General features: G+C 34.3%; 45 protein-coding genes and 1 pseudogene (1 of these 46 running past the window's edge). 19 read left to right on the top strand and 27 right to left on the bottom strand.

The window, feature by feature from the left end; translation table 11 throughout:
• The 5 genes in view from EKM00_RS11125 to EKM00_RS11105 are tightly spaced (at most 1 nt apart) and all read left to right on the top strand, a layout consistent with a single transcriptional unit that may run on beyond the window.
• Nucleotides 1–763, top strand: the end of a protein-coding gene (locus EKM00_RS11125) for a purple acid phosphatase family protein (protein ID WP_126516215.1). The gene continues 830 nt to the left of window position 1, outside the view; 763 of the gene's 1,593 nt are visible here — the last part of the coding sequence; its start codon lies off the left edge, out of view; the stop codon is at nt 761–763.
• Nucleotide 764: 1 nt separating this feature from the next.
• Nucleotides 765–953 (top strand): hypothetical protein, encoded by a 189-nt coding sequence (locus EKM00_RS11120; protein ID WP_126516214.1) that lies wholly within the window; start codon nt 765–767, stop codon nt 951–953.
• Complete coding sequence (locus tag EKM00_RS11115) at nt 953–2,257, top strand: DUF5690 family protein (protein WP_126516213.1); 1,305 nt, start codon at nt 953–955, stop codon at nt 2,255–2,257. Before EKM00_RS11120 ends, EKM00_RS11115 begins: the two co-directional genes overlap by 1 nt.
• On the top strand, nt 2,241–3,404 hold the full coding sequence (locus tag EKM00_RS11110) for a TIGR03364 family FAD-dependent oxidoreductase (protein WP_126516212.1): 1,164 nt from the start codon (nt 2,241–2,243) through the stop codon (nt 3,402–3,404). The genes EKM00_RS11115 and EKM00_RS11110 overlap by 17 nt, the downstream gene beginning before the upstream one ends.
• Nucleotides 3,401–4,084, top strand: coding sequence for a phosphonatase-like hydrolase (locus EKM00_RS11105; protein WP_126454759.1), 684 nt, complete (start codon nt 3,401–3,403; stop codon nt 4,082–4,084). Before EKM00_RS11110 ends, EKM00_RS11105 begins: the two co-directional genes overlap by 4 nt.
• Nucleotides 4,085–4,151: 67 nt before the next feature.
• Here the strand turns inward: EKM00_RS11105 and EKM00_RS11100 are convergent, their stop codons facing one another.
• Nucleotides 4,152–4,733 carry a helix-turn-helix domain-containing protein gene (locus EKM00_RS11100; protein WP_126516211.1) on the bottom strand — a complete coding sequence of 194 codons (582 nt, stop codon included), beginning with the start codon at nt 4,731–4,733 and terminating at the stop codon, nt 4,152–4,154.
• Nucleotides 4,734–5,394: 661 nt separating this feature from the next.
• On the opposite strand from EKM00_RS11100, the gene EKM00_RS11095 reads away from it, so the two are divergent.
• From EKM00_RS11095 to EKM00_RS11085, 3 genes are all read left to right on the top strand, one after another.
• Nucleotides 5,395–8,346, top strand: coding sequence for a SusC/RagA family TonB-linked outer membrane protein (locus EKM00_RS11095; RefSeq protein ID WP_126516210.1), 2,952 nt, complete (start codon nt 5,395–5,397; stop codon nt 8,344–8,346).
• Nucleotides 8,347–8,361: 15 nt separating this feature from the next.
• Complete coding sequence (locus EKM00_RS11090; protein WP_126455409.1) at nt 8,362–10,056, top strand: RagB/SusD family nutrient uptake outer membrane protein; 1,695 nt, start codon at nt 8,362–8,364, stop codon at nt 10,054–10,056.
• Nucleotides 10,057–10,307: 251 nt separating this feature from the next.
• Entirely contained in the window at nt 10,308–12,107 is a 1,800-nt protein-coding gene (locus EKM00_RS11085; RefSeq protein WP_126455407.1) for an alkaline phosphatase, read from the top strand.
• A gap of 68 nt (nt 12,108–12,175) precedes the next feature.
• Here EKM00_RS11085 and EKM00_RS11080 read toward each other — a convergent pair whose 3' ends face one another.
• The 4 genes and pseudogenes from EKM00_RS11080 to EKM00_RS15190 form a co-directional block, all read right to left on the bottom strand.
• Nucleotides 12,176–14,095 carry a metallophosphoesterase family protein gene (locus EKM00_RS11080; protein WP_126516209.1) on the bottom strand — a complete coding sequence of 640 codons (1,920 nt, stop codon included), beginning with the start codon at nt 14,093–14,095 and terminating at the stop codon, nt 12,176–12,178.
• A 664-nt stretch (nt 14,096–14,759) separates the two neighbouring features.
• Nucleotides 14,760–15,650: pseudogene (locus tag EKM00_RS11075) on the bottom strand (GH92 family glycosyl hydrolase); the annotation flags it as partial.
• A gap of 80 nt (nt 15,651–15,730) precedes the next feature.
• On the bottom strand, nt 15,731–15,961 hold the full coding sequence (locus tag EKM00_RS15195) for an IS3 family transposase (protein ID WP_370453935.1): 231 nt from the start codon (nt 15,959–15,961) through the stop codon (nt 15,731–15,733).
• A gap of 154 nt (nt 15,962–16,115) precedes the next feature.
• Entirely contained in the window at nt 16,116–16,340 is a 225-nt protein-coding gene (locus EKM00_RS15190) for a transposase (RefSeq protein ID WP_126516254.1), read from the bottom strand.
• A gap of 155 nt (nt 16,341–16,495) precedes the next feature.
• On the opposite strand from EKM00_RS15190, the gene EKM00_RS11060 reads away from it, so the two are divergent.
• Nucleotides 16,496–16,852: a hypothetical protein gene (locus EKM00_RS11060; protein WP_233592285.1), complete on the top strand. Its 357-nt coding sequence runs from the start codon at nt 16,496–16,498 to the stop codon at nt 16,850–16,852.
• Nucleotide 16,853: 1 nt separating this feature from the next.
• Nucleotides 16,854–17,099: a DUF5675 family protein gene (locus EKM00_RS11055; RefSeq protein WP_233592284.1), complete on the top strand. Its 246-nt coding sequence runs from the start codon at nt 16,854–16,856 to the stop codon at nt 17,097–17,099.
• An 857-nt stretch (nt 17,100–17,956) separates the two neighbouring features.
• Here the strand turns inward: EKM00_RS11055 and EKM00_RS11050 are convergent.
• The 4 genes from EKM00_RS11050 to EKM00_RS11035 all read right to left on the bottom strand — a co-directional run bounded on the left by EKM00_RS11050 (nt 17,957) and on the right by EKM00_RS11035 (nt 20,462).
• Entirely contained in the window at nt 17,957–18,625 is a 669-nt protein-coding gene (locus tag EKM00_RS11050) for an FAD-binding oxidoreductase (RefSeq protein WP_126516206.1), read from the bottom strand.
• Between the two features lie 37 nt (nt 18,626–18,662).
• Nucleotides 18,663–18,884, bottom strand: coding sequence for a hypothetical protein (locus EKM00_RS11045; RefSeq protein WP_126455375.1), 222 nt, complete (start codon nt 18,882–18,884; stop codon nt 18,663–18,665).
• A gap of 10 nt (nt 18,885–18,894) precedes the next feature.
• Entirely contained in the window at nt 18,895–19,647 is a 753-nt protein-coding gene (locus EKM00_RS11040; RefSeq protein WP_158614897.1) for a PRC-barrel domain-containing protein, read from the bottom strand.
• 317 nt (nt 19,648–19,964) lie between these two features.
• A complete protein-coding gene (locus tag EKM00_RS11035) occupies nt 19,965–20,462 on the bottom strand; it encodes a hypothetical protein (protein ID WP_233592283.1) in 498 nt (165 codons plus the stop codon).
• A 1,596-nt stretch (nt 20,463–22,058) separates the two neighbouring features.
• Here EKM00_RS11035 and EKM00_RS11030 point away from each other — a divergent pair.
• From EKM00_RS11030 to EKM00_RS14810, 8 genes are all read left to right on the top strand, one after another.
• The gene (locus tag EKM00_RS11030; RefSeq protein ID WP_126516204.1) at nt 22,059–23,021 is read left to right on the top strand and encodes a FecR family protein; all 963 of its coding nucleotides are present in this window, start codon (nt 22,059–22,061) and stop codon (nt 23,019–23,021) included.
• A gap of 4 nt (nt 23,022–23,025) precedes the next feature.
• Entirely contained in the window at nt 23,026–23,634 is a 609-nt protein-coding gene (locus EKM00_RS11025; protein ID WP_126516203.1) for an RNA polymerase sigma factor, read from the top strand.
• Between the two features lie 65 nt (nt 23,635–23,699).
• Nucleotides 23,700–27,173 (top strand): SusC/RagA family TonB-linked outer membrane protein, encoded by a 3,474-nt coding sequence (locus EKM00_RS11020; protein ID WP_199734669.1) that lies wholly within the window; start codon nt 23,700–23,702, stop codon nt 27,171–27,173.
• An 11-nt stretch (nt 27,174–27,184) separates the two neighbouring features.
• Nucleotides 27,185–28,669 (top strand): SusD/RagB family nutrient-binding outer membrane lipoprotein, encoded by a 1,485-nt coding sequence (locus EKM00_RS11015; RefSeq protein ID WP_126516202.1) that lies wholly within the window; start codon nt 27,185–27,187, stop codon nt 28,667–28,669.
• A gap of 36 nt (nt 28,670–28,705) precedes the next feature.
• Nucleotides 28,706–30,328 carry an alkaline phosphatase family protein gene (locus EKM00_RS11010; protein WP_199734661.1) on the top strand — a complete coding sequence of 541 codons (1,623 nt, stop codon included), beginning with the start codon at nt 28,706–28,708 and terminating at the stop codon, nt 30,326–30,328.
• Nucleotides 30,329–30,967: 639 nt separating this feature from the next.
• Nucleotides 30,968–31,723 carry a hypothetical protein gene (locus EKM00_RS11000; protein ID WP_126516201.1) on the top strand — a complete coding sequence of 252 codons (756 nt, stop codon included), beginning with the start codon at nt 30,968–30,970 and terminating at the stop codon, nt 31,721–31,723.
• Between the two features lie 13 nt (nt 31,724–31,736).
• The gene (locus EKM00_RS15185) at nt 31,737–32,447 is read left to right on the top strand and encodes a DUF5675 family protein (protein WP_370453932.1); all 711 of its coding nucleotides are present in this window, start codon (nt 31,737–31,739) and stop codon (nt 32,445–32,447) included.
• Complete coding sequence (locus EKM00_RS14810; protein WP_199734649.1) at nt 32,434–32,610, top strand: hypothetical protein; 177 nt, start codon at nt 32,434–32,436, stop codon at nt 32,608–32,610. Before EKM00_RS15185 ends, EKM00_RS14810 begins: the two co-directional genes overlap by 14 nt.
• A gap of 107 nt (nt 32,611–32,717) precedes the next feature.
• Here EKM00_RS14810 and EKM00_RS10985 read toward each other — a convergent pair whose 3' ends face one another.
• The 14 genes from EKM00_RS10985 to EKM00_RS10925 form a co-directional block, all read right to left on the bottom strand.
• On the bottom strand, nt 32,718–33,671 hold the full coding sequence (locus EKM00_RS10985; RefSeq protein WP_126516200.1) for a Fic family protein: 954 nt from the start codon (nt 33,669–33,671) through the stop codon (nt 32,718–32,720).
• An 83-nt stretch (nt 33,672–33,754) separates the two neighbouring features.
• Nucleotides 33,755–34,048 (bottom strand): DUF6943 family protein, encoded by a 294-nt coding sequence (locus EKM00_RS14985; protein WP_441316549.1) that lies wholly within the window; start codon nt 34,046–34,048, stop codon nt 33,755–33,757.
• Between the two features lie 34 nt (nt 34,049–34,082).
• On the bottom strand, nt 34,083–34,229 hold the full coding sequence (locus EKM00_RS14980) for a DUF6943 family protein (protein ID WP_233592281.1): 147 nt from the start codon (nt 34,227–34,229) through the stop codon (nt 34,083–34,085).
• 674 nt (nt 34,230–34,903) lie between these two features.
• Nucleotides 34,904–36,382 (bottom strand): Fic family protein, encoded by a 1,479-nt coding sequence (locus EKM00_RS10975; protein ID WP_126516199.1) that lies wholly within the window; start codon nt 36,380–36,382, stop codon nt 34,904–34,906.
• 575 nt (nt 36,383–36,957) lie between these two features.
• Nucleotides 36,958–37,653 (bottom strand): dienelactone hydrolase family protein, encoded by a 696-nt coding sequence (locus EKM00_RS10970; RefSeq protein ID WP_126516198.1) that lies wholly within the window; start codon nt 37,651–37,653, stop codon nt 36,958–36,960.
• A gap of 39 nt (nt 37,654–37,692) precedes the next feature.
• A complete protein-coding gene (locus EKM00_RS10965; protein WP_126516197.1) occupies nt 37,693–38,979 on the bottom strand; it encodes a glycoside hydrolase 5 family protein in 1,287 nt (428 codons plus the stop codon).
• 30 nt (nt 38,980–39,009) lie between these two features.
• Nucleotides 39,010–40,647, bottom strand: a complete 1,638-nt coding sequence (locus EKM00_RS10960; protein WP_126516196.1) for a sodium:solute symporter — start codon at nt 40,645–40,647, stop codon at nt 39,010–39,012.
• Nucleotides 40,648–40,653: 6 nt separating this feature from the next.
• A complete protein-coding gene (locus EKM00_RS10955) occupies nt 40,654–42,186 on the bottom strand; it encodes a cellulase family glycosylhydrolase (RefSeq protein ID WP_126516195.1) in 1,533 nt (510 codons plus the stop codon).
• Between the two features lie 5 nt (nt 42,187–42,191).
• Entirely contained in the window at nt 42,192–43,202 is a 1,011-nt protein-coding gene (locus tag EKM00_RS10950; protein ID WP_126516194.1) for a glycosidase, read from the bottom strand.
• 23 nt (nt 43,203–43,225) lie between these two features.
• The gene (locus EKM00_RS10945) at nt 43,226–44,410 is read right to left on the bottom strand and encodes a glycoside hydrolase family 26 protein (protein ID WP_126516193.1); all 1,185 of its coding nucleotides are present in this window, start codon (nt 44,408–44,410) and stop codon (nt 43,226–43,228) included.
• Between the two features lie 17 nt (nt 44,411–44,427).
• Nucleotides 44,428–45,903 carry a hypothetical protein gene (locus tag EKM00_RS10940; RefSeq protein ID WP_126516192.1) on the bottom strand — a complete coding sequence of 492 codons (1,476 nt, stop codon included), beginning with the start codon at nt 45,901–45,903 and terminating at the stop codon, nt 44,428–44,430.
• 18 nt (nt 45,904–45,921) lie between these two features.
• Complete coding sequence (locus tag EKM00_RS10935; RefSeq protein WP_199734647.1) at nt 45,922–46,863, bottom strand: hypothetical protein; 942 nt, start codon at nt 46,861–46,863, stop codon at nt 45,922–45,924.
• 18 nt (nt 46,864–46,881) lie between these two features.
• Entirely contained in the window at nt 46,882–48,375 is a 1,494-nt protein-coding gene (locus EKM00_RS10930) for a RagB/SusD family nutrient uptake outer membrane protein (protein WP_126516190.1), read from the bottom strand.
• 10 nt (nt 48,376–48,385) lie between these two features.
• Nucleotides 48,386–51,448: a SusC/RagA family TonB-linked outer membrane protein gene (locus EKM00_RS10925; protein ID WP_126516189.1), complete on the bottom strand. Its 3,063-nt coding sequence runs from the start codon at nt 51,446–51,448 to the stop codon at nt 48,386–48,388.
• Nucleotides 51,449–51,705: 257 nt separating this feature from the next.
• Between EKM00_RS10925 and EKM00_RS10920 the strand changes: the two genes are divergently transcribed.
• Nucleotides 51,706–52,578 carry an AraC family transcriptional regulator gene (locus tag EKM00_RS10920; RefSeq protein WP_126516188.1) on the top strand — a complete coding sequence of 291 codons (873 nt, stop codon included), beginning with the start codon at nt 51,706–51,708 and terminating at the stop codon, nt 52,576–52,578.
• Nucleotides 52,579–52,884: 306 nt separating this feature from the next.
• Here EKM00_RS10920 and EKM00_RS10915 read toward each other — a convergent pair whose 3' ends face one another.
• The 4 genes from EKM00_RS10915 to xseA all read right to left on the bottom strand — a co-directional run bounded on the left by EKM00_RS10915 (nt 52,885) and on the right by xseA (nt 57,180).
• Entirely contained in the window at nt 52,885–53,976 is a 1,092-nt protein-coding gene (locus EKM00_RS10915) for an alpha/beta fold hydrolase (RefSeq protein WP_126516187.1), read from the bottom strand.
• Between the two features lie 140 nt (nt 53,977–54,116).
• The gene (gene ggt, locus EKM00_RS10910; RefSeq protein WP_126516186.1) at nt 54,117–55,799 is read right to left on the bottom strand and encodes a gamma-glutamyltransferase; all 1,683 of its coding nucleotides are present in this window, start codon (nt 55,797–55,799) and stop codon (nt 54,117–54,119) included.
• Nucleotides 55,800–55,815: 16 nt separating this feature from the next.
• Nucleotides 55,816–55,944, bottom strand: a complete 129-nt coding sequence (locus EKM00_RS15095; RefSeq protein ID WP_255416645.1) for a hypothetical protein — start codon at nt 55,942–55,944, stop codon at nt 55,816–55,818.
• Nucleotides 55,945–56,136: 192 nt separating this feature from the next.
• A complete protein-coding gene (xseA, locus tag EKM00_RS10905; RefSeq protein WP_158614896.1) occupies nt 56,137–57,180 on the bottom strand; it encodes an exodeoxyribonuclease VII large subunit in 1,044 nt (347 codons plus the stop codon).
• Between the last annotated feature and the right edge of the window lie 491 nt (nt 57,181–57,671).

Genomic DNA, 57,671 nt, shown 5'->3' with positions numbered 1-57,671 from the left:
TGTTTTTGCCCAATTGCATCATCCACATAAATCGGAATTATGGATCCCAGGAGAATCTAATTTTACTGGTAAAGTGGTCCAATTATTAGAAGATTTTACCACGAAAACAGGAAAGCCGAGTATTCACTTCTTTGGGCATACTCATGGCTATTCTAGGGGGCAATCAAAAGACCATAAACATTTGTGGATAAATGTTGCCTCAGCTGGAGGAGCAATAGATAATTGGGGAGAGTTTGAGGGAAAAGATTACGATGAGTTTACCGTTACACAAGATGAGTATGGGTTTGTAATGGTTGAGGTCGATGCCAATAAAAAAGATCCAAAGTTTACGATTAAAAGGATAAGCAGAGGAAATGAAGAACAATTTAAAGCTAATGAAGTAAGTGACCAAGTCGTTATTTATAAAAACGAACGCAAACCTAATATTCCTAAACCGGTTTCTCCTGCTGATTTTATAGCGGTTGATCTTAGCGAAGTACTGTTAAAAGCGGGTGTCTTTAGCAGCGAATTTGAAGGCGCTTTTCACGCTGCTTCCCATTGGCAAATTTCTAAAACTAAAGAATTTGAAAAGCCAATTTTTGATAGTTGGAAACAACACGAGAACTGGTATTATAAAGTAAACAGACAAGAGAATGATGATCTTACCGATGAGCACAGCAATCGATTGGAAACAAATCTTACTTATTATTGGCGCGTTCGTTACCGAGATCAGAATTTAAACTGGAGCGATTGGTCTGATGTTGCAACATTTAAAACAAAATAACATGAAAAAGTCAGTTGTACTAACGAGTTTACCCGCTTTTTTTGGAAATAGTAATACTGTATTTAGTGACGTTAAAACAACAGAACAGTTGTTTAGCACTCAAATCGCCCCCACCGTTTTACAGGTTTTAGATCGCAAATTGAAAGATGCTGAAATGAAAGGCAACCCGATAAAAGTATTCAAACACTAATGAAAAAGTTAGTAAAAAAATCGAATATTCCTTTTATATTGAATGCTTCACTGGCTTCGTTTGGTGCTTACTTCTGTATGTATGCCTTCAGGAAGCCCTTTAGTGTAGCCACATTTGAAGGGATGGAAGTATTTCATATTGATTACAAAATTATTCTAATCATCGCACAAGTATTGGGTTATGCATTTTCTAAATTTATTGGAATTAAAGTGGTCTCCGAATTAAAAGCCAACCAACGAGCGTATTATTTGGTGGGATTAATTCTCATTGCGGAACTGGCTTTGGTTTTATTTGCTTTGGTGCCCCAACCCTATAATGTAGTTTTTATGTTCCTGAACGGAGTTCCTCTGGGAATGATTTGGGGAATTGTTTTTTCCTATCTTGAAGGCCGTAAATTCACTGAAATATTAGGGGTAGCTCTTAGCACCAGTTTTATCGTTTCCAGTGGGGTCGTGAAATCAGTTGGACTTTTTGTAATGACATCTTGGGGATTTTCGGAGTTTTGGATGCCTGCCATCACAGGAGCATTATTTGTATTACCTTTATTGTTTTTTAGTTGGCTATTGGAACGAATTCCAAAGCCCACACAAGAAGATATTGAACTGCGCTCCGAACGTATTCCGATGGTTGGAAAAGACAGGAAAAAGTTGTTGTTGCAATTTTTATTTCCAATAACGATATGGGTTTTATTTTACACCTTCCTGACCGCTTTTAGAGATTTTAGAGACAATTTTTCCCGAGAATTATGGGATACTATTGGGTATAAAGGGGATGTATCAGTCTATTCGAGTTCTGAAACATGGGTTGCTTTCATTGTATTGTTGGTTTTAGGATTTGCTTTTTATTTTAGAGACAATAAAAAAGCCTTATTTTTTTACCAACTTTTGCTTTTGGTAGGATCAATTTCCTTAGGATTTTCAACCTATTTATTTCACTCCGGAAATTTAGATCCATTCACTTGGATGGTCGTTTCGGGCTTTGGATTATATATTTGTTACGTCCCTTTTAATTGTCTATTTTTTGATCGTTTTATAGGAGCTTTCCGGATCAAAGGGAATGCCGGTTTCTTGATTTACCTTGCCGATGCCTTTGGTTATTTAGGAAGTGTTCTTGTTTTGTTGTATAAGAATTTTGGACAATCTGGTTTGTCCTGGATTGATTTTTTTATGTACAGCGCGTATTCGGTTGCAGGAATTGGAGTCCTTGTCACCATCAGTTCAACTCTTTATTTAAAAGGAAAATATAAAAAACATAAAAATCAAAATGAAAATTTTAAATTAGTAGTAGATGAAACCAATGTATGATCTTATAGTTGTCGGTAGCGGAGTTTTAGGCACTTTTCACGCCTATCATGCCTTGAAAAAAGGACTTCGGGTAGCTATTATAGAAAAAGATAAAATGCCAAAAGGAGCTACAATTCAAAATTTCGGACAAGTTGTTCCTTCAGGAATGGACTCAAAATGGCAGGCATACGGAAGAGAAAGTTTAGCGATCTATAAAGAAATTCAAAGCCAATTTGATATTTCAATCCGTCAAAATGGCTCGGTTTATTTGGCTTCGAATGAGGAAGAAATGCAATTAATTGAAGAGTTGGCTCAAATTAATCAATCGAATCAGTATCAATCCCATTTGTTGACTAAACAAGAATGTTTGGATAAGTATCCGGGTTTGCGTTCCGATTATGTAAAAGCAGGATTGTTTTTCCCTGAAGAAGTTACGGTGGAACCTAGAACGATGATTTACAGGTTGCAAGAGTTTATGATTCAGAATATGGGGCTAAAACTAATCACCAATACCAGTATTATTAATTGTGAATCTACGCCAAGCGGAGTCTCTCTTTCAAGTGCTGCAAATGAAGAATTCATAGCCAGTAAAGTGATTATTTGTAATGGGAATGAGTTTAAAAACTTGTTTCCAAAGCTTTTTAACGAAAGTGATTTAGAGGTTTCGAAGTTGCAAATGATGCAAACCAAACCGCAGCAAAATTATACACTTGACGGCTCGATACTTACAGGCTTGTCCATCAGGAGATACGAAGCGTTTTATGAATGTCCTTCCTTTAAATCAATTAAATCAAATGAAGATCCAAATTCTTTAGAAAAAAAATGGGGCGTACATATCTTATTCAAACAAGCGGCTGATGGTTCCGTCATTTTGGGCGATTCCCATCAGTATGCTGACGCCAAAAATAGTGATGATTTGGGTTTTGATTTAGACATGGATATTGATAATTTCATGATCGAAGAAGCCAAAAAAATAATTGATTTGCCCAATTATGAAATTCAAAACAGATGGTATGGCCTGTATTCGCAATGTAAAACTAAGGATGTTTTTGAGCATACAATAGATAATAATATTCATATCATAACAGGAATAGGCGGGAAGGGAATGACAGCAAGTGCCGGATTTTCCAAAGAAAATATAAATAAAATTTTTAATACAAAAGAATGAAACAAAGAATAGAATTGGTGGTCTTTGATATGGCCGGAACAACAGTTAATGAAGGCAATGTCGTTTACAAGACTGTACAAAAAGTGATTAATGATGAAGGATTTAATGTTAGTTTAGAAGATGTTTTGAAGTATGGAGCGGGAAAAGAAAAACATCAGGCGATTACAGATGTTTTAAAAGAATATTCGCGCCTTAATAATGTTAGTCAGATTGCTGACGCTGCCTTTTCAAAATTTAAAATAGCGTTAAAAAATGCCTATGATATTTTAGAAATAAAAACTTTTGAGGGGACAGAGCAACTTTTTAAAGATTTAAAAGCTAGTAATATTAAAGTGGTTTTAAATACAGGTTATGACAGTAAAACGGCTCATTTGTTATTAGAAAAATTAGGCTGGATTGTAGGCGAAACAATTGACGGATTAATAACAGCTGATGATGTAGAAAATGGAAGACCGGAAGGAGATATGATTCTTTTGGCAATGAAAAATACAGGTGTAAATAATGCTGAAAAAGTAATGAAAGTTGGTGATTCAGCTATAGATGTTGAAGAGGGTAAAAATGCTAATTGTGGTATTACTATTGGAGTTTTGACAGGAGCTCAAAATAGAACTCAAATACAAGAAGCAAATCCAACTTATATCATAGAAAATTTAAATGAATTAAGAGCGATTCTTTTATGATTTTTGTTTAGTTATTTTTTGAACTCTCCTTTTTGATATACTAAAAAGGGGAGTTTTTTTTTAAAAATTATTCTTTTCCAGTGTTTAAAAAAAAGTAAAGCACTAGCATTTTAGCAGAAATTAGTCCCTTATTGACAGGCACATGAGGTATTCGTCCATCAAAAAAGAGAGAATCACCTTCTTTTAAAAGCACTTCTTTATCACCAATCATATAAGAACATTCACCAGAAATCATGTATTTGAATTCATAAGCATCCGTTTCTACCTTGTCTCTTTGAGAATTAGGTTGCACTTCAAGTAAAACAGCTTCAAATCCAATTGAGGAAAGTTGTTTGCCAAAAATATATTTATAAGTAAAGCCTTTGGCCTCATCTTCCTTTTCGATAATCGCATTTTCTTCGGATCTAGATACAATATAACTAAGTTCTGAAGGTTTAGGCATACCTTCAAAAAAATCGGAAACGTTTATTTCTAACGCATTAATTATATTCAATAATACCGGTAAAGAGGGAATAGTTCTCCCATTTTCAATTCTGGAAATCAGGCCATTACTTACATCAGCAGCGCTAGCGACAGTGCTGATGGTTTTTTTATTGGCTTTTCGAATATCTTTAATTCTTTTTCCAATACCTATTAAATAGTCATTCATAGCTTGTTTGTATTTAGTACGAATATCCAAATTTAACTTGATATAAAAAAGCCGCCTTATTGTTTTTACGCATTTTCTTTTATCAGAATCAGAAAGAATATTAAAAAAATTTTTATGTTTTAGTACAGAGTATCTTAGGAATATCCCTTTTCCTTTAAAATAAATGAGGAAAGTTTTTTTAAAATGGTAAAAAATTATATTATACAAAGGTTAAATTTTTATTATCTGTTTGGTCTATTATTTTAATTTTATTTTTAACGCATTTGTTTCAAAAATTTCAGTCTGAATGATTTTTTTTTAATAAAAATTAGTCATTATTTCTAATTTAAGTAATTTATTTGAAGAGCTAATTTGCTTCTAATTTTAAAAAAAAAATATCTAATTCATTGTATTTGTTTTTTTTAAAAATAAATAGCTTTAATATTTTTGATATTAAATAGCTGTAGAATATAAGTAATTAAATTAATGAAAGGTAAAAAAATTAAATAGATTTTCTAAATGTAAGAAGTCGTTTTGTACTTATTTTACGTTATTTGTATTTCTATTTTTTTAACTAATATTCACTTTTTCTTGTTTAAAATTTACTTTTTCTTGTTTCTTAATTAACATTTGTTTGGCAATTATCGACTTCATTTGCCCGGTATAAACAAATTAATAAAAAATGAAAAAAATTAAATTTTTGATGCTATTTCTTTTAATGGTGTTTTCTGTGGACTCTTGGGCACAAACAGAAGTGACAGGAGTAGTATTAGATGATGCAAATTCTCCAATACCAGGTGTTAATGTTTTGGTAAAGGGAAATAAACAAGGAATAGTAACCGATTTTGATGGTCGGTTTAATATTAAGGCATCCGTTAGCGATGTTTTAGTGTTTTCTTATATAGGATTTGAAACACAATCAGTAATCCTTAAAAACTATAATAAATTAAATATAAAGTTGCAATCAAGCGCTCTGCAATTAGATGATTTGGTAGTAGTTGGATATGGTTCTAAACGAAAGAGTGATGTTACAGGTGCAGTTACTTCTGTAAAAAGTGATCAGTTTAATCGTGGTATCGTTACCTCTCCAGAACAATTGATTCAAGGTAAGGTTTCGGGGGTTAACATCACATCAGCAAGCGGAGAACCAGGAAGTAATCAAACCATAAGCATACGTGGTCAAGGTGGTGTTCGTTCGGGAAGCACGCCTTTATTTGTTGTCGATGGCTTTGCTCTTGATAATTCAGGTACAGGAGGAGCTACCAATCCGCTTAGTTTTATAAATTCTGATGATATAGAATCAATTGATGTATTGAAAGATGCTTCTGCAACTGCTATTTATGGAGCAAGAGGTGCTAATGGTGTTATTTTGATTACTACCAAAAGAGGAAAAAAAGGGGCGTCTAAAGTAACGTATTCTACTAGTTTGGGGACTTCAAGTATAGCTAAAGAAATCCCGGTTTATAGTGCTGACGCTTTTCGATCAAGAGTTGTTGAAATTGGCGGAGAGCTCACGGATTTAGGGGGCTCTACTAATTGGCAAAAAGAAATTACGAGAGCCGCTTTTACACAAAATCATAACGTATCCTTAAGTGGTGGCGCTGATAATATGACTTATTTTGCCTCTATAGGAAGTCAGGATCAGCAAGGAATTATAAAAAATAGTGAATTAAAAAGACTTTCTGGTAGAATTAATATTACTCAAAAATTACTTAACGATAGACTCAAGATTGATTTGAATCTGAATGCTACTAACACCATTAGCGAGCGGCCGGCCATTGAAAGTCTTATAGGTACTGCATTAAGTCTCAATCCGACTTATCCTGCTTATGATGAAAATGGAGCTCCTTCTATATTTCCGGATGTTTTTAATCCTCTGATACGTCTGAAATTGTATGAAGATTTGACTCAAACGAATCGTATTATAGCTAATATTTCTCCTTCGTTTGAAATCATCAAAGGATTGGATTATAAACTCAATTTTGGTGTTGACAACTCCAGTTCTGATCGCGATATTCAAAATAGACCAAGTACTTTGCCTCAAGAGGATGGTCGTCTTGATTCTTTTTATAGCAATAATAAAAATACTTTGATTGAGAATTACATCACCTATAATTTTGATTTAGGGGAGAATAATTTTTCGCTTTTGGCGGGGCATTCCTTTCAAAAAACATTTGTACAATACCGCCATTGGAGTATTGACCGATTTAAAGATAATGGTATCGATCCAAAATACAATCCAGGTTTGGGTCAAGAATTGGATTTAATAGATAATATGCCTTCGGGATCAGCGGTTAAAAATGAATTACAATCGTTTTTTGGGAGATTGAATTATAGTTTTCAAAACCGGTATTTATTAACTGCGACTTTTCGTAGAGATGGTTCTTCAAAATTTGGAAGTAACAATAAATACGGAAATTTCCCTTCTTTTTCTGCAGGATGGAAAATTTCTGAAGAAGAGTTCATGCAAGCAAGTCCGTTCAGCAATCTAAAGGTAAGAGCTGGTTGGGGTCGAACAGGAAATCAAGAAATCCCATCTAAAATCACACAAGCTTCCTCGACAACCTCAGTGAGTGGCAGCACCAGTTATCCGCTTTATCCGACAGGCACTTATCCTGGGGGAACTACTTTTGCTCGATTTGCGAATCCAGATATTCAGTGGGAAGTATCTACACAAACTAACGTAGGTTTGGATTTTGGATTCTTTAAAGGCGCTTTATCTGGAACAATAGATTATTTTAATAAAGTTTCAGATAATATTTTACTTGAAGTGGTGCCCTCAGATCCCATACAGCCCGCTTCGACGTATTGGACTAATGTAAAAGACATGACTATTACCAATCGCGGTTTGGAATTCGCACTAGCGTATCAGTATAAAAGTGAGAAAGGAATTTCATTTGGATTTGGTGGTAACGTATCTTTTATTGATAATAAAATCGAAAACTCGCCATTTACGGTGCTCACTACAGGAAGTGCTTCAGGCTCGGGACTTTCCTCGGCTACGATTAACGGTTATGTAAACGGTCAACCGATTGGTACTTTTTTTATGAAAGAATTTATTGGAATCAATGATCAAGGAATGAGCCAGTTTAGAGATGCCAATAATGATGGTTTGGATACCGATGCAGATCGTGTTGTAGCCGGAAGTGCATTGCCAGATAAATTATTTAGTTTTTATGGTAATCTAGCGTACAAAGCATTTGATTTAAACTTTAATTTTAATGGTGTTGCTGGAAATAAAATCTATGACAACACAGCCAATTCCAATTTCTATAAAGCCCGCTTAGCCAAGTCATTAAACACAACTGCTCCAGCAGGAGAATTTTCTTCGGAGTCGATTACAAACCCGGCTTCTATTTCAACACGATACTTGAAAAATGGCGCTTTTCTTCGCTTAAACAATGTATCTTTTGGCTATACTTTAAAACCAGAGTCGATTGGCGTTGGAGATTGGATTAGTTCCATGCGATTTTCTGTAACCGGACAAAATTTATTTGTCATTACGGATTATGACGGTTATGATCCAGAGGTCAACTCAGATCGATCTGTAGCTGGAGTTACTTCTTACGGTATCGATTATTTGAGTTATCCTAAAGCAAGAACATTCCTATTCGGATTTAATGTTTCCTTTTAATTAAATACAATTCACATGAAAAATAAAATAATACTATTACTGACCGTTTTTACCACTTTATTGCAATTTGGTTGTACAACACTTGAGGAAGAAGTTTTAGACGAGTCCCTAACTGGCGGTGCTACATCAGGTGCGGTTGCCGATGGAAGTATTGCACCTGCTTATGCTGTTTTACCGGGATTATTTTTACACACCAGTTATTTTACACTTCAGGAAATATCAACGGATGAAGCTATTTTGCCTTATCGAGGAGGAACTGATTGGGGTGATAATGGGATTTTTATTGATATGCATCGTCATACTTACAGCAGCTCCCACATTCGAATAAAAGATACTTGGGGATCCATTACTCAAGGTATTTCGAGATCCGTGACAGCAATCAATGCACTAAGTCCGCTGGCAGCAAGCAATCCTGCGGCTAAACTTTATTTGGCTGAGGCCAAAGGGCTACGAGCGTATTACTCTATGTTGAGTTTAGATCTTTTTGGATTAATTTTTGTAAAAGAAAACCCTGCGGAAATTTCTACTGTTTTACGTGGTTCTGAAGCGGTAGATTATATTAAAAACGAATTTTTGTCTATTGAAAATGAGGTTTCTAAAACTTCAGGACCCGGTCGTATTACGCAAGGTGCTGTATGGGGACTTCTATCTCGTTTGCACTTAAATGCTGCAGTGTATCGGAATCCATATGCAAGTACTTTTGATTTCAAATCAGAGGACATGGATAAGGTTATTTTGTATACTTCTAAAATTATTGAGTCCGGACAGTACAATCTTTCCTCTGAATATTTTGAAATATTTGATGATGAAAACCATACCAACAAAGAGTTAATCTTTGCTGTTGATCAACGAGCAGAATTGAACGGTCATAATCGTTTGGCTTATTTCTCCTTATCCGGCGACCGGTTTCCGCTTCCCGCATTTGTAAAAGCAAATGGAACTGACGGTCCAGCCATTACATCTGATTTTTATCAGACTTGGGTCGTTGCTTATGGCTCTAAGGATCCCGCAACAATGGATCCTAGATTTTCTAAAAAGAATCTTATAATACCTGCGGATTCGTGCGTTACGGCAGCTAATTTTGAAATTGATCGCGGGATCATCAGAGGCCAGCAATATGGATTACTTACCACTGCTAATGGGCAACCCTTTGCTCGTTGTGCTGACGGAATTGGATATAAAATTGGTAAACTGAGAAATATAACTCGAGCGGATAAAACAAAACTAGTCAACCATACAGAGAAAATAGATTTTACAGCAGAAGGAAGTGGGTATAGTAGTGGGTATAGAGTATTGAAATATGAGTTCAGTAAAAAATCGGATAACGGGAGAAATAGAGGAGATGCCGATATTGTTATTCTTCGCTTGGCCGATGTGTACATGATGCGTGCCGAAGCTAAACTTCGTAAATCAAATGATGCAGGTGGAGCACTAGCCGATGTAAACTTGGTAAGAGCTTCAAGAACAGCCCGAATTGTTCCGCCAGCCCTAACTTCAATGAAACTCGATCTTTTGTACAGAGAACGTGGATTTGAATTTTACTGGGAAATGCTCAGACGTACGGATATGATTCGTTTTGGAAAATATGAAGGAACCTGGACCGAAAAAACGGATGGTAATGTTCAGAAACGTCTTTTTCCAATTCCACAATCTGCTATTGATGGAGCTTCAGACAAGCCTGGATATTTAGTTCAAAACGCAGGATATTAATTGGATCAAAAAAGTGGTTTTAGCATGGTTTTAAAGGAGAAAATTAAACTAAGCTACTGAATCACGTCATAAAATATAATTTTATTAAAGACCTTTCGGTGAACTGTAATAGCAGCCGAAAGGTCTACATAATTAAATACGGTTCTCGATACATTTTTTGTTCCGTTTTACTCGACAAAAAACACTCGAACTGATGTTTTAAATAATTAAACCCAACGAGTTAACACTACTCTTTTTTTACAATTTATACTATGACCCAATCTATTAAAATTTCAGTTCTGGCCTTGCTGTTTTCTTTGCAGTTCATTCAGGCACAAGACATTCAAAAATATAAAATACATTCTCATAATGATTATGAACAAAATATTCCGTTTTGGAGCGCTTATGCTAATGGTTTGAATTCTATTGAAGCGGATGTTTTTTTGAAGGATAACAACTTGTATGTAAGCCATACCGAGACCGATATCAAAAAAGAACGTACCCTTGAAAAGCTGTATTTAGATCCTTTGCAACAAGTAATGACACTAAAAATGGGAAATCAGCAACCCATACAATTACTGATTGATATTAAAACCGAGTCTGTTGCAACGTTAAAAAAACTGATCGCTGTTTTAGAAAATTACCCTAATGTAATAAACAATAAAAATTTCTCCATTGTGATATCTGGAAACCGACCAGAAGCAAAAACATATACACAATACCCTAATTACATTCAATTTGATTATCAAAGTTTTGCTGGTATTCCAGAAAAAGAACAATGGGAAAAGGTGGCGATAATCAGCAAAAGTTTCAGTGAATTTTCATCTTGGAACGGAAAAGGACGTCTTACTGCCGAAGATTACAAAAAGGTATCCGAAGCAATCAATAAGGCGCATAGTTATGGAAAACCATTCCGTTTTTGGGGTTGTCCAGATTCTAAAACCGCATGGAAAACGTTCAAGGATCTCGGAGTCGATTTTATAAATACCGACATGCCTTACGAGAGTTCACGCTATTTGAATTCCTTAGACAGCAGAGTTTTTTACAATACGATTGATTCGCCGGTTTACACACCTACTTATTTGTCTGACAAGAAAAACAGTCCTATACAAAATATAATTCTGCTTATAGGCGACGGGAATGGACTTGCTCAGATTTCTAGTGCTGTTTTGGCTAATGGTGGCCAATTGACACTGACGCAATTAAAATCGATAGGGTTTATAAAAACGCAATCTTCTGATGATTTTACCACCGATTCAGCTGCAGCAGGCACCGCATTAGCTATTGGTAAAAAAACCTTCAATCGGGCAATTGGAGTGGATTCCTTAGGGATTCCTACTGAAAACATTATGGAAGTCCTTAGCAAAAAGGGTTTTAGTACGGGTTTAATCACCACGGATCATATTACAGGAGCGACCCCTGCGTCTTTTTATTCGCACCAAAAAGAGCGCGATATGACAGCAGCCATCGCAAATGATCTTATAAATAGTAAGATTTCACTTTTTATGGGTGGCGGAAGCCGAAATTTCGCTGCTGGTTTTTCTAAAACTGATTTTTCAATTTTAAATTCCATTGCAGATGTTGCCAATAGTAATAAGAATCAAGTTGGTCTTTTTTTCTCTGAAAATACGGTTCCCAGTGTTTTAAAAGGACGTGGAAATTTATTGGCAGAAGCCACAAAAAACGGATTGGAATTTTTGAATGCCAAGAATAAACCGTTCTTTCTTATGGTTGAAGGCGCTCAGATTGATTCCTACGGTCATGCGAATAATGTACCCGGAATTGTTTCGGAAGGAATTGATTTTGACAAAGCGATAACCGAGGCTATAAAATTTGCGGATCAAACCGGCAACACTTTGGTTATTGTCACCGCAGATCATGAGACATCGGGGTTTACACTACCGCAAGGAAATTTAAAAGACAAAATGATTGAAGGCGATTTTACAACTGATGATCATACTGGAATTATGGTGCCGATATTTAGCTATGGACCGCAATCGGATATTTTTTCTGGTGTATATGAAAATAATGAAGTTTTTCATAAAATCAAACAAGTATTGGAGCTTAAATAATTTGTTTGTATTCTCATAAAAATTAAATCTAAAGAGAAAAGAGATATCAATAAAAGGTATCTCTTTTTTTATTTTTGAATAACACCCGATTTCAAATCAACAAAAAAATGATCTGAAGGAGCTCCGTTTAAGAACTTATTCAGAATGGTCAGAAAAAGAATTGTATTTTTTGCTGTTTGATTTTCAGGATTTAATTTTCTTCCCTTTTGATGGTCAAGATACGAAGCGATAATAAATTGATATTGTTTTATTCTTTCTTTACCAATTTCGGCTATAGCCAATTCATCAGCACTTCGAATGCGATAAAAGTCGGTGATCAGCTCTAAACCAGACCATTTAAAATCACTTTGATTGAACTGATTCTCTTTTAATTGTTGCTTTAGTTTGTTTTCTGCTTTTTTCCAAGCTTCCTTAAAATTGCTCTTGCGGTTTATAATGGTATTATAATCTGCTGTAGATTCTATATTGGCGAGTAGGAGCAATTCTTCAGCGGAAACTTCTAAAATAAAATTTTTAAATTCTTCCGGCCAATCGTCTGGTAAAAAGCGTAATCTGACCAATTCTTTCAGATGGAAATCGGTAAAATCGAGATAGTTTTTTGTTTCTAAAATGTCCTTATTCCAGAGGTCTGCGGTATTTTGGCTTTTCAAAAATTCATATTCTATTTTATAAAGATCAAAAAGTTCATTGAATCGGGGCACTTCAGTGATTGGTATCGTTTCAATTTCCATGATTTCATTTTCTTTGACAGTGAGCAGTTTGTAGGCAGGAATGTAGGCTGCCAAAGAAGGAGTTTGAATGTTTACCAGCGTATTTCCTTTTTTAGTTTTTCGAACACCTGTGTCGTTGATGTGCATGTGTCCGCCAAAATGGATTCTCAATCCAGCATCAGCAAAGGTTTCTGCGACTTCTTCCTCCGGAACACGGTCTAATTGCCATTTTCCTTTGCCCATTAATTTTTCAATTTCAGTGGACGCATCATCATTAAATTCTACCATTGGAAAGTGGCTGAATGCGATTAGGGTTTTCCCTCTCTTTTTAGCCTCTACGTTTATTTTTTCAATCCATTTTATCAGGTGTTTTTTATGAGAAAGCACCTTATTGTAGCCTAAATCTGCATCAGAATACTCTTTGGAGTCCTTTGAGTTTTCAGAAGCCTCTTTTTTTGGAATATAAATATTACCATCAATAGCCAGTAACCAAAGTCCCGGAACGGGTTCTACGACATAGCTCACATCAGGCACGGAATATCCCGGCGTTACGGAATAGGTTCTATTAGTCAAAGAAGAGGCTTCTGTTGCTTTTTTATAAGTATAATTGTCTAATGAATAATTGCAGAAAGGAGTGGTCCAGAATAAATCGCTTTCTTTTGGGGAAAAACCAAAATCTTTCAGTTCAGTTGTAATACCGAGATATCCCATTTTGGCAATATCTTGGGTTATTACTACCGTATTTTCATCATTGCTATTGGGTTTATATAATCCTTTTTTACTAAAAATAGGCTGGCGTTTTCCTTGATTGCCCAAAAAATCATTTTTTCCAGATTCCTGAGCAAAAGGTCCGGCAGGATCATGATTGCCTGTGGTGATAAAGAATTGGATCCCATATTTTTTAGTATAATCAGTAAGGATCTGCCTTAAACCCCGAATGTGAAGTGGTTGTCCGTCATCACTATAATCACCCGGAAGCGCCACGATTTTTATTCCTCTTTGTACAATATCATCTAGGGCTGCGGAAAACGCAAAATAGTTTTCATTAAAAATCCGAGTCGAATGTAACTGCGATTCCATCGTTCTTAATAAAGTATGCTTTCCGTTCTTAGGATTGGTGATTCCTTTATAATCGCTGTCTTGTAAGGTTCCATATATATCCTGAAAATGAACATCTGCCAGAAAAGCAATTTTTAATTCCTCGGGTGGAGCCTGCCCTTTTGAAACAGTAGAGTAAAGACAAAGCAGAAAGGATAAATATATTATTATACGACTCATAGATGAAGTTTATATATTGAGGTTTTAGTTGTATCGAACGGTACAAGGGTAACCAAAAAAGGATACAAATCCTTTAAGAGAATGTTATTTTTCGGATTAGGTTTTAGATTTTGTTGGTTTTTTAGCAATTGCAGAGGATATTAGGCCGTTTGGGTTCTCGATTAATGTGTTGCTAAGCGTTTATTAAACAGTTGTCCAGTTTTTGTTGTAATGACTCGAAGTCTATATCCTCACCACTAAGTTGAACTCTTTAAAAGAACCCATTCATATCATAAAAAAGAGATAGATATTGATGAATTTTTTTCTTAATTTTTTTCTTTTTAAAATCCCCATCTGTATGTTCAGGATCTTAATATAATCCGTTGGATGCAATGATTAAAATATCAGTTTGCGTGTTTTTAAGTAGTAAAACGGAACAAACTTCTCGATACGCTTCTCACTCGAAGTGACGTGTCTCAAGAACCGTTTTAATTAAATTTTTCTTGTTCTCGATACGATTTTTTTCCCGAGACTTGGGGCGAAAATCACTCGAACTGACGAAAAATTATCATCAAAAACTAATTACACCTAACGAGTTTAATATACTTAAAAACAATGCTACACAATTGTATCTGTGAAAAATACCAGAAAATTAATCTTTTTAATGGGGATGTAAATTTTTGATTTATTTTTTAGGTTTAGATCCCATATAAAAAGTCAATTTGCCTCCAGCAGTAATATCATTGTGGTTTATAAACAAAGTTGGTAAGGGCTTGCCATTTAGTACTATTTTTTGAACATAAACATTTTTGTCTTTTTGATTTAACACCTCTATGATAAACATTTTACCATTTTCTAATGTCAATACCGCATTGTTTACCAAAGGGGATCCAATAGCATATTCAGTTGAACCTGGAGCAACCGGATAAAACCCTAATGAAGAGAAGATATACCAAGCACTCATTTGTCCGCAATCATCATTTCCTCCCAAACCATCAGGTGTTGGTTTGTATTGCATTTTCATTATTTTTCTAACCTGATATTGTGTTTTCCAAGGTTCATTTGTCCAATTGTAAAAATAGGCTACGTGGTGAGCAGGCTCATTTCCGTGAACATAACCACCAATTATTCCTTCTCTCGTAATGTCTTCTGTTTCAGCGAAAAATGAATCAGGTAAATGCATGGAAAATAAAGTATCTAAACGATCTGAAAATGCGGATTTACCACCCATTTTGGCAATCAATTCAGTTGGATTATGTGGAACAAAAAAACTGTAATTCCAACTATTTCCTTCAATGAATCCTTGGCCGTGCGTTGTCATAGCATCAAAATTACTTTTGAAAGTACCGTTTGCTAATTTGGGTTGCATAAATCCTGTTGTTGGATTAAAATTGTTTTTCCAATTTGAAGATCTTTTTATAAACTCTTCATAAATCTCCTGTCGATCTAATTTTTTTGCTAATTGAGCTATACACCAATCATCATAGGCATATTCTAATGTGTTTGAAACTGAAGTGCCACTTTTTTCATCAGGTATAAAACCTAAATCCATATAGGTGCCAATGCCTAGCCTATAATTTTTCTATCAAAGAGGTCTAAAACATTTGTTAAAAACAAAAAACCTTCTTTTATTCGAATATATTTGATATCCGATACCTACGCTTTTGAAGGTTCTGTAACCGAAAACTCTCTGTTTAAAACATTGGGGACAATTAAATACTTATGCTTATAATTTGTTGTAACTGTGAATTTCTTGCTTAATTTACTTTTTAAACCCAGTTGATTCATATATTTAGCAACCGTGACTCTTGATGTTTTATTACCTAAAGAAGCCAACTCTGCCGTCATTCTTGGGCTTCCATATCTTTGTTTTAAATCAAAATAAATGAAGTTATTTTTTCTTTAACAAGCTCAGCTCTTTGTTTTCTGTCCGAAACTGACTGGCTTTTCCAATGGTAATAACTTCTTTGACCTACCTGCAATACTTTGCACATCTTTTCAATCGGAAATATCTTTTCATTGTTTTTGATGAAAGTATAAATCATCGACCGTTTTTGGAAAAGATACCTATCGCTTCTTTTAATATATCCCGTTCTAATTTTGCATCTTTGAGTTTTCTCTCAAGCTCGGAAATCCGTTCCTGTTCGGTCGTTTGCTTTAAATTGCCTTTACCTGGAAAACTTCCTTGTCCGAATTCTTCATACTCTTTTCGCCATTTATACAATTGTGGAGCAGAAATACCTAATTCTTTGGATAGTTCTGAGATATTGACTCTCTTATAACTCTATTGAACTGCTTTCTCTTTGAAAACGCGGTCATAAATTTTTCGATTCTTTTTCATAATTTAAAATTAAGGTTTTTATTCTTAACTTTTTATGCGGGTAAAATTAGTAAGTCCAGTGGGAAATTGGGAACCAGTTTGTGGGAGCAATTGATCGAGTTACAGGTGAAATTACTGTTGATTTGGCTTCATTTATCCCAGCGAATATGATTGCGGCTCCAAGTGGAACTACTCATTTTAAAATTATTTCAGCTGGGGCTGAAATTAATTTTGAAGCAGAAACTTTCGTTGTTGCCAGTTCAGAAACTGCCATTCTTCCATGGGATATGACTCCAATGGTCGCCATCAACCATTTGAATCCGGTAACTCCAAACAGCGTAAGTCCATTGTTTTTGGCTCTTGGAGTTGAGTATTATCAAGAGGTAAATGGTAGAATGTATCCTTTAAAAAATGGTTCATACAATCCATTATCATTGGTTCAAGTAAGCGGATTGTAGGATGGTTTTAGTACTATTTAGAACTTATTTCCCCGATGGAACAAACGGAAAACTCGAATGTGAGGGCAAATTCATCTGTTTTACAATTGAATTACCTTGGGCAACTAACGAGAAAAGGGTTTCTTGTATTCCGGAAGGGAAATATTTATTAAGAAAGCGTTACAGTCGGAAATTTCAATGGCATATTGTGGTGGTTGATATAATTTACAGGCTAAAAGCAAGAAAAGAAGGTTATACTAAATTGTAAGCAAGTTTTAATTTGATTGTGGGCTAAATGTGGGCTAATAGTTAAAATAAAAAACCCTAACGCCTTTATTTATAAGAAATAGGGTGATTTTCTAGCGGAGAAAGAGGGATTTGTCTCTCTCTCCTTATGTCAGTGTTTACGATGTCTCGCAAACTATTTTAAAACAAGGGTCTCGATTTTACTCCTACGATTTATAGGTAAAAAATCATGTAATCTTATCGCTGTAAAGATAGTGATAATTAAAGGTTTATCAAAGTAAAAAAGGTCTTTCATTGTTTAAAGTTTGAACTAGTTGAGTACTATTATTGAACTGGAAACGGTTCAAAATTTAGTCGCCTAAAACATAAATTCGATCCAATTATTAAAGGTTCAACTTGTTTAAGTTTTAGGCTCATAAATTAGCAAAATTCTTCAATAGACACAAACTCATCTTCTAGTTTGTTTGACTTAATTATCATTTTTTGCAGTAGTATTATGCTTTGACGATAACTCTTTCCTGTTATGCGTTGTATGTCTTTCGGGTAGATACACAATCTCTTGTTATTTGTTCACATACTCTATCTATGGCTTTGATTAGGCTATTAATTATCTTTTTGATTTGATCACAAAGTAGGACTAAAAATCATCATCAAAACTGTCCAATTTGAACCGGAATAGGGTGTTCAGTTTGCCCCGGAATATCCAGTGGGAGACGAAATATGTTTTTAGTTATTATCGTTTTTATGTTTTTTTCATAATTTATTGCTATCGGATGCGTTTGTAACAAGCACAATATAAATTTAAAGATTTTTTTTATAATTCTAAATTCGAGAAAAAAGCAATCAAATCATTAAAGCAATTTTAACAAATCTCACCGGTTATTTCTCAAAAACTACTGTATCAGTTTTCGCTCCTAATTGTGTGAGTGCTTCTGAAATGGCCGTTACAAATTGTGGTGGACCACAAACATAGAAATGCTGTTTAAAGTTGTCTATTTTTTCTTTTAGAAAAGTATAGTCAATCCTACCATTTTCGTACCCCTCTTTTTTTTCATCAGTGAGCGTGTTGATGAAATTCTTGCCGAGCATTTCATTAAATTCTTTTTTTAGAATTATATCTTTTTCGGTTTTATTGGTAAAAATTAGTTTGTTGTTTGCAATTTTGTCATCCGCCTGTAACTGCCGCAGAATTGCAATGAATGGTGTAACACCTGCACCACCAGCAATGAATACTCCTTGGCCTTTATATTCAATTGCTCCCCAAACATCACGGATGATAAGTTCGTCACCGAGCTTTAATTTTCCTAATTCTTTTGTAACTCCGTTGTGGTTATCATAAATTTTGATTGTAAATTCAAGGTGCCTATTATCATTTAAACTTGTAAAAGTAAAAGGTCGCTTTTCATGTTTAAGAGTAGGAGTATTTACGGACACTTCGGTTGCCTGTCCAGGTATGAATTTGAAACCTTCTGGCTTTTGGATTGTAAATCGCTTTACATCATGCGTTACTGGTTCCACTGAAATTATTTTTACAATATGATTTTCCATGGCGTTTGTTTATTAGGGGTTAATAGTATAAGTATACTCAAGAATTAGGTCTTCCTTTCAATCGAATATCTATTCTTTTTTTCTTAATGGTTAACCGCTTCATTATATCCATCAAGGTTGCTTCTTTTGTCTTCTTATAAATTTTGTTGATTGCTAATACAAGTCGTTTTGCTTCTCTTGAAGCTGTCACTCTATCACTATTAGACATATGACTCATTTTGGCTTTTTCAAATACTTCTGCTTGTTGTAAAATTTCCATAATTATTATTTTATTTTTTGTAATAGTCATTGAGTGAATGCTCATATGAATCATTTATCGGTTGCGACGAATCATATTCGGGACTGTTTTTTACTTCTTCTTTTGAGTGATTAATAGTAACTATCTGCTCCTGCCATTTTACATCTTTAATCCAACGTGGAGAAATAATCACTTTTTTCCCCGAAAACCAGTTGCCGGTTTCCACAATAAGAAAATGGATTTTCCAGCTTACATTGTCAATTATAAAATCTTCTACTTTGCCTATGTTTCCGTCCGTTGTATGAATATCATATCCTGTAACTTCCTGTGTGCTGCGTAGATGCGGGTTTTTATTAGCTTGCTTTTCCGTTTTTCTTTGTATCATTTCCTTTTCTGTTTCTCTTACTTCAACTAACGGATATCCCCACATGCCTAGGCCCATGTGTCCATACATTCCGTTTCCGTAATAGCCGGGCCAAGAGTAGTATCCACGAATCAACTCTTCCTGTTGTTCTGAAACAGGTTTGTCTGTTTCAATATCGGGACTGTTTTTTATTTTTTCCTGCGTAAGATTTACAGATAGTTTTTTTGATTCGCAATCCAGTTTTTGAAATGCTTCAGGCGAAATCAAAACTTTTTTTTCGGAAAACCATCCTCCCGTTTTTATCACCACATACCGTATGGTTGAGGTCTGATCATCAAAAAAGAACTCTTCTACTTTTCCAATTTCACCATCAGTTCCTTTAATGGTGTAGCCTAATAAACTGTTTATACTTTGTTTCATTTTATATTGCTTTAATTGTTTCATCGTTGTGATTCATTCAGTTATTATTCTTTTAACTACAAATTTAAAAAGCAGTCATTTTTTCGTTTTTTATATATAAATACTTTTATAAAACTACTATTAACTAAATGAGGAAACTGATTCACAAACAATTTAATGTGTTCAATCAAAACCGTGAGGATAATCTAGTATTTTACAAACAGCTCTTTGATAAATCCTTTGTTGTCATTTTTAGGTAGGTATATAGTCTTCTTGATTTTCGTCATCAAAAATTGTTTTGTCTGTGGTGAATTGAATTTTCATAATTGTTTTATATATTATTCTTTGTTTTCGTCTAAATCATTATGGTTGTCTCCGCCGGTACTGTAATAATTGTTTTCTTCGTCTTCGCTTCCCACATTTTCTTGTTGGTCGTCTAGCTCTGAACCTGGAACATCTAAATCAGCACCCGTTTTCACATATTTAAAGTCCTTTTCGTTTGGTGTTTTCTTTTTTGTAATATCTTCTGGATTCAAATCCTTTTCTTCCTTTAATTGTTGATAAATATCTTCAGAAGGCGGGTAGATTTGTAAGTCTGCGTATTCCGGTGTTTTAGCAATTTCTTTGATCTCCGTTTCACTATGCGTTTTTGCATATTTATCCAGAAGATCTTTTAAAGAATTATAATACTCTTCAAGGCTTTTGATAGTTACTTCCTCACTCTCCGAATTGTTCTCGGGCATTTCAATAATAAATTTTGATAGCTCTGGATATTCTTGGTTAATTGTAGTAGTTATCTTTATGATGCTTTGTTCTAATTGCATTTTAGTTTTCATTTTTTTTCTTTTATGGTTATACTCATTTGAGTTACGTAAATTTAGAATGTTTACAACTCTACTTTACTTCAAGTAAGCGGTCGTTAAATTTTTTTACTTATTGTAAACAATGGTTCTTTACCATATTTGTAAATTTACAAAACTCTACATAGAGAATGTTATACAATTATTTTTAATATTATATAATTAGCGGTCTGTGATATCCTTTTTGAGTCAGCTTGGGCTACTTTGTAGTTTTTGCAGAAAGAAAGAATTGCAAATTGGTATGATTGTCGTTTTGCGCGCTTGGGACCAAGATTTGATCTTATATAGGAGCATTGTATTTTACCTGGTTGCAGCGTATCTGCCTGCAAGGAAGGGACAAGAGGCAATTGGACAAAGTGATTCCCGCCAATATAAAACCCCGCCTTAAATATAAATTTGGAATCATATAATATACTATAAACGGGGTGGTATTGATTTGAGAGATCTTATTTTACCAATCACAGACATCTTTAAAGCCTACTCCTTAATAAAAAAAGTCGTTACTCTTGCGCTGTTATAATCTCAGCTAAGAAAGCCCTTACACTAGACCTTTTTAAACAGCTAGTAGGTAGTTTTACAACAATCTTAAGCTGGTACAAGTAGTTTCTCGCCTTAAAATTTGCTTTTTAAGTAGACAAATAAAAATATGAGAGATATAAAAGCAGTGATGTACTATCGTAGAAAGCCCCCCGTCAAATTATAGGGAAAAATCAAAAATGATGCTCGATTTTTCTTAAATGATCTTTAATTCTATTTAAAATTAGTGCTGTAGCAAAAAGAGACTAAAAGAAGATTTTACGATGTCTTACAGCAACGTTTTATATAATGTTTCTCCGTTGTCTTTTTTTGAATTTAGAGGCTAATAATATCAACTAATATGGGTTTATTGGTATTATTGATTGCTTTCTGCAGTTCTATAATAATTATGTAATCTAAATGTAGCCTAGAAGTAAAAAAATAAAACACTAACTAACTGATTAATAGATATTATTACTTCAATTCTGTCGAGAAAGAAGGAAAGTTCTATTTTTGCTATGTGGTTGATATATAATATTTTATATCTGTTTTTTTATTCAAGTGCCACTTCAAATTTTGACAGTTCTTCAGCTGTGTTATTGACTGTAAATATACAAAAAACACTTCTAAGAATGGGTTGCAATTTGTCAAAACACGAACTAGTTCGCTATTTTTATTGAACTGCTAAAGATTAAATTTTGAATAGCTTAATTATAATTTCTATCCAATTATCCAATAAAAAAAGGTTCAACTTGTTCAATTTTAAACTAGTGTAGTGAGAGAATTGCTCTATGCTTAGCAATTCGTTTTTGTAATTTATAGCGGTCTCTTCTGATGGTTTGCATTATCCGGTAATGCGATGTAATTCTATTAATCTGTGATATTAGCATTAATTTCCTTTTATATTTGATGTAAAGATAAATTTCCTAACGAGTACTTGCTTCATAGTAAAACAGGTCTATTAACAATTAATTAACAATATTATGTCGATTTGATGGTGTTGAAAACTAGTGGTATTTCTCTTATTATGACTCCTATAAGCAAAGGGAAATATTTATGTTTAATATTAGTCAGAAGGAAAAAAAATGTTTGAGGTATCTTATCAATGAAATTTCAAAAGCAGAGCGATCTGTATTTGAAATTGAATTGTTTTTAGATGATGATCTACTGTCTACTTTTGAAAATTCTCAAACTATTTGGATTAGTTATCCCATTAGCTCATTACCAATAAAGAGCTTTTTTTTTAACTGGATCATAAAAAAAGACTATAAACCAGTAAAGCTAAAACATATAAAATTTTACCTAAAAAAGAAGTCAGCTCTTTCTTTGGCTTTTGTATTAGTTTTATGTCTGGGGTTTAATCTCATCGGAATGACTCCTTCGGGATATACCAATCATAGAATTGCACCTAAAAGACAGTGGCCAACTTTTATTTTACCGGATAGCAGTACCGTCATTTTAAATTCGGGTAGTGAAGTTAAATATTTCAGTGATTTTGCGAAACGAAAAACCATTTGTTTGAAAGAAGAAGCCTTCTTTAAAGTGACTAAGAATGCGAATACTCCTTTTATAGTTAACACTACTGATTTTGAGGTGAAAGTATTAGGGACCGACTTTAATGCCAATAGTGCTACTTCTGATCAAACAGTTTCTTTAGCAAAAGGGAAGGTAAATGTATTGCTTAAAGAATCTAAGGATGAAATTGACTTACTACCCAATGAAGAATTGGTATGGAATGCCAGAACGAAAGCAGTTATCAAAAGAAATTTTGATGTTCTAAAATGTTTAGCATGGGAGGACAATATTCTTTTATTAGATGATGAGATAACCGAAGATGCCCTTTCAAAAATAAATCAATTCTATGGGGTAAACTTTGTAATTACGGGTTCTGCAATTGCTAAGCAACACATAAGGGGTCTTTTTAAAAACCAGATTATTGATGAATTCATAATCTCCCTAGAGTTTATTTCAGATTTGAACCTAACAAGAACTTTCCATAACAACATTGAAATACGCTAGCAACATGAAAATTAATTCATCAAGTACGGGGAATAGTAATTGCTTTTCGGACGATAATTTATTTCAAAAAATTCGAAATGGTCAATACGAGGCTATGGAAATTTTCTTTAGTAGGTATTACATTCGATTGTGTCGTTTTGGATTGAGTTATGAAACGAACTTTTGCCTTGTAGAAGAGACAGTAGCTGATGTTTATATTCAGCTGAGGAATAACAGAAAGCTTCTTGATACCATTAAAAACCTTAAATCTTATATTTATGTAATAGTAAAAAACAATCTAAAAACAGCACGGAAATCAGAGCAGTATCGTCGACAAATTGATGATACAAGTACAACATTATTTTTATCCAGTAGGGCGCAAGAGATTATTGAAAATGAAAATAATAAATTAAGTATTTATTTAATTATTAAGGCATTAGGTTTTATTCCAAAAAAATCACGTCAAGCTTTTAAACTCAGTAAAATAGATGGATTGAAATACAAAGAAATAGTGGAAATTTTAAATGTCACTTCAAAAACAGTTGAAAACCATATTGCTATAGCACGCAAATATATTAGCATAGCTTTAGAATCGTATAAAAGAGGGGTTGTTTTAACTTCATTAAATAATTAGAAAAACAAACTTAAACAAGGTCAATTATAATTTGTTAAAAACAACACTAAATAATCATAGATAAAATGAAACAAAAAATTATACTAAGTTTATCCTTATTACTACTTTTTGGTATTGGGAACACTTATTCAAATACTTCAAAACAAAGTACTGTTGAAGTAGAGGTAGCTAAAAAAGAGAAAATCAATTTAAACCTAAAAGACGTTTCTATAAAGCAAATCTTTACTCTTATAGAGGAGCAAATAAATAATAAGTTTATTTATATGTCAGACCAAAATTTTCTTCAAAAGAAAATTTCTATTACGATAAATAACCAAGATTTAAATCAAGTATTAACGGTTTTGAAAACCAAGGTAAGTATTGATTTTAAGGTCACTAAAAATGGAGTTCTAGTAAAAGAGCTTATTGATAGCACGCCAAAAAGTATTCCAAAAAGCATTCCAAAAAAGAATCAGCAAAATCGAAAAATTACAGGTTTGGTTTTAGATGAGTCTAATTTACCTATTCCAGGAGCATCTGTTTTTGTATCAGGGACTTCTATTGCTGCAATAACTGATTTTGACGGAAAATTTATGATTAGTGTTCCAGTAAATACAAAAGTCTTGTCTGTAAGTTATGTAGGATTTGAAACGAAAGAAATCAATATAGAAAATAAGACTGATATTAAAGTAATACTAGGACAAGATGAAACGGCTCTAAAAGAGGTGGTTGTAACTGCATTAGGGATAAAACGAGAAGAAAAGTCGCTAGGATATTCAGCACAATCTCTTAGTGCAAGTGCAGTAACTGACTCCAAATCAAATAATTGGGTGAATTCATTATCTGGTAAAGTCGCGGGTTTAAATATTCAGGGAAGCGGTGCTGGTCCCATGGGATCCTCTAGAATAACTCTTCGTGGAGAATCCTCACTTAACCTTGATAACAATCAAGCTTTGATTGTCTTGGATGGAGTACCTGTAAGTAGTAAGATCACCGGTACAGGATTTTCATCACACCTTTCTCAGGATAGCCCAGTTGACTTTGGTTCAACATTATCGGATATTAACCCTGAAGATATTGAGAAAATAACAGTTTTGAAGGGGCCAGGTGCAACTGCACTTTATGGAACAAGGGCCGCAGGTGGCGCAATTATTATTACTACCAAGTCTGGCAAAACTAAAGGAGGTGGAATTGGTGTGACAATTAGCAGTAATTTTAGTTTTGATCAAGTGAATCGTTGGCCGGATTATCAATTTGAATATGGAGAAGGTCGAACGGATAAATACTATTCTTATTTAGATAGTGCTGACGGACTAAATACAAGTACAAATGTAGGTGCAGGAAGAGCCTGGGGACCAAGATTCGATGGTCAATCTTATTTTCAATATAATCTCAATGCTGCAGATGGCAAACCTACTGAACGCACACCATGGGTTGCTAACAAAGATTATATTTCTGGGTTTTTTAGAACAGGAACGACACAATCAAATAGTATCGCTTTAGAAGGAGGGAATGAAAATGGTTCTACTCGATTATCAATTACTCATCTAAAAAATGATTGGATTCTTCCTAATACGGGTTTCGAAAGATTAAATGCCTCCTTATCTGTAAATCAAAAAATCTCTGATAAGTTAAAAATAAATGGTAAAGTAAATTATACGAATAAGAAAAGTGATAATCTGCCAGCTGCAGGTTACAACAATCAATCCATCATGTATTTTCTAATGATCGGTACCGCTCCAAACATTAAACCGGAATGGTTTAAACCGTATTGGCAGCCCGGACTTGTTAATGTGAGACAAAAAAACCCATTTAATACAGGACCTGATAATCCTTATTTGGGTATGTATGAAATGCTTAACAAAATGAATAAACACGGCGTGATTGGTAACTTGTCAACCACCTATCAGTTTAGTGATAAACTAGAATTTATGGTCCGTTCTGGACTGGACATGTCCAATGAGTTTCGATCACAACAACGTCCTTTTAGTATGACTAAATATGCTCGTGGAATGTATAGAGAACAAAATGTATTTAGTTATGAAATAAATACAGATGCACTGTTAACCTATAAGAATGCACTAAATGAGGATATCAATTATAGCATTATTGCAGGTGCCAATTCAATGAGGCAAAACTATGATTTTGTAGGACTGTATGCGGATCAGTTATCGCAGCCGGGAATTTACCAAATATCAAATAGCTTGGATCAAGCAGTGGCAGATCCCTTAAAAACAAAGAAAGCGATTAATAGTTTTTATGGTTTAGGACAAATATCCTATCAGGAAAAAATATTTTTAGATGTAACGGGACGGAATGACTGGTCAAGCACTTTGCCATATGGTAACAATTCCTTTTTCTACCCTTCAATCAGTTCCAGTTTCTTGATCCATGAAATGACAAATCTTCCCGCTATTTTCTCTTTTACTAAATTTAGATTGTCTTGGGCCCAGGTTGGTAATGACACAAGACCTTATCAAACTGATAAGTATTATGACCGGATTTATGGCAATAGTTTTACGAATACTTCGATCTTATTTAATGCAAATTTAAAACCAGAGATAACTTCAAGTATAGAAACCGGAATTGATCTTAGGATGTTTAAAAACCGATTATCAATTGATATTGCCTATTACAATAATAATAGTCGCAATCAGATTTTAGCAATTCCATTAGATCCAGTTACGGGTTATTCAAATGCAACCGTAAATGCAGGTTTAATAAACAGTAGAGGAATGGAGCTAGCTTTAACAGGAAAAATAATAGCCAAAAACAATTTCAAATGGAATACCACCTTGACTTGGAGTAGAAATAGAAGTTATGTAAAAGAATTGGCTCCAGGGATTACAAACCAAGTTATTTATAACCACGAGAATAATGTAAGCATAGAAGCTAGAGTTGGAGGAAGAATGGGAGATATGTACAGTAGAGGTTTCCAGAGATCTCCTGACGGGCAGATTATTTACACTTCGGCTGGTTTACCTGCAACATTGGATCCTGTATTGAAAATAAGAGGAAATGCATTTGCTGACTGGAAAGCAGGAATCATGAATGAGTTAACCATTGGAAAAGTAAGATTGAGTATACTTCTAGACGGACAAAAAGGAGGAAGTATGTATTCGCAAACCAATCATAAGAATAATACCTTAGGGAAAACCCGAGTAACGCTTCCAGGTCGTGATGGCGGGATTGTAGGACAAGGAGTAGTTTTACAATCGGATGGGACTTATATTCCAAACACTGTAAGAGTTGCTGCCAGTTCCTATTATGAAAATTATTATAACATCGGTAATGGAGAGACCAATATATTTGACGCTTCTTTTATTAAGATTAGAGAGGTTCGGATCGAATTTAACTTACCGAAAACCTTCTTGAAAAAGATAGGAATGAAATCGGCAAGTCTTGCTTTTTTCGGAAGAGACCTGTTTAATTTCACAAAGTTTCCTGGTTTTGATCCCGAAGGAGGAAATCTAAATAATGGGACACTGACACCAGGAGTTGAATTAGCTCAATTTCCCTCAACAAGAACTGTAGGAACTAATCTTACTCTAAAATTTTAAATCAATAGATCATGATAAAAATAAATAAAAAATTTAGTTTTCTCTTTTTGTTTGTAGTACTATTATCCTCTTGTACTAAAGATTTTGAGGATATAAATACCGATCCAAACCGACCTGAACAGATCACACCGGGAGTTATGCTGGGACAGTTGCAATATAGAATTGTCAACTCTAGTATCACCGCTTCTCGAAATCTTAACCATGAGTTGATGCAAGTTGATGCACCACGATCTAGTCCCTCGGGGGAGGGATTGCATCGATATGTAATTAATCCGGGTGCAGGAATATGGACGAGCTTCTATAGTTATATGGCAGACATAGAAGATATTAATAGAACATCCGAAACATTAGGGGAGAATAACTATAAAGCGATCTCGATGATCTATAAATGTTGGGCTTATTCTATTATCACAGATTTGTATGGAGACGTTCCTTATTCAGAAGCCGTTAAAGCAACGGAAGGCAACCTTAAACCTGCATTCGATAAACAAAAGGATATATATATTAAAATCCTTAGTGATTTAGAACAAGCGAATGCTTTGCTTGATCCATCAAAAGCACTGACTTATGGTGGTGATCTTTTATACAATTCCAATAGCCTTTCAGGAGGTACAAATCCCGGAATTGTTAAATGGAAAAAATTCTGTAATTCATTAAAAATCAGGTTACTGTTACGGTTATCAAAACGTAATGGGGAGATTAATATCAATGAACAAATTACAGCACTATTAGCGGATCCTGTAAAATACCCTGTGTTTACCAGTAATGCTGATGATGCTATTTTTAAATATACAGGAATATACCCTTATTATAATCCGTATTTCAATACACGACAATTGGAGTGGAGAGATGGTACTTATGTTACCAAATACTTCATCAATAAAATGAATACAGATAACGATCCAAGAAGAACTATATGGTTTAGAACAGTAAGCGTTGGAGGTCAAAATGTATATCAAGGTATAGAAAGTGGTTATCCTATAACTACAGAATACCAGGTCGGAGCCAATACAAGCTATAATGATGTTATGAGAACTTTACCCCAATTGGGTATAATGATGACCTGGTCAGAGGTAGAGTCTATTAAAGCAGAACTAGCATTAAAAGGATTTAATACAGGAAAATCGTCTAAACAGCATTATAATTCAGCAATAACAGCATCAATGCTCCAATGGGGCGCAAGCATGCCTTCAAATTATCTTACACAAACGGGGGTAGTTTATGATACCAATGCATCGATAGAAGCGCAATTAGAAAGAATCATTACACAGAAATATTACGCTTCCTTTTTTGTTGACTATCAGTCATGGTTTGAAAAAAGAAGAACGGGATATCCGATTTTGCCAAGAGGCACTGGTATACCAACAGAAAGAGTATTTCCAAATCGGGTGCCTTATCCAACCTATTTACAATCGCTTAATCCTGAAAATCTTGCAGCAGCCTCAGCAGCAATGGGGGGAGATAATACCGTTAGTAAAGTTTGGTGGGCTAAATAATTAAATAAAAAGTAAAACTATTTTAAATTATTAAATATGAAAATAAAACAGAAACAGGAAAATACTTCTAAGAGCCAGAAAGGCCCTAGCGTTCCAGTTGGATTAAATTTAAAACCAAAGCATTCTATTATGAAAATCGTTAATAAAAGTTTCTTAATTTTATCATTGACTTTGCTTGTTAGTACTGCTAGTATAGCGCAAAAAAAGGTTGAAAAATCTAATATTCGAACATTAGTTGTATTCTTTGACGGCTTAAGACCTGATTATATCACCCCTGAATTAATGCCGAATGTATATTTATTCAGTAAAAAAGGAAGTTACGGCAAACAACATCACAGTGTTTTTCCAACGGTAACTAGGGTAAATGCCTCCTCCTTATCTACAGGATGTTACCCTGGAAGTCATGGATTAATGGGGAATACAGTGTATTTTCCACAGATAAATGAAACTGCAGGATTAAACACAGGAGATGCTGAAGAATTAAGTAAAATTACCAAAGCCACAGACAATCATTTATTAACGTCTGTTTCGCTGGGAGAAGTTTTAGAACAAAATGGTAAAAGCCTATTTGTTTTTAGTTCCGGTTCTACAGGACAAGCCTTAATGCAAAATCATAAGGTCAGTGGAGGAGCAATCATTAATACTTCTATGATTTTACCGGAGTCTATGCAAGCTAAAATACTCAGTGAAATTGGAACAGTTCCAACGGGTCTTGACAAGCACAAATGGTTAACAGATGCAGTTATAAAATATGGATTAACGCTAGATGGTCCTTTGGTAAGTACTTTATGGTATGGAGACCCAGATTCGGCTGCCCATAAAAATGGAATAGGATCACCTGAAGCAATAGCGTCAATTAAATTTGTTGATGAACAGTTTGGAAGGATACTACAGACGCTTCATTCAAAAGGATTAGAAGAAAATTTTAATATTATCATTTCATCCGATCATGGTTTTGTGACCCATGTTGGAAAACAGGGACTTGCTGACTTTCTAATCACCAAAGGTTTTAAAAAGGACAAGGAATCTTCTGATGTAGTTGTATCAGAAGGAGCTATATATATAAAGAATCATGATTTGCAAATCATAAAAAATATTGTTGCCACATTGCAAGAACAGGAATGGGTAGGCGGTATTTATACTAAAAACGAAGAAGTTGGAGCTGTCAAAGGATCTGTAGAAGGAACCTTGTCATTTGAAACGATACATTGGGATCACCCAGAGCGATCAGGAGATATCCTAGTTGATATGAATTGGAATGACACTAAAAATGAAGCGGGATATGCAGGAACAAGTTTTGCAAGAGGCGTTGCAGGTCATGGTGGATTTAGTCCTTATGAAATTCATATTGCCTTGCTTGCCGGCGGTCCTAGTTTTAAGAAAAAGTTTGAAGGGAATTTGCCGACCTCTAATATTGATATTATTCCTACGATTCTCCATCTTCATAATCTAAAAAGCACCAAAGAAATGGATGGTCGAGTAATGTATGAGTTGCTAACTGAAAAAGTGCCTAATACTGTTGAACTTACATCTAAGATAGAACTAATTAAAACGGAAGTAAAACTTCCTTGGGGTGTTTATAAACTTGAAATGGAAAGGTCAGTTTTAGGAAACTATAACTATTCTAATTTCACAAAAGTAGTTAGAAATAAAAAATAATATTAACTAGTATATAAAAGTAAAAGTGGTGTCTTAAATACTAGGACACCATCTTTTTTTGTACTACTAAATAGTACTACAAAATAGTACTACTTAATCGGAAATAAGTATTTCATATCCTTATCTTATCCAATTATCAAAGGTTCAACTTGTTCAATTTTCAGACTCGTAAATTGGCAAAATTCTTCAATAGACACGAACTCATCCTCTAGTTTGTTTAACTTAATTCTCATTTTTTGAAGTAGTCTAATGCTTTGGCGATAACTCTTTCCTGTTATGCGTTGTATGTCCTTAGGGTAGATACATAGTCTCTTGTTTTTGGATCTCATACTCTATCTATAGCTTTGATTGGGCTTTGCCTCACTTGATACCTTTGTGGTTCAACTTCTGGCACTCCATAAAAATAGTAAATAATTCCTTTGATTCAGAAGCGGAAATTTACTCCTGTCAATGGTGGTTGTGAATGGATATTTATGTCTATTTCTGCCATTTGTGTCACAAAGTGACATACGGAATAGGGGAGTCTTTTTTATCTCACTTAATAGCTTAAAATTTGTTTAGAAATCAATCGAAAGATGTTGCAACAGGATGATGATTGAGGGAATTTGAAACAATTATTAATTTAAAATTTTAGAAATTATGGCAAGGCAAAAAGGCATAATTAAGTTGAAGGGTACTATCGGGGATATTACTTTTTACAAAACCAAAGATGGGCATTTAGCACGTGAAAAAGGCGGCATTGATGCAAGCAGAATTGCGAGCGATCCTGCGTTCCAGAGAACGCGTGAGAATGGAGCCGAATTTGGAAGAGCTGGAAAGGCGGGTAAAACGTTACGAACTGCAATGCGAACTTTGCTCATTAATTCTGCTGATAGCAGAATGGTAAGCCGATTGACTCAATCTATGATTAAAGTCATTCAGGCGGATATGGTAAGTGAGCGTGGATTGCGAAATGTTATTGATGGTGAGGCAGAATTGCTTGCCGGTTTCGAATTCAACATTAGAGGAAAGCTGGGCACTGCTTTATTTGCTCCTTTTGTGGGGACGATTGACCGTGCTACGGGTGATATTATGGTTGATTTGTTGCCGTTTGTTCCTGCGAACATGATTGCGGCTGCAAGTGGAACAACGCATTTCAAAATCATATCTGCAGGTGCGGAAATTGATTTTGAAGCAGAAACCTTCGTAGTTGCCACTTCAGAAACGGATATTCTACCTTGGGATTCGAATCAAACTGATGCTATCAATCATGTCAATCCGGTTACTCCGGGCAGCACAAAACCATTGTTTTTGGCTTTAGGCCTTGAATTCTTTCAAGAGGTAAATGGTAGAATGTATCCGTTGAAAAATGGCTCTTTCAATCCATTGGCATTGGTTCAGGTAAGCGGGCTTTAAGATGGTTTTTGTGTTGAATAGAACGTATTTTCCCAAGGGAACGCAAGGGGTTTTAGAATGGAACGGCACAATAGTTTGTTATACCATCGAATTGCCCTGGCTGGGAAACCAAAAGCGTATTTCTTGTATTCCCGAAGGAGAATATGTTTTGCAGAAACGATTTAGCCCCAAGTTCCAATGGCACTTGCATTTGAAAAATGTTCCGGGAAGAGATTTGATATTAATCCATCCCGCCAATGACGCCAAGAAAGAGTTATTGGGCTGTATCGCAACTGTAACACTGCACACTGGAATAGGAAGAGGAAGTTCTTCCCGAAAAGCGTTAGAAAAGCTGAAAGCTATAGTTAATACAGCTTTGGCCAATAATGAAGAAGCGAAAATATTAATCCAATCTAATCCTTCGACTCCGCTCAGGATGATAAGGCTTAAAACAAGTAAAGAAATTATGAATATAGTTGAACGTGCAAAAGCACCTACCCCGAAGTTCTTCCGGGTTTTGAGAAGTATTGGATTGGCTTTATTGACCATCAGTGGCAGTATCATTGCAGCTCCGGTAACATTACCAGTAGTTTTTGTCAGTATTGCCGGATATGCAGCCCTTGCGGGAGGTGTCATTTCGGTAATCAGTCAAATTACGGTAGATGATGAGGCCAACCGAGAGCAGGCCATCATCAATCGGTTGAAAAAAGACAATCAATATTTACGGCGAGATGGAATCAAATAACACTTTATCAATTGGAACCGCGTCCGGAACTTTATTGAGTGTGATGCCAAATATTGTTTCTGAAGATATTCTAAAAACGATTATCTTAGCAATAATTGGAGCTATTATTAGTTTCCTAATTTCGCTCCTTTTAAAAGGATTGACAAAAATTAAAAAGAAATAATTCGGGTTTGGCTTGGTAACCTTTTCCCGAATTTGTTTGAAAGCTTGGTCGCGAGATCAGGCTTTTTTTATGTTTAGATAATTTACATTGGATAATATTTACAATAATTATTTTATCAGGTATTTTGTTTTGTTCAGAGTTCCTACGATTTCAAACAGATTCAGTACGCCCCCTTTTTTTAAGTCTCTACTTGCTGTTGCGGATGATATATCTTTAAAGATATTCATGTACTCTTTTCTTGTGAATTCTTTGAGTCCAAGAGTAATAAAATGATCTAATCTGTCAATATCCCGTAAAATTCGATTGTTGTAATTGAGTAGACTTTTTAAAGACTCGTCAATTATTCCAAGCATGTATTCAATAAAAATAGTAGATTTTCCGACCTTATCACTAAGCGCTAATGCATTATAATACTCGGTTTGTGATTGACTAATTAATGTTTCAAATGGGAGGTATTCAAAAACCGGATATTCAGATCTTAAAATTAAGGTTTGCCACAATCGGCCCATTCTGCCGTTACCATCTAAAAAGGGGTGGATGAATTCCATTTCATAATGAAAAATGCAGCTTTTTATTAAAGTCAGTTCCTCAGAATCTTTGAGATATTCAAACAAGTCCTTCATTAAATAAGGGACATTGTCATGCGGTGGAGCAATATGTTCCACTTTAGTTCCTTTCACAATTCCAACAGCCTGTTTTCTATATTTTCCCGCGCTGTCGATTAATCCTTTCATTAATTCCTGATGTGCTTTTAAGAAACTTTTGTCTGAGGAATAGCTATAGTCTTTTAATTTTTCGTAGACTTTAATTGCGTTTATTACTTCAATTACATCTTTTTCAGGACCAATTACTCTTTTGTTTTCGATTAAAGCGGTTATCTGTTCCTCTGTCAAAGTGTTCCCTTCAATTTGAAGCGACGAATGAATGGTTTTAATTCTGTTCTGCTTTCGAAGTTGAGGAGATTGTTTGCTGAGGTACGTAGCGTTTACTTCTCCAATCTTTTCGGAAATAGAACGTATCAGTTTTAAAATATTCGGCGTTATGTCGTAAGGAGGTTTCATTGATGCTATCATTTGATAGTATCAAAAGTAATTTTTTTACGGTTCTTTTCCAATAGTATCGTAATTTTATAATTGCTTTTTTTTTATTTACAATACCTCAACAATATAACCCGTTTCATTTCATTTATGAGTACAATATTCTTCTGGAATTGATCCTCTTTTTGTTCCAACAACCTCAAAGCCTGAATTTGTTTTTTGTGCAGCTCGTGTTCCTCCAGCATTTCATTTACTTTTGCGCTAAAATCATTTTTGAAATCGTCGATTCGTAAAAATGGAATTACGGACCCTACTAACGATTGGTGCCAGAATCTTGCTTTCCATAAACTATAGGCTAACCAATACACTGTTTCAGCATCTTGCTCGTCTTGAAATAGGATTACAAAACTATTGGTAAAAGGTTCTTTTTGAGGATTACCAATGCGTTAATATTTTTTTTTTAGTATTGGTGAATTCCGCTACGCTCCATTTGCCACTATTCATCCCTTTGTTAAGAATAAAGATTTGATTTGCTCTGTAATCTGCATTTTTTTGGTGCGTTTTAATAATGAAATTCGGCATGGCGTATTGGTTTTAAAGATTCGACCTTTTTCTTTTCAAGAAATTGCAGGAACGTCTTGTTGAGGTTTTTCTGAGGACGTTATTGTGATTGCTTCGTTTCTCTCGCAAGGCAATCAAACACCCCCAAGCACCGCAGAAAATGATGATTGTAGCGATAGCGGAAATCATTATTTATCGAGGAGCGCAGTGGCGGGGTTGCGGCAATCGAACAGCCACGCTAGACCGAGAACGGAACGTAGCTTGCGGAGTAGAGAGAAGGAATAGCAGCGTGAAACGGCGAGGGAAAAATATAAGACACCCGCCGCGGCGGGGTACCTTGATTTAGGGTAAAGTGACGTTTTTACGGAATGGCGCCAACCCCGATGGCTGTGCGAAGGAGCAACCGCTGAAAAAACTGAGGGCGGCAGACATCATACGGCTGGAATGCAGTGAAACGGAGCCTGCGGAGTGTAACGAAATGAAGCGGTATTGTGGATGTACTAGCCCTGCCGAACGTAGGGTAGAGAACGTGTGAAGTGTCTGCGGAACGGAGGGAAACCTAACTATTGAATTGAAATAATAAATTGCTTATTTCCAAAAAATGTTCTTATGAAAATATAAGGTTGACCGACTGAAGCTGCCGAACGGAACAAAGGGAACGACCGCAGAGAGACCGCTATATTGCACGTGTCTTTTTATACGATAATCTTTAATTTGGCTTCGTCGTGTTCTTTGAAAGCGTTACTTGAGTTTAATTGCAATTCTAAATCTTCCATAGTATCTGCTTTTAATGTTGCACTAAAATCTTGTGCTCGTTGTAGCATTTTTATATAGGCTAATGGATCTTGTTGCCTTGTTAATCTTCGTAAAGCTCCTAAATAATCATCACGACATACTGTTGGAATTATTATTCTTGTTTGTTCAGCTTTGACCAATTCGGCATTCATCATTACTCTTGCAATTCTTCCGTTACCGTCCAAAAATGGGTGTATTTCACTTACCATAAACATAATGTAAGCTGCTTTTGCAAATGGGTCTGTTAGTACTTTGTAGAAATCAAACCCTTTTATTAATGTGCCTTTTACTAATTCGAAATCGACAAAAAATGTTTCTCCAGCACGATTGTTTTTATCTTTAAGTACGCCTGGCATTTTTGATATTCTTGCTTCCAAAAGTAATCGATGTCTGTATTGAAGAATGCTAATGAACTCTTCCGGAGAAGTTGGCGTAACATTCATTTCGATTTTATTACTGACCAATTTATACGTTCCTAATATGTCGTGTGAATCTTCATCACGATTGAACATTGGGGTATCGGTTTCAATAATGTTTTTTGCTTCAATCACTTCAAATCGAGTTCCTTCAATATAATTTGAAAAATAGGCTTCAAAAAAAGCGAAATTTTGAAAAGCTGTATTAGTTGTATTTCTATCTATCGCATTTTTGAATTCTCTTTGCTTTAACTCTAAAAATAATATCTCAAACAAATCTATTCTTGATTGGTCATAAGGATTTCCAAATGCTCGTGCAATGGCTCGTGGAGACGATAATATTTTGGAAGGCTGTGTAGATAATAAGGCACTAATTAGTTTGTTTAATTTCTCAAACTCACTTTGCATTCTTAATTTATCGGCGATTACTTTTGCGTTATCTCTAATTTGATTTAGTCCTTCTTCGCCTTTAACTTGTACTATTTTCTCTAGTTTGTTTTCGAGTTCAGCAATTGAAATAGTTTTAGATTCTGGACCCGATTTTCTGGACGGTTGTAGGTTTTCTAAAAATGCTCTTTCTTGTTGTGAAACAAATAACTCCCCCGAAAATGAATTGTCACCTTCAATTGCTCCAATACCTTCCATAAAACGAATGGTTATTCCAGGCAACTCTATTTTTTTGGTGTAGGTATAGGTAACAAATATTTGTCCTGTTGCAGTTGGTTTGAATTCTATTGCGGAACGGTGGCTTAATAATGCACCGGGATATAAATTGCCCAGAATAGAAAAAATATTTCTTTTGATAATAACCTCGTCCGTATCAATAAAATTGGAAGTAAAGATACGAGGAGCAATTTTTTTAATTTTACCTGTACTTTCAAGCAAAGCAATTTGTTTTCTTACTTTTTTATCGCTCGATGAATAAATAATTTCTTGAAGGTGTGTTGGGACAAAATTTTCCATTAGTGGTGCTTTATTGAAGCAAAACTATACTTTATTTTCCACTAAAAAGTATTTATCGGGCTTTTTTTTCCATTATAAACGAATGTTGGGGTAGGAATGGGTATTTTTTCCAGTAATAATTATAGTTTTTCTAAACCAGTTAGCCAAGTTTGTAATTCTTCAACAACTAAATCAGTTTGTGGAGTATTAGCTGGAAATAGAACATCAATAAAACGATGCAAATATGTTAATCTTACTGTATTATGTAAATTTATAAATTCCCATACAGCAGAATACGATGATAATCTAGTTCTGGATGCACCTAACTACTGAAAACAATCGAAACCTTGATAATAGGCCATTATGCCTGAATTACTACTCTGATGCTTTTTCAGTAAAAACCGATAAAGTCCTAATCAAGCGATAAGTCGTTAACTTTTATTGCCGCGTAGGTTCACGTCATCGGTTGGGTTGTTGATTTAAAAATACAAATTTATTGCTTTGACAAAACTAAAGGATTGCACGTGTTGTTTTACAGAAATTATAATTTATTTGAAGATGTAAAATTGTTAAGATTATTGTGATCCAAGATAGAATTAAGGTATCCTATTTTGTGATAACATCCAATTATAGATAATTGAATTGTCATAAACACGTGTCCAGCTATCATGAAAAGCATCATCAAATATTTGGAGTTTAATATCCTTATTGCACTTTTTTAACTTTTTATAAATTTCAATAGAATACTGAATATCAACTATATTATCAAGTAAACCATGATAAATTCTTGTTGGAATTGCAGCGATTTTACAACCTTCTACAAAAGGGATTCTATCAACATATCCGGCAATTGGAACTAAAGCTGCAAATAATTCGGGGTAGCTATAGGCCAAATTCCAAGCTCCCCAAGCACCCATGCTTAGACCGGTGAGATAAATTCTATTAGAATCAATTTCATTTTCAGCAATTATTTTATTAATTAGTATATACAGTTCTTCAGAATTCCAATGTTTGTTTTCTGGGCATTGGGGAGCAAGTATAAAAGAATCAATTTTATTTGTTTTTAGGTATTTTAAAGGGCCATGAGATTTTATTTTTTCCAAGTCGTTACCTTTTTCACCAGATCCATGAAGAAATACTATTAGAGACTTATTTGGCTTTACATTATCTGGTATACTTAATATGTAATTGAGTTCAAATGGTGAAGTAGTTATAGATTTTATTGATCCAATTGTTTCCCTTTGGGCAAAACATGAAATAGATAATAAAAATATTATTATATAATTTTTCATAATTTTGATTATTTAAAATTAATTTTAAAAATAGCTTTTTTATTTTTCAGTATTAATTTTATTAGCATATTTTTTTAAGACTTCTATTGTTGTTTTGTCAGTATCGTATACTGAATACCATCCTTGAAATTCGTGCGGGGGATCTCCTGTAAAATCATCTCCTATTTTCCATATGCTTTTAGGCTGATTAGGTCTTCCTTCACCTGACCATGCCCAAAAATTGACGCCGGAAACCATTGGGATTGATTTACTTAAATTATTTATTTTATTAAAAATAGTTGCATAATATATATCTCTGATAGTAACATTAGCAGAGGGACTATAGCTATTTTTATCTCTAGAAATTCCAAATTCTTCTAAAACTATGGGTTTATTAAATTTTAATGCAATTTGTACATGTGTATCTATATATTCATTTACTTTAACTAAAGCCTTTTGATAGGTATCCTCTGGACGAATTGGATCAAACCAATCCCAGTTCTGAATCCATAAATGGAAGGTAAAATAATCAATATAAGGTGAATTATGGTCTTTTTCAAAATTGGTTCCATTTTCAGATGAAGGTGTATTTCCTTCACTACCAATTGAGACCAAATGGTTTGCGTCAAGTTTTTTAATAGTTTTTGCAGTATCATGTAACCAGCGTCTGTAATTTAGAATATTATTGCTTCCTTCAGGTTCGTTTGCTAATTGCCATGCCATTATTGTTGGATCTTCTTTATAGGCAATGTTATTAATAGAATTTACCCTATTAATAATTTTTTTTAAAAAAATATTAAACTGATTTTTTGCAATAGTATCACTGTAAAAACGCGCAGAATAATGCTGATAAGTCCTCCAATTTCCATTTTCTGCCGGTGGAGGATAAGGAATTGATTCATTGGCATTTGCCCATGAAACATATTGTGCGAAACCACCTGACCATGGCCAGAAATTATTGAGGCACATCACTGCTACCATTCCTCTTTTTCTTAATTCTACTAATAAAAAGTCTAAGCCTACTAATAAGTTTTCATTATATACATTGGGTGCAGTTTGTAAAGCAGGTTGAATGCGCCAAAGAGCTGATTCATTTCCTTCGGAAGCTGCCATAATACGGAGGTTTTTGATTCCTATACTATTTAATCGATCCAACTCTCTTACTAATCGATCCTTATCTGATGAACCCAAATTCATTCCATACCAAAAGTTAGAACCTAAAAAACGGTAGGGTTTACCTTCTTTTAAGAATATACCCTTCTTAACGCTTATAAAGCTTTGAGCCATTACTATTGGCGCTATTGCTATTATAAACAATATGATAAAGCATTTAATAATTTTCTTCATAATCGTTTAAAATCTTATTCTTTAGATTTATTAGTAGAACCAGGCATACATACAGAAACAAGCAATTACTAAAAATAGAGCTTGTAGTCTAAAGTTTTTATACCACACTACTCCTTGGAGCGCCAGTGTTTCTTCGGCCCAAATCTTACGAGTCCAAGTATTTTCTTCAACTTTAGCAAATGGAGGCGGAGTAGTCATTAAACTTACTATGGTATTTGTCAATACACTTAAAACTAATATTATTGGAGCTAATAATAGGAAGTGTAATCCAATTTCAATTTCGAATATATATTTTAAGGTCATGATAACAACAGCTATCAGTAAGCCAGACATTAATCCGCTAAAAGCGCCAATAGCATTCGAACGTTTCCAAAACAATCCAATAAAAAAGGTTCCTACTACTGGGGGAGCTAAATATGATACAATTTCTTGATAATAAGATATTAAAGAATCAAATTGACCGATGTAGGGAGCCCAAGTTACTGCAATGCATAAGGTCACAACCGCTGTTATTTTACCAACCCTTACTTTTTTTTCATTTGAAGCGTTTTTATCAAATTTACAATAGAAGTCCATAGTAAAAAGAGTAGAAACGGAGCTTAGTGTAGCACTTAAAGTAGAAGTCAAGGCAGAAATCATTGCAGAAAGTATAATACCAATGATACCAACAGGTAATAGTTTAATGATCATTCTAGGGTATACCTGATCTGTATTAATACCGTATTTGGATTTTAATTCAGTGCCACTTATAATTTCATTTGGTAAATTTTCAACACCAAAAAGATTAATACCTCTTGCTACTAAACCCGGCATAATAAAAATGAAAAGGGTAAAAAGATATAAAAAGCCAACAAGAAGAACTCCTTTACGGCCATGATCTACTGATTTTGCCGACAAAACTCTTTGAACCATAACTTGATTGTTAGCCCAAAAATAAAATCCTAAAATAGGAATACCTAACCACATCCCCAACCAAGGCACCGTTGGATCATCTAGAGGCCGAGTAAGTTTTAGCCAAACTCCTTCGTTAAACTGAGTTATAAATGCTTCCCAACCGCCAATACTATTCATTGCAAATATAGCAAGGATGGAAGAACCAACAATAAGAACGATTGCCTGTATCACATCTGCATTAATAGCAGAAGAAAGACCGCCAATTATAGTGTAACTTCCTGCTACAATTGCCATACCAATAATAATCCATACGATTTCAGCTTCTGGAAAAATCATTTTAATGATAAGTGCTCCCGTATAAAGTGTTGCAGCGGCATCCAAAAACACATTTCCAATTATGGTTATAAAAGAAAAATAGGTCCTTGATTTACTGTCAAATCTTCTTTCGAGAAATTCAGGCATAGTAAAGATTCCGGATTTTATATAAAAAGGCAAGAAAAAAACGGCGAAAAACACCATCACCAATATTGAAATCCAGTTGTAATTAAAGACAGCTATGCCGCTAATAAAACCCTCACCGGAGTGCCCCATTAGGGTGGAACTTGAGACACTTGCAGCAAATAATGACAAACCAACCACTGGCCAAGTCAAATTTCTACCTGCTAGGAAATAGGCTTCAGAATCATTGCTTTTCTGGTGTCTCAACGCCCACCAAATTATAAATACAATGTAAAGAGTAAGTACAACTAAATCAATTAAATTTAAGTTCGTCATATTGGATTAGTTGTAAGAAGTATAAAGAATTACGCTTTTTGCCGGAATAGCTACCTTTATGCTTTTTTGATTGCTTATTGTAGTTTTGTCCTTTTGGGGAATAGGAAATCCTTTTTCATTGACTATTCTATTATTTTCACTGAATAGGTATTTTTTCACTATTTTTTCTTTTTGAAAATCTTTTATATTTAAATTAAAATTAGCGTCTTTATTACTGTTATTTACAATGGCAATAGTAATATCTCCTGAAGGAGAAATGCCTGCTGCAGCTCTAACTTTTTCAATATTTAAATTTTCAATTTTTACTATTTTCATATCCTTCTCAAAATAGCGACAAATAATCGACCAGGTGTAAAACCAAGGACGAAGGTCACTATCTTCTTTTTTCCCTGTTAGTTCTTCTCCAAGAATATTAAACATTCCCCATCGTTTTAATTGGAATTTATCCCCTTTGTCATCAAGAGTATGCATAGCATCATCTAAATCCCATGCAATTACTGCATCAAAACCACTATTTAAAGACTGAATTAAAGCATCAGCCATATCTACACCATAGTCATAGTCGTAAACAGAAAGCTGACTGTCTTTACTGGAATATTTATCCCCTATATTTTTTTTAGAAGAAGAAGGTCCTGTAATTCCTAATTCCCCTAAAATGAATGGTTTCCTTTCTAAGGAATCAGCATACTTAATTAAGTTAGTGTAGGTTTTTTGAAACTCTCCTACTCGAATACTTTCTTTTGAGGGATAATCGTGAACGTCATAGGCCGATATAAGATCAGGTATCTGAAGTACTGCTTGTCTCGCCCAATCTAAACCTTTGTATTTTGATTTTGGATTGTCGTAAGGAGTTGAATCAGGGCCTATTAAAGCTACATTTGTTGCGAGACCGGCGTTCTTAATAGCTAGATTAAGCATTGAAGCTCCTTGTTTCCATTGATCCCAATCACCATCTGTAGTTGCCCAATATCCATTGGGCTCATTTACAAGATTATAATATTTTATACAGGTGTATTTTTTATCAAGTATCAAATGTTTTAAATTTTTAATAATTAAATTTATCCATTTGGGGTCATTTGCGCCTGTAAAGCTATTTTGAAGATTTAGGTGAGTATCATGAACTTTGTAAGGTTGTCCCCATTCACCCAATATGACAATGATTTTATTTTCTTGGCAATAATCTAGTAATTTATAAAGCGCTTGCATTTGTTCGCTTTCAAAATCTATTAAGGGATTTCCTTTGTTGTCAAAACCTTTTAGATATCTCCAATTTGCCTGATCAATAACACGAACAATTTTTGGTTTTATAAACGAGACTCTCTCGAAAACTTCCTCCCATTTTTCATCGGTCATTAATTTTCCCCATTCCGCATTTTCTGCATCAGCATGAGGATAAGCTGAAAACTCAAAACCAATTCCAATAAATTCGTTTGAAATAACTTTATTTGATTGAATTAAGACTTGAGGATGCGTATTCTGGCTATTGACAGAAAAGCATAACAATGCAAGCAAGAGTAGTGGATGTCGTTTTAAATTCATATCAGTTATTTTATTAAAGTATCTAACAATTGATTAATATTACAAGTTGCCAATCCAATATATTTGTCAGCGGCACCGTAATATATGTATAAAGTCTCATTAATGATTACATTTCCCGTAGGAAAAACACATCCTTTATAGAAACCTTCTATTTCATATTTGTGTTCCGGTTCCATTATCCAATCTTCCAGTCTACCAATTACCTTTGTAGGATCGTTCAGATCAAGTAAAGCTGCTCCAACGCGGTAGAATCCGTTACCTCCATTTTCTACTCCGTGATAGATTATTAACCAGCCTTTTTTTGTTTTAAGAGGAGGAGTACTACCACCAATTTTTTCTTCCCAAGTCCCTTTTTTTCCAGTCATAAGCAGGATACTTTTTTCATCCCAAACCATCAAGTCGTCCGAATAGCGAATCCAAATTGAAGGGTATTCACAACCATATTGATAACCTACCCATTGTTTTGGACGATGTAACATTGCATATTTTCCATTAATTTTTTCAGGAAACAGTATTACATCACGATCATCTAAATTAGTACGAGTTATACGGCCAAGCCGTTTAAATTTTTTAAAATCGGTAGTTACGGCTAGCCCTGAATTTGCAATATTTTCTTTTAATACTAATGGTGCACATGGCCCAGTTTCAGGAATTCGGATTACATCGTGTTCAAAAGTCCAATACTGTCCAGGTGGATAAGGCCGATATGCGTAGGTTACATAAAATTCATTTCCAAATTTAACAATTCTAGGATCTTCGATTCCACCCATGTCAGGACCATCTTCACTTGGACCAAAAACAGGTTGGTTTGATTGTCGAATAAAGTTAATACCATCTTCACTGGTTGCGAGACCAATTCGAATATAATGATCTTCATCATTACCAGCAGCTCTGTATAACATATAAAATACTCCTTCTTCATACCATACTCCAGGATTGCAGACCACGAGATTTTCCCAGCTATTTTCTAAATTTGGACTGAGAATTGGGTTTTTTGTACATTTAATTAATTTCATTATTTATTTTTCTTTTGGAGTTTTTATTCAACGGTTATATTTTCGGCCATCGTATACATATCGGGTAAATCCTTACTAAAAAGCATGTGAGGAGTGTCAAATAGTAATTTGAAATTGCTTGAAGAACTATGTCCTTTAAAAGGCGCATAATAATGTGTTCCTCCAAGTTCAAATTTATTTCTCCACATTACAACCATACTTACATTTTTCCCTGTAAGTGGGATGCTTATTTCGTTGGTCCAGTAGTTATCATAAGCCACGCCATTTACCATTATTGTTTCTAAGCCAGTTTCAGTCACCCCGCAAGGTTTATGTTTTTCCTTTGACAATAATCCTAAGGTTCTTAAATTACTGCTAAAGGCAGATGTATTAGTCCCGTGATAACTGTCCATTCCTATGAAATCAACATAATCGTCACCAGGCCATCGGTATAAAAGGCTTTCTTTTGACCCTAGTTGATCCAACTGTGGTGAGATTGCGAAAATGAGATTGTGCACACTTTTCTCGTTATTGAGATAGTTTAGGGTATATTTCCAAAGATTAATGAATTCTGTTTGAGTGGTTGCACTAGAACCCCACCATGACCAAGATTGTGTATGTTCGTGAAAAGGGCGGAATATAACGGGAATTAATTTGCCTTCATTGTCTTTTAAATTTTGCATAAAAAAAGCTAGTTTGTCCAGCCACGATTTGAATTTTATATTTACAGGGCTTCCGTCAATAAGAATTTGTTGTGCAACAGTGTTATTAGAATTATCCCAAGAATCGCCACCTGTAAGAGGATTATTTAAATGACAATTAGCAATAATAACTTCTCCTCTTTCTCGGGCTTCTTTTATTACACGTTCTCTATCTGAATTTAATGGAGAATTAGAACTGCGGTCGTCCATTATTTCGGCAAAATCAACACTAAAAACAGCGGGAAAATCACCACATACATCTTTAATGTCAGACCCACCGGCTTGAGCCATCCAATTTGTACCATACAGAAGATCATCATGATGGCCAAACATTGTACCTTTAGTTTGAATATTCCACAGTTGAGAATACAAGGCTTTAGTTTCAATGGTTGCATTGGAATCAACCATTTTTAAAGTTGTTTTATTAGCGGAATTATTTGAGTTTTCGTCATTATTTGATGTTTCTTCCGAAGCACATCCCAAAGAAGATAAATAAATAAAAAGTAGAGTGAGGGTACTATTTTTCATGGTGCTATTTTTAGGGTTTAGTAATCAAAGTTTGTTAAAATGAGAAGTCCTTCAGCGGGTAAACTGATTGTTTTAGGATTCTTAAAACTAATTGTCAAGTCTTCTTTATTCGGAAGTAATTCGTGATCTCCTTTTTTATTTAATTTACCTTTTGCGTAAATAAATTTTTTGCTGTTTTGTAAATCTGGTATTCCAGACCCTATTAGCTTAATTTTTTTATTGGTATTCGCTACATTTACAATTGCAAACATATATTTGCTTCCTTTAGAGATTGCAATTGCTTTGATTTTTGGATCTCCGGTAACGATTACTTTAAAAACTTTAGATTCAGAGGGCATATATTTAGTAAGTAACGACCATGCATAATACCAAGGTCTTACTTCCTCTTCGGATTTTCCGAAATATTCATCTCCAAGAATATTCCAAAATCCCCAAACTTTCAGTTTATTCTTCGCTTCTTTGGCATGCATTGCATCATCTAGCATCCAGACAACAGATCCTGAATACCCCGTGTTGACTGTTTGGAAAAGGGCGTCAGCCATGTCCGTTCCATAGCTATAATCATAAACAAACATTTGGGAATCTTCTATAGAAGCATAAGGTTTAGCTTTGGCTCTTTTTACATTTTCTGTCAGTAGAAGAGCATCTTCTTTGGCTACGAACTTAAACCCTATTTCACCCATCACAATGGGTTTGTCAACAGTAACAGCGTCTTTATATGCTTTTATTATTTTAGTATATTCGCCAGAGTTTACCGTGAATTTAGAAGGATAAGTATGGATGTCATAAATACCGATAGCCTCGTCTAAATTTTGAACTGATTGTGTTATCCAGTCCGTTTTGTCTGCCTCCCAAATTGCAATATCCGGTCCCATAAGGCTGACTTTTTTGTCGAGATTTAAAGCTTTAATTTCTGAGAAAAAATGTGTTACCGCTTTTTCCCATAATTTATAATTCCCATCTGTTACCGACCAATCTCCATTGGGTTCATTGATCATGTTGTAATATTTTATACAAGTGAACCCTTTGTCATTAATTAAAAAATCTAGATATTTTGCGGCTAGATTTAAATTCATTTTAGAAATAGTATTTTCTTTGCTATTGACCATACTGCCGCCCCAATCTCCAAAAGTAACCTTAACATCTCTAGACTGGCAGTATTCTAGAATTGGGGATAAGTCCTTGAAGTTTTTCATTCGGTTCAAGGTGTCCTTTTCTATTAAAGAAGAAGTATTTATCATTACCCTCATAAACTGCGGCTTCATAAAATCTAGACGATTGTATAATTTATTCCAGTCTTGAGCTGAAATTTCTAAATGTTTTTCTCCATAATCTAATTGATATGGATCCCATTGAGCCCCATTACCAATATAATTATGGTTTACAATTGTATTGGCATCAACAGTAACTGTTGCTACGGATAATCCGGAGCAACTTATTACTGTGATCACTAACCAAAATAATGCTGTTATTTTAAAAAGTTTATTTTTCATAAATTGTTTAGGTTTCATTTATTCTTGTTTGGTCATCTCGATCCAATAACGTCTTGGTTTTTTTACAATTTTGTCATAATCAGAAAAGATATTATCCCAATCATCAACCCCATTTAAATTAAAAACTAAAGCATTATTAGTAATTGTATGCGAAAAGCCATTACCAAGATCTTGGGTTCCTGCATCAATATAATTTCCAGAAGTCTCCGTTCCATCTTCAAAAGTGAATGTTAATAAACCCGTGTTGTAGTTTCTCAACCAATTTCCTTCTCCAATAGGAACTTTTCTATAAAAATGATTTACGTCTGTCCTAGGGCTACCTTCAAAAATAAAATTAGCATATAGACCATCTGCCCCCGCAAAATTAGTTACTGTACCGAAAGTATTACCATCATCCGTGATACCCGTTAATTCGAATACTAGGTAATTATCAAGTTCTTTATCGGGACCATTAGTTGTAGGCCAAAGCCAAGGTTTGCTATTGAGGGCCAGCTTTTCGCCACCACCATATTCAGGACCTGTTCCACCATATAGAATCAAGTTGTCAATGCTATATGTTCCAATCAATGTTTCAGTAAAAGGAGTAACCGTCACTTTATATTCCCTTTTTTTGCCTGTAGGGGAGGTGACTAATAATGAGATGCTGTTGTCTGTGTTTTCAAAATTCAAAACATCACCAGTTTTGATCGAAGCCTTAGCCCCATAGGACAAAACTATTTCCTCTACTTTTAAAGTAGAAAGATCTGGTGCTGCATTACTATTTATTGTGAGATTGACAGCGCCCGATACATCATCGATTCGAATAATCTCAGCATTACCTACTTGATTTTCAAATTTAATACTCAATATATTTCGTTCGTTATTCCAATTTCCATTAATAACTTCTTCAAGAGGATCCTTTTGACACGCAGATTGGGTTAATAGTACAAGTGTCAAGACTATGTATATGCTTCTTTTCATAATTGCTATATTAATGGTTTATAATCCAGGGTTTAAATTTATTTCAGTTTGGGGAATCGGATAAAAATTAACCTGATCATCAGATAATCCAGCTGCATTAGGCACTATTTCCACCACTTTGTTAAAGCGACGAAGATCATATAATCTATTCCCTTCTAATGCTAATTCCCAGGAGCGTTCCTTTAAAATTGCGATTCTAAAATCATTTATACTAAGACCTGGAGCCGCATCGCCTAAACCTGCTCTATTTCTGATGTAATTTAAATAACTGTAAGCATCATTTGTTGGTCCTGCAGCTTCAGCATATATTAAGGCGACTTCGCTGAAACGGATCAGGAACGGTTTAGTACTTGTTTTATCGCCTATGAAATCTGGATCAATATATTTCCGACTAAAAGGAAAAGGAATGGTTCCAGGGAATTCAGCAGTTAGTATTCCTTGTTCATTGTATGTTTTTGTTACAAAAAGTTCTGTTTTTCTTTTATCAAGATTGTCAAAACTATTATAAAACTCAATGTTTGTTTGGAATACACTCCAGCCATCGTGTGATTTTGTTAGGGTATTATCTGGGTTTTTAAGATAAATAGTTGCACCATCAATATACGGGATAAATAGTTTTGAAATTTTTGAGTAATCCCCTTCAATAGAACCAGATCTGTCCATTGAAAGCAAGAAAATATTTTCTCTCCCTTGAGGTTTGTTGACATTATAGATTTCAATTAAGTTCGTCTCAAAACCATAAACATTTTGATTTTTAAGCACCTCAGCTGCATTTTTAGCAGCTAATTGATACATTGTGCTAACGTCTTTATTCATTTGCGTATATAAAGACACATTGTGTTCTTTGGAAGAAGCAATAGTTAAATATACTTTAGCCAATAAAGCTTGAGCGGCTGCTTTATCAGCTCTACCTAAAGCTTGGTTAATTTCTAATAATTCAATAGCCTGTGTACAATCTGAAATTATCAGATCGTATATTTCATCTAAATTTTGAGCCATAGGAGCACTAGTCTGATCTAATGTTTCTACTAAAGAAGTGTGAATGGGAACTATTCCGAAAGCCTTTACTAAATTATAATAATTCCAAGCTCTAAGAAAGTAAGCTTCACCCATAAATTTGTCTTTTATAGATTGATCATAAGTGCCCGCTGGAACATTTTTAAGTACAGCATTAGCCCTATTGATAGCTATATAAGTATATTTAAAAAAGTTTGTAAGCATTCCATTATTTATAAAGGTGGACACATTCCATTTGTCTAAATTTTGGTTGTCAATGGCTTCATCAGATTTTGTGTAACTTTCTTCCGTAGTCAGATCCCCTAGATAAAAGATAGATCTTGAATATTCAAGAAAAGTAAGAGCATCATAAGCATAATTGACGGCTGCATCAGCATCAGCTTCTGTTTTATAAAAGTTATCTTCAGAATAAAAACCAGTAGGTTTTTCATCCAATTCACAAGCAGTGATAGATATTAAGAAAACCAATGCTAAAATTTTAAATCTTGTTTTCATAATTTATATTTTAAAATGTTAAGTCTAATCCAAAAGTTATTTTGCTTAATCTAGGATAGCCGCCCCAGTATACTCCATCAATGCCTACTTCTGGATCATAACCTTTAAATTTAGTAAACGTATATACATTGTTGGCGTTTAAATAGACACGTAGACTCTGAATTCCACTTTGTTTTGGGTTAAAAGTATATCCTAATGTAATGTTCTGAATTCTAAGAAAAGAACCATCCTCAATCCACCAATCGGAAAGATTTAACGTCCGTCCTTCTCTTAGACTGGGGTAATTATTTGTAGGGTTATCAAGAGTCCATCTTAATGGAGTATTGCTTGGTTGATTGAAAGCTTGTGTATTTAAAACATCTTGCCCAAAAACGCCATTAAAAAATATTCCAAAGTCAATTTTTTTATATTTCAAACTTAAGTTTAGACTGGCTACAAAATCCGGATTTGGATCGCCTATTATGGTTCTATCATCACTATTGATAATGCCATCATTGTTAATGTCCACATATTTATATTCCCCTGATTGTGCGAGTTCTCCATCTAAACCTGCATTTATTCCTTCTTGTGTATTTTGGATAATACCATTTGTTTTATAACCATAGAAAACGTTGATGGGCTGGCCTACTGCTAGAATATTTGGAAATTGTCTAAATTGTTCCAAACTGTTTCCGGAATATTCAAATTGCATTCCGGTATTCGGGTCTAAAATCAAACCAGATTGTGCTGTACTCCCTAAACTAACGATTTGATTTTTATTTTTAGAAAACACAAAGGAAGAGTTGAATGTTAAATCATCTGTTTGAATTATATCTGCATCTAAAGTAATTTCAAAACCTTTGTTGGAAATTTCACCATCATTTACCCAAATTCTATCATAGCCCGACGATAAAGGAAGAATCCGTTCTCTCAAAAGGTCTTTAGTGTTTTTTTCATAATAATCAAACACAAGATGTAATCGATTTTTTAATAAACCAACATCAAGTCCAAAATTTGTTTGTGCTGTGGTTTCCCATTTTAAATCTGGATTAGGTATTCCGCCCCAAAGGACTTCAATACCTCCTTGACCTGTTCTACCAACTTCAAAACCAGGACCAATAGCAGTAACCCAATTTCCATTGTTATAGTATTGGCTCACACCATAGCGGCTAAGGGTCTGGTATGGGCTAATCCCTTGGTTGCCTGATATCCCATGGCTTAAACGAAATTTTAATTCATCAAAAACATTAAAGTTTTTTATAAATTCTTCATTATGAGCTTTCCAACTCACGGCACCTGAAGGGAATACAGCCCATTGGTTATTCCTTCCAAATTTTGAAGATCCGTCAGAACGGCCTGTCAGTGTTAATAGATATTTATCATTATAAACATAGTTTAATCTAAAGATTCCAGATACTAATTGGGTTTCTGACAAGCCATTAGAAATTCTGTTCATTTCAGGGTTTCCAGCACCCATGTTTTCATTTTGTAAAGTTTCGTTAACAAAATCAAAAGCACCCAAACTGGAACTTCTAGACATATAGCTTTCATAGGTAAAACCACCAGTGATACCAAAGTCATGTTTATTAAATATTTTATTATAATTAGCAAAGGTCTCTGAAACAAAATTGTGTCCTTCCCAGTTGTTAATATAACCAGCACCATTATTAAAATCGCCAGCCTCGGTATAAAGGCTAGGGAAATACTGATCATTTAAGGAACCGCCGTATTTATAATTAAGTCTGGTAGTAAGTTTTAGAGAAGGAACAATTTGCCATTCTATTGCTACTGATGTTATCAAGTCAATAAATTTTGTTATGTTTTTTCTGTTTTCAGTTATAGCTACAGGATGAGAATAATCATTTGGGCCAACGAGGTTATAACCTCCAACACTATTGTACACCGGAAAAATTGGATTTCGCCAATACGCTAAACCTCCGTTTTCATTTCTTTTTCCTTTACTAAGTATGTTAGAAAAACGAACTGTTAAATTTTCAAAGATATCATGTTTAATTCTGAGATTATATCCTCCTTTAGCATAACCATCATTTATATTGACACCATTTTCGGTATAATAATTACCGCTAAGATTAAAACTTGTTTTTTCAGTTGCGCTATTAATACTAAAAAGCGTATTGTTTGAAATGGGATTTTCTCTAAATGCATATTTGTCCCAAGCCGTTGCCGGATATGCGCCAGATTGGAGTTCCTGAATTGATGGATAATACACACCAGTAGCATTATTTGCACCAATGTATAAAGGAGTGAATCCTCCATTAGTTCTACCCTCATTACTAATCTGAGCCATTAAAACGGGATCTCTCCAAAGGTCAAGTTTTGAATTGAATTCAGAAACCGTAGTTTGTTGTTGAATTAAAATTTGAGTTTTACCAGCCTTAGCATTTTTTGTTGTAATAATAATTACCCCGTTCGCACCTCTAGAGCCATATATTGCAGAAGCAGAAGCATCCTTAAGAACATCAACTTTTTCAATATCTGCTACATTAAATTGTTTCAAATCTCCAGCGTCACCTAAAGGAAATCCATCCACTACAACCAAAGGGGCATTTGATCCTCTGAGAGAACTACCTCCTCTAATTCGGACGGTTGAAGATGATCCAGGGTCTTGAGAAGTGGAAATTTGCAAACCTGCTACCCGGCCTTGTAAAACTTGCTCAATAGAGTTTGCGGGGATGTCTTTAAGAACCGTAGTTTTTATTGTGCTGACAGAGCCAGTAAGATCTGCCTTTTTAACTGATCCATAACCAATAACAACAACGTCATCCAGTTGTTCCATATCCTCAATCATGGTTAGATTAAGAGTAGTGTTGATTCCAACATTGTTTATTTGACTTACAAAACCAATAGTAGTAAATATTAATTTGGCATCAGTACTTTTTACAGTTAGCATATATTCGCCATCAATATTTGTAATAGTACCGTTAGTTGTTCCTTGCTCTAAAATATTAACACCAGGAAGTGAAAGACCGTCGCTCGTACGAACAATTCCTTTAATTGCAACTTGGCTATAAGCAGAAAGAGACATCATCAAAAGAATACAAAAAAGCATATTTTTTTTCCATTTTTTTTTCATTTGTTCATTTGTTAAAGAATTGTTATTAAGACTTTGACAAAATAACAACATTGGTTTTGTTTAAATCTTGTAAATGCGGTTGAATTGTAATACTTTAATGAATGTATACTAATACTTTCAAATACCATGTTTATTATTATATTAATATATGAATACTTTTTTAGCTATAAAATTATATTATGTAAATAAAATATTCTTATATTTGAACAAGTATGTTTATTGTATAAGATAATTAAATGAAATAAAATGATACTTTTATGACAAAAAAAGGAGCTATACTAAGAGAATTGGTATCTATATCTGAGGATGATTTTTTCATTGTATTGAATCACACGAATGCAAAATTTGATTTCCCCTTACATTTTCATCCAGAAATAGAATTAAATTTGGTTTTAAATTCATCCGGAAAAAGGATAGTAGGAGATTCTATTATGGAATATGTGGATTGTGATTTAGTTTTGATAGGATCTAATACTCCTCATGTATGGAGCGGGCTTAAAGAAAATCAAGAAGCTCATGTTATAACTATACAATTTCACGAAGATTTATTTTCAACAAAGACTTTAAGCCGAAAACTAGCTATACCTATTCGGGAATTATTAGAGCGTTCAAAGAGAGGTGTCTTATTTTCAAAAGAAACAATTGAAACGCTTAAATTGAAAATAATCCAGTTATCAGACTCTCAAGATTTTGGTTCGTTGCTAGATTTTTTATCTATTTTATATGATTTATCCATTGCAAAAAACACTAAAATGCTTTCTTCACATTCTTATATAGATTATTACAGTTTTCCAGAAAGTAGGAGGGTTGAAAAAGCAAATAATTTTATAAAGGAGAATCTTCGGACAAAAATTCAATTAAAAGAAGTTGCAGACTTAGTAAATATGTCGGAATCTGCCTTTAGTCATTTTTTCAAGAAAAGCACAAGGAGTTCGTTTTCGGATTATATTACTGATTTACGTTTAGGTCTTGCTGCAAAATTATTATTTGAATCAGAGGAATCAATTAAAGAAATTTGCTACGAAAGTGGGTTTAATAATATTTCAAATTTTAATCGCACTTTTAAAAGAAAATTAGGACTTACTCCTAGTGATTTTAGAGATCAAAGAAAACTGATTACGAAACATTGATTTTTATAGTTAAGATTTTTTATTCCCTTAGTTTTGGAATCAATGTTCTTAGTCTGGTATAATCAAAATCAATTTCATAAATACCAAACTTTTTAATTAATAGTCGATAGTTTATTAATAAACTCAAAATTTTATTTTTCTCTTCAATAGTTAATTTATAGCTACCCATCGAAATTGTATCACCTCGACTATATTTATTTACCGTTCCGTAAAATTTCACGGCTCCATTAAGAAACATAAATCGTAAACTTAAAATCTACCTTAGTAAGTTTTGATTTCTTAAAAACAGTATTATAAGTTTGAATTTTACTTAATTTTAGGTTGAGATTTTTCAAGTAATTCTTCAAGATACTTACCCCATATTTTTGGATTTGAATGTGTGCCATGGCCAGTGGTTTTATCTGTAATGGGTAATAAGATATATTTTCCATTTTTAACGTTTTTAATTTCTTTCTCCATTAATCCGAGTTCAGGAGGGTTTACTTGATCATCGGCAGAATTTATAGCAATTAAAGGGGCTTTAATTTTTGATAAGTACGGCTGTGGATTGTAATCTCTTGAGGAGTCAAAAGCATAAATTAAATCATTAGCATCTAATGTTGATGAGTATCTGGCTAAAGTGTTTTCCATCATTTCTTCTGCCTTCGCTTTTGTCGGGGCTGAAATTTGCCATTGTAACGGACTGCTAACCATAAACATTAAAGATAATATAGCACCAGTCATTCCTTGTTTTGGTTGTTGAGTATAATTTCCCGCTTTCCAGTCAGGGTCCATTTCGATTAATTTAATTGCCATTTTTCTTTGAATGCGGTTTCTACCAGCTATTTCTACCGGCAGGCTTGCTAGAGGCATTAGTGCATCCATAAAATCAGGATAAGTGTAGCCCCAAACCCAAGTGTGCATCCCGCCCATTGATGTACCCATTACCAATCGAAGATGGTCTATTTTCAAATGTTCAGTAAGTAATCTATAGTTTGCTAAAACCATATCGTCATAATTGTATTTTGGAAATGCCATCTTTAATTCATTACTTGGTTTACTGGATTTCCCGTGTCCAATGTCATCTGTCAAAATAATAAAATACTTTGTAGCGTCCAACAATTGATCTTTACCAAATAAATTCTCTCCAAATTGTTTACTTAAAAAAGAACTTCCATTTCCTGTGGTGCCATGCATAATCAAAACAGCATTGTTAATCTGACCTTTCTTATCTTTCGTTGGGTTTCCGATCGTTGTGTAATGTAATCTTAGTTGCTCTAAATGTTCTCCACTTTTAAAAGCAAAATCATTTATGATATAATCTCCCTCAATAGGTGCCACGAAATCGACCTGTGCATTCGTACTTTGGGCAGATAAAATAAAAAATATAAAAAAAGTAAATACGTTTTTAATTATCATTTCATTTAAAATTTAAATTAATAATTTATTGATTTGGGAATGTGTTTGAGGTAAAAAAATATAAATATCCTTTCTATTAATTATAATATTCGACTATAGAAAAGTTGTTTCAGGTATGATCTTGCTTAAAAAAAAGATAATTAATATCCTGCGGCCGCACCATCTTTTCTGCTTTCTGAGGCTCCAAAATATACTTTTCTTATAGCGTCATACATTATCGCCTGATAACCACCATAATAACCGCCAAAGCCAACTTTATGTCCCTTCTTGATCAATTTGTTTATTTCTTCAAAATCAAAACCACTTTCAATTAGTATTTCGCCTTTGCCTGCTGCCAGTTCGCCCGTAAAATCAGATGAACCAACATGTTCAAACCTTGGAGCATCTCCTGCTTCTTGCAAATTCATACCAAAATCTATCAGATTCATTAAAACCTGAACATGACCCTGAGGTTGAAAATCGCCTCCCATTACACCAAAACTCATAAATGGTTTTCCATCTTTAGTAACAAAACCTGGAATAATAGTATGAAAAGGTCTTTTTTGAGGGGCATAAGAATTTGGCATTCCTTCAACTAAATTGAAGCATTCGCCTCTATCCTGGAGCATAAATCCTAATTTTGGTGGAACCATTCCAGATCCCATACCTCTATAATTACTTTGAATTAAAGAAATCATGTTTCCTTCTTTATCGGCAACAGTCAAATAAACCGTACCGCCATTGCTTTCTTTTCCAGCTTTAAATATTCCTGCACGGTCGGGATTAATTAAAGCCCTTCTTTCAGTTGCGTATTCTTTCGACAATAAATCATTAACAGAAACTTTCATAAAATCTGCATCAGCAAAATATTTTGCCCGGTCTTCAAAAACAAGTTTTTTTGCTTCATTTACAATGTGCAAATGTTCAGCGCTACCAAAGGGTATTTTACTAAAATCATAACCTTCTATAATATTAAGCATTTGCAAAGTAGAAATTCCTTGTCCGTTCGGCGGTAATTCCCATACATCATAACCCCTGTAATTTGTTGCGACTGGTTCAATCCAATCCGATTGGTGCGTTGCAAAATCTTCATAAGCTAAAAAGCCGCCTTGAGCTTGAATAAATTTAGCTGATTCTCTGGCAATATCTCCCTTATAAAAGGCATCTCTTCCTCCTTTGGCAATTTTTTTATAGGTATCGGCTAAAAATTGGTTTTTAATAATATCTCCTTTTTGAGGTAATTTGCCATCTACAGTATAGGTTTCCTTTATATTAGGGTACTGTTTCATGTATTTATTTATTGTGACTTGCAGATAATAAGCAATTAATTCTGTAGTTGGAAAACCTTCTTCAGCATATTTTATACTTGGTTTTAAAATGTCCTGCATGGGTAGTTTACCAAATTTATTATGCAATTCGAACCAACCATCAACACAACCTGGAACCGATACTGGCAGGGGACCACTTGGTGGGATGTGTGTAATATTATTTTTAGTGAAGTACTCTAAAGTTAGTGCCTTTGGAGATCGTCCGCTGGCATTCAATCCATAGAGTTTTTTGGTTTTTGCTTCCCACACTATAGCAAATAGATCACCACCAATGCCGCTGCCTGTTGGTTCCATCAAACCTAATGCGCCATTTACAGCGATTGCAGCATCAACTGCTGTACCTCCCTTTTTTAAAATATCGATTCCGATTTGTGTTGCTAAGGGTTGGCTGGAGGCTACCATGCCGTGTTGGCCAATAACCTCTGATCTTGAAGCAAAATTCCTGCCCGTTAACCGGTCTTGAGCAAGTATAAATGTTGTTGATATCAGCAACAAAAAGAGGAATCGATTTTTCATTTGTGTATGATTTTAATTAGTTTATATCCCAATATAATTTAGTTTCGCTTTTGTCACCACCTATTTTTGTAGCCGCGTTAGTGTAATTAGTTCCATTTAAATACGTAATGCTAAAACCTCTTTTTAAAACATTTATAGGATCCATGATTTGAATGTTTTTTTCTATAATTTCTAATGCAAGTTCGGAATTTTTGAGATATATTATAAGTTGATTTTGTAATTTATTTTGCAATTGAACTACAGCTACTTTTAGTTGATTCAGATTGAATTTAGTTGCAACGTGCGTTTTGTCTTGTAAGACATTTAATTTTTCGTGGTTGTTTTTTACTGTAAATTGTTACTGCTGCTGCATTGCGTAGCTAGCATTTTTGATTTGGTTTTCATTGGTGTTCAATATATTAACCGTTATGGAGCGAAACAACTTCAATTCTGATTCTAGTTTTGTATTCTCTTCACTTAGTATCCGTCTTGATTTGTCCGCTATTTTTTCTTTGGCTTTTTGAATTGGAACAGAAAAATTATGGAATTTTTGTAATAGGAATTCCGCTAGTTTTGTTGGTGTTATAGCATTGGTATGGGCGAACATTTCGCATACCGTTTCATTTGTCACATGGCCAATACCGGTAATTACAGGGATAGGAAATAGGGTAATTGCTTTGGCTAATTCGTAATTGTTGTAACAGGATAAGCCCACATCACCTCCCCCGCCACGGATAATGGCGACTGCATCGAAATGATGTATTACTTTTTTAATCCTTTCTAATTGTGCAATGATGCCGGTAACTGCTTTGTCTCCTTGCAGTATGGATGGAAATAAAAGATAGAAGAACTTATAATTCCACGAATTTTTATCAATTACGTCTATAAAATCACCAAAGCCTTTGCTGGTAGCTACCGAAATTATTGCAATTCTTTGGGGTAAAAAAGAGAGTTCTAATTTTTTGTTTTTATCATAAATGCCCTCCAACTGTAGTTTTTTAATCGTTTCTCGCTTTTCATTTTCTAAATCTCCTAACGTGTATTGGGGATCAATATCAATTATTTGAAGTGAAAGTCCAAAAGATGGATCGAAGGATATTTTAGCAAGGAATAGTATTTTAATTCCATCTTTGAGCGGTTCTTTTAGTATTCGTAGAAAATTACGATTTATGTTTTGGTAATCATCACGCCACAATGTTGCTTTTATTTGCGCGATTATTTTACCGTTTACTTTTTCTATTATTTCAGGAAAGCAATGACCAGATTGACTGTAATGATTCAGTTTGTTCATCTCAGCTTTAATCCAAAACGCACTTTTATATCGTTCTTCCAGCGTTTTTCTGATACTGTTCGTTACCTCCAGCAGCGAAAAAATAGTCTTATTATTGATTTTTTTAGGCATTCTGAATTTGGATTTATGTATTAAAAGGTGGTTCCTTTTATGTCTTATCAAAGATAAAGTAGTTTTTTCAGACATTTATAATTGAGTCGAAATGATTTATTGAATTTTTGTGATGAAGAATAGGGAGATTTTTTCCGACTTTATTTTCTTTTTTGGAGGAACAATTAAGATTATCGTTTTTTACCTTGGGTTTATATATACGAAATCTTAATTCGTCAGACTTCGGAAAGCTTGAACTATTAAGCAGCATTGTTTCTAAGCAATCTAACCACCCTATTTAGAAAAAAAATCCTGAGTAAGGACATAGCGTAAAGTTAGGGGAACTCTGTTATTTTTCATTGCGTACTCGAGCGGGTTTTGGGCGCAGTGGTCTCCCAGAAGTTGCTAATAGGAATGGGCACGGATTGCAAATCCGCCTTTACTTTGTATTAGATAAAAAACACTAAATTTATTCAAAGGAAAACAGAGGTGAACTATCAATTCCGCTAAGT

This window comes from Flavobacterium sp. RSP15 (assembly GCF_003968755.1).
Taxonomy (GTDB): Bacteria; Bacteroidota; Bacteroidia; order Flavobacteriales; family Flavobacteriaceae; genus Flavobacterium.
This window is presented reverse-complemented; position numbering and strand designations above follow the sequence as displayed.

What these genes read in the sequence shown, in the direction of transcription:
- ggt (WP_126516186.1), bottom strand. Translation starts at nt 55,799, where the DNA reads ATGAAAAATCGATTCCTCTTTTTGTTGCTGATATCAACAACATTTATA.
- EKM00_RS11090 (WP_126455409.1), top strand. Translation starts at nt 8,362, where the DNA reads ATGAAAAATAAAATAATACTATTACTGACCGTTTTTACCACTTTATTG.
- EKM00_RS10955 (WP_126516195.1), bottom strand. Translation starts at nt 42,186, where the DNA reads ATGAATTTAAAACGACATCCACTACTCTTGCTTGCATTGTTATGCTTT.
- EKM00_RS11050 (WP_126516206.1), bottom strand. Translation starts at nt 18,625, where the DNA reads ATGGAAAATCATATTGTAAAAATAATTTCAGTGGAACCAGTAACGCAT.
- EKM00_RS11045 (WP_126455375.1), bottom strand. Translation starts at nt 18,884, where the DNA reads ATGGAAATTTTACAACAAGCAGAAGTATTTGAAAAAGCCAAAATGAGT.
- EKM00_RS11095 (WP_126516210.1), top strand. Translation starts at nt 5,395, where the DNA reads ATGAAAAAAATTAAATTTTTGATGCTATTTCTTTTAATGGTGTTTTCT.
- EKM00_RS14980 (WP_233592281.1), bottom strand. Translation starts at nt 34,229, where the DNA reads ATGCCGAATTTCATTATTAAAACGCACCAAAAAAATGCAGATTACAGA.
- EKM00_RS11025 (WP_126516203.1), top strand. Translation starts at nt 23,026, where the DNA reads ATGAAAATTAATTCATCAAGTACGGGGAATAGTAATTGCTTTTCGGAC.
- EKM00_RS10920 (WP_126516188.1), top strand. Translation starts at nt 51,706, where the DNA reads ATGACAAAAAAAGGAGCTATACTAAGAGAATTGGTATCTATATCTGAG.
- EKM00_RS11080 (WP_126516209.1), bottom strand. Translation starts at nt 14,095, where the DNA reads ATGAGTCGTATAATAATATATTTATCCTTTCTGCTTTGTCTTTACTCT.
- xseA (WP_158614896.1), bottom strand. Translation starts at nt 57,180, where the DNA reads ATGCCTAAAAAAATCAATAATAAGACTATTTTTTCGCTGCTGGAGGTA.
- EKM00_RS11105 (WP_126454759.1), top strand. Translation starts at nt 3,401, where the DNA reads ATGAAACAAAGAATAGAATTGGTGGTCTTTGATATGGCCGGAACAACA.
- EKM00_RS10965 (WP_126516197.1), bottom strand. Translation starts at nt 38,979, where the DNA reads ATGAAGAAAATTATTAAATGCTTTATCATATTGTTTATAATAGCAATA.
- EKM00_RS10930 (WP_126516190.1), bottom strand. Translation starts at nt 48,375, where the DNA reads ATGAAAACAAGATTTAAAATTTTAGCATTGGTTTTCTTAATATCTATC.
- EKM00_RS14810 (WP_199734649.1), top strand. Translation starts at nt 32,434, where the DNA reads ATGGAATCAAATAACACTTTATCAATTGGAACCGCGTCCGGAACTTTA.
- EKM00_RS10975 (WP_126516199.1), bottom strand. Translation starts at nt 36,382, where the DNA reads ATGGAAAATTTTGTCCCAACACACCTTCAAGAAATTATTTATTCATCG.
- EKM00_RS15095 (WP_255416645.1), bottom strand. Translation starts at nt 55,944, where the DNA reads ATGGATCCTATAAATGTTTTAAAAAGAGGTTTTAGCATTACGTATTTA.
- EKM00_RS10970 (WP_126516198.1), bottom strand. Translation starts at nt 37,653, where the DNA reads ATGAAAAATTATATAATAATATTTTTATTATCTATTTCATGTTTTGCC.
- EKM00_RS11120 (WP_126516214.1), top strand. Translation starts at nt 765, where the DNA reads ATGAAAAAGTCAGTTGTACTAACGAGTTTACCCGCTTTTTTTGGAAAT.
- EKM00_RS10940 (WP_126516192.1), bottom strand. Translation starts at nt 45,903, where the DNA reads ATGAAAAATAAACTTTTTAAAATAACAGCATTATTTTGGTTAGTGATC.
- EKM00_RS11040 (WP_158614897.1), bottom strand. Translation starts at nt 19,647, where the DNA reads ATGAAACAAAGTATAAACAGTTTATTAGGCTACACCATTAAAGGAACT.
- EKM00_RS10985 (WP_126516200.1), bottom strand. Translation starts at nt 33,671, where the DNA reads ATGAAACCTCCTTACGACATAACGCCGAATATTTTAAAACTGATACGT.
- EKM00_RS10945 (WP_126516193.1), bottom strand. Translation starts at nt 44,410, where the DNA reads ATGAAAAATAGTACCCTCACTCTACTTTTTATTTATTTATCTTCTTTG.
- EKM00_RS11030 (WP_126516204.1), top strand. Translation starts at nt 22,059, where the DNA reads ATGTTTAATATTAGTCAGAAGGAAAAAAAATGTTTGAGGTATCTTATC.
- EKM00_RS10915 (WP_126516187.1), bottom strand. Translation starts at nt 53,976, where the DNA reads ATGATAATTAAAAACGTATTTACTTTTTTTATATTTTTTATTTTATCT.
- EKM00_RS11055 (WP_233592284.1), top strand. Translation starts at nt 16,854, where the DNA reads ATGGTTTTAGTACTATTTAGAACTTATTTCCCCGATGGAACAAACGGA.
- EKM00_RS11100 (WP_126516211.1), bottom strand. Translation starts at nt 4,733, where the DNA reads ATGAATGACTATTTAATAGGTATTGGAAAAAGAATTAAAGATATTCGA.
- EKM00_RS11035 (WP_233592283.1), bottom strand. Translation starts at nt 20,462, where the DNA reads ATGAAAACTAAAATGCAATTAGAACAAAGCATCATAAAGATAACTACT.
- EKM00_RS10950 (WP_126516194.1), bottom strand. Translation starts at nt 43,202, where the DNA reads ATGAAATTAATTAAATGTACAAAAAACCCAATTCTCAGTCCAAATTTA.
- EKM00_RS11085 (WP_126455407.1), top strand. Translation starts at nt 10,308, where the DNA reads ATGACCCAATCTATTAAAATTTCAGTTCTGGCCTTGCTGTTTTCTTTG.
- EKM00_RS11020 (WP_199734669.1), top strand. Translation starts at nt 23,700, where the DNA reads ATGAAACAAAAAATTATACTAAGTTTATCCTTATTACTACTTTTTGGT.
- EKM00_RS10925 (WP_126516189.1), bottom strand. Translation starts at nt 51,448, where the DNA reads ATGAAAAAAAAATGGAAAAAAAATATGCTTTTTTGTATTCTTTTGATG.
- EKM00_RS11010 (WP_199734661.1), top strand. Translation starts at nt 28,706, where the DNA reads ATGAAAATAAAACAGAAACAGGAAAATACTTCTAAGAGCCAGAAAGGC.
- EKM00_RS10960 (WP_126516196.1), bottom strand. Translation starts at nt 40,647, where the DNA reads ATGACGAACTTAAATTTAATTGATTTAGTTGTACTTACTCTTTACATT.
- EKM00_RS11110 (WP_126516212.1), top strand. Translation starts at nt 2,241, where the DNA reads ATGAAACCAATGTATGATCTTATAGTTGTCGGTAGCGGAGTTTTAGGC.
- EKM00_RS11115 (WP_126516213.1), top strand. Translation starts at nt 953, where the DNA reads ATGAAAAAGTTAGTAAAAAAATCGAATATTCCTTTTATATTGAATGCT.
- EKM00_RS10935 (WP_199734647.1), bottom strand. Translation starts at nt 46,863, where the DNA reads ATGAAAAGAAGCATATACATAGTCTTGACACTTGTACTATTAACCCAA.
- EKM00_RS11000 (WP_126516201.1), top strand. Translation starts at nt 30,968, where the DNA reads ATGGCAAGGCAAAAAGGCATAATTAAGTTGAAGGGTACTATCGGGGAT.
- EKM00_RS11015 (WP_126516202.1), top strand. Translation starts at nt 27,185, where the DNA reads ATGATAAAAATAAATAAAAAATTTAGTTTTCTCTTTTTGTTTGTAGTA.